Annotated in this window: 52 protein-coding genes and 1 riboswitch (2 of these 53 cut by a window edge); of the genes, 17 read left to right on the plus strand and 35 right to left on the minus strand. The window is 61.4% G+C overall.

Going from position 1 to position 56,441, the window contains the following annotated elements:
• The 18 genes from tolA to LNV08_RS19770 all read right to left on the minus strand — a co-directional run.
• Positions 1-10: the 5' portion of a cell envelope integrity protein TolA gene (tolA, locus tag LNV08_RS19680; RefSeq protein WP_263535437.1), read on the minus strand. The gene continues 905 nt to the left of window position 1, outside the view; only the first 10 of its 915 coding nucleotides appear in the window; the start codon lies at positions 8-10; the stop codon falls past the left edge of the window.
• A 10-nt stretch (positions 11-20) separates the two neighbouring features.
• The gene (gene tolR / locus LNV08_RS19685) at positions 21-455 is read right to left on the minus strand and encodes a protein TolR (RefSeq protein WP_263535438.1); all 435 of its coding nucleotides are present in this window, start codon (positions 453-455) and stop codon (positions 21-23) included.
• 17 nt (positions 456-472) lie between these two features.
• Complete coding sequence (gene tolQ / locus LNV08_RS19690; protein WP_263535439.1) at positions 473-1,171, minus strand: protein TolQ; 699 nt, start codon at positions 1,169-1,171, stop codon at positions 473-475.
• Complete coding sequence (gene ybgC, locus LNV08_RS19695) at positions 1,168-1,599, minus strand: tol-pal system-associated acyl-CoA thioesterase (RefSeq protein WP_263535440.1); 432 nt, start codon at positions 1,597-1,599, stop codon at positions 1,168-1,170. The genes tolQ and ybgC overlap by 4 nt, the downstream gene beginning before the upstream one ends.
• A complete protein-coding gene (locus tag LNV08_RS19700; RefSeq protein WP_263535441.1) occupies positions 1,596-2,822 on the minus strand; it encodes a pyridoxal phosphate-dependent aminotransferase in 1,227 nt (408 codons plus the stop codon). Before LNV08_RS19700 ends, ybgC begins: the two co-directional genes overlap by 4 nt.
• The gene (nusB, locus tag LNV08_RS19705) at positions 2,819-3,361 is read right to left on the minus strand and encodes a transcription antitermination factor NusB (protein WP_263535580.1); all 543 of its coding nucleotides are present in this window, start codon (positions 3,359-3,361) and stop codon (positions 2,819-2,821) included. Before nusB ends, LNV08_RS19700 begins: the two co-directional genes overlap by 4 nt.
• Positions 3,362-3,387: 26 nt before the next feature.
• A complete protein-coding gene (gene ribH, locus LNV08_RS19710; RefSeq protein WP_263535442.1) occupies positions 3,388-3,861 on the minus strand; it encodes a 6,7-dimethyl-8-ribityllumazine synthase in 474 nt (157 codons plus the stop codon).
• 10 nt (positions 3,862-3,871) lie between these two features.
• Positions 3,872-4,969 carry a bifunctional 3,4-dihydroxy-2-butanone-4-phosphate synthase/GTP cyclohydrolase II gene (ribBA, locus tag LNV08_RS19715; protein ID WP_263535443.1) on the minus strand — a complete coding sequence of 366 codons (1,098 nt, stop codon included), beginning with the start codon at positions 4,967-4,969 and terminating at the stop codon, positions 3,872-3,874.
• Positions 4,970-5,015: 46 nt separating this feature from the next.
• On the minus strand, positions 5,016-6,158 hold the full coding sequence (ribD, locus tag LNV08_RS19720) for a bifunctional diaminohydroxyphosphoribosylaminopyrimidine deaminase/5-amino-6-(5-phosphoribosylamino)uracil reductase RibD (protein ID WP_263535444.1): 1,143 nt from the start codon (positions 6,156-6,158) through the stop codon (positions 5,016-5,018).
• Between the two features lie 6 nt (positions 6,159-6,164).
• Positions 6,165-7,178, minus strand: a complete 1,014-nt coding sequence (locus tag LNV08_RS19725) for a recombination-associated protein RdgC (RefSeq protein WP_263535445.1) — start codon at positions 7,176-7,178, stop codon at positions 6,165-6,167.
• A gap of 89 nt (positions 7,179-7,267) precedes the next feature.
• A complete protein-coding gene (locus LNV08_RS19730) occupies positions 7,268-8,482 on the minus strand; it encodes a hypothetical protein (protein WP_263535446.1) in 1,215 nt (404 codons plus the stop codon).
• Between the two features lie 31 nt (positions 8,483-8,513).
• Positions 8,514-9,812, minus strand: coding sequence for a PilX N-terminal domain-containing pilus assembly protein (locus LNV08_RS19735; RefSeq protein WP_263535447.1), 1,299 nt, complete (start codon positions 9,810-9,812; stop codon positions 8,514-8,516).
• Positions 9,809-10,543, minus strand: a complete 735-nt coding sequence (locus LNV08_RS19740) for a PilW family protein (RefSeq protein ID WP_263535448.1) — start codon at positions 10,541-10,543, stop codon at positions 9,809-9,811. Before LNV08_RS19740 ends, LNV08_RS19735 begins: the two co-directional genes overlap by 4 nt.
• Before the next feature lie 105 nt (positions 10,544-10,648).
• Positions 10,649-11,098, minus strand: coding sequence for a type IV pilin protein (locus LNV08_RS19745; RefSeq protein WP_318014137.1), 450 nt, complete (start codon positions 11,096-11,098; stop codon positions 10,649-10,651).
• A gap of 158 nt (positions 11,099-11,256) precedes the next feature.
• Positions 11,257-11,802 carry a GspH/FimT family pseudopilin gene (locus tag LNV08_RS19755; RefSeq protein WP_263535449.1) on the minus strand — a complete coding sequence of 182 codons (546 nt, stop codon included), beginning with the start codon at positions 11,800-11,802 and terminating at the stop codon, positions 11,257-11,259.
• Between the two features lie 113 nt (positions 11,803-11,915).
• Positions 11,916-12,359: a transcriptional regulator NrdR gene (gene nrdR / locus LNV08_RS19760; RefSeq protein WP_263535450.1), complete on the minus strand. Its 444-nt coding sequence runs from the start codon at positions 12,357-12,359 to the stop codon at positions 11,916-11,918.
• Positions 12,360-12,405: 46 nt separating this feature from the next.
• Positions 12,406-13,653 (minus strand): serine hydroxymethyltransferase, encoded by a 1,248-nt coding sequence (glyA, locus tag LNV08_RS19765; RefSeq protein ID WP_263535451.1) that lies wholly within the window; start codon positions 13,651-13,653, stop codon positions 12,406-12,408.
• 64 nt (positions 13,654-13,717) lie between these two features.
• Positions 13,718-13,880: riboswitch (ZMP/ZTP riboswitch) on the minus strand.
• Between the two features lie 78 nt (positions 13,881-13,958).
• Positions 13,959-14,816 (minus strand): transglycosylase SLT domain-containing protein, encoded by an 858-nt coding sequence (locus tag LNV08_RS19770; protein ID WP_263535452.1) that lies wholly within the window; start codon positions 14,814-14,816, stop codon positions 13,959-13,961.
• A gap of 265 nt (positions 14,817-15,081) precedes the next feature.
• Here LNV08_RS19770 and LNV08_RS19775 point away from each other — a divergent pair, with 265 nt between their 5' ends.
• From LNV08_RS19775 to LNV08_RS19790, 4 genes are all read left to right on the plus strand, one after another.
• Entirely contained in the window at positions 15,082-16,659 is a 1,578-nt protein-coding gene (locus tag LNV08_RS19775) for a UbiD family decarboxylase (RefSeq protein ID WP_263535453.1), read from the plus strand.
• Positions 16,660-16,951: 292 nt separating this feature from the next.
• On the plus strand, positions 16,952-18,397 hold the full coding sequence (sbcB, locus tag LNV08_RS19780) for an exodeoxyribonuclease I (protein ID WP_263535454.1): 1,446 nt from the start codon (positions 16,952-16,954) through the stop codon (positions 18,395-18,397).
• 128 nt (positions 18,398-18,525) lie between these two features.
• A complete protein-coding gene (locus LNV08_RS19785) occupies positions 18,526-19,470 on the plus strand; it encodes a GGDEF domain-containing protein (protein ID WP_263535455.1) in 945 nt (314 codons plus the stop codon).
• A 194-nt stretch (positions 19,471-19,664) separates the two neighbouring features.
• Complete coding sequence (locus LNV08_RS19790; RefSeq protein WP_263535456.1) at positions 19,665-19,964, plus strand: flagellar basal body rod protein; 300 nt, start codon at positions 19,665-19,667, stop codon at positions 19,962-19,964.
• A gap of 30 nt (positions 19,965-19,994) precedes the next feature.
• Here the strand turns inward: LNV08_RS19790 and LNV08_RS19795 are convergent, their stop codons facing one another.
• On the minus strand, positions 19,995-22,049 hold the full coding sequence (locus LNV08_RS19795; RefSeq protein WP_263535457.1) for a sensor histidine kinase: 2,055 nt from the start codon (positions 22,047-22,049) through the stop codon (positions 19,995-19,997).
• 384 nt (positions 22,050-22,433) lie between these two features.
• Between LNV08_RS19795 and LNV08_RS19800 the strand changes: the two genes are divergently transcribed.
• From LNV08_RS19800 to LNV08_RS19815, 4 genes are all read left to right on the plus strand, one after another.
• Positions 22,434-23,699, plus strand: a complete 1,266-nt coding sequence (locus LNV08_RS19800; protein WP_263535458.1) for a 3-methyl-2-oxobutanoate dehydrogenase (2-methylpropanoyl-transferring) subunit alpha — start codon at positions 22,434-22,436, stop codon at positions 23,697-23,699.
• A complete protein-coding gene (locus LNV08_RS19805) occupies positions 23,696-24,748 on the plus strand; it encodes an alpha-ketoacid dehydrogenase subunit beta (protein ID WP_414858772.1) in 1,053 nt (350 codons plus the stop codon). Before LNV08_RS19800 ends, LNV08_RS19805 begins: the two co-directional genes overlap by 4 nt.
• Before the next feature lie 2 nt (positions 24,749-24,750).
• Complete coding sequence (locus LNV08_RS19810) at positions 24,751-26,022, plus strand: dihydrolipoamide acetyltransferase family protein (RefSeq protein WP_263535459.1); 1,272 nt, start codon at positions 24,751-24,753, stop codon at positions 26,020-26,022.
• Positions 26,023-26,153: 131 nt separating this feature from the next.
• Entirely contained in the window at positions 26,154-30,149 is a 3,996-nt protein-coding gene (locus tag LNV08_RS19815; RefSeq protein ID WP_263535460.1) for a two-component regulator propeller domain-containing protein, read from the plus strand.
• Here the strand turns inward: LNV08_RS19815 and LNV08_RS19820 are convergent.
• The 5 genes from LNV08_RS19820 to LNV08_RS19840 all read right to left on the minus strand — a co-directional run bounded on the left by LNV08_RS19820 (position 30,146) and on the right by LNV08_RS19840 (position 36,132).
• Positions 30,146-30,634 (minus strand): GNAT family N-acetyltransferase, encoded by a 489-nt coding sequence (locus LNV08_RS19820; RefSeq protein ID WP_263535461.1) that lies wholly within the window; start codon positions 30,632-30,634, stop codon positions 30,146-30,148. The two genes, LNV08_RS19815 and LNV08_RS19820, sit on opposite strands and share 4 nt — an antisense overlap.
• A 29-nt stretch (positions 30,635-30,663) precedes the next feature.
• Positions 30,664-31,299 carry an FMN-binding negative transcriptional regulator gene (locus tag LNV08_RS19825; RefSeq protein ID WP_263535462.1) on the minus strand — a complete coding sequence of 212 codons (636 nt, stop codon included), beginning with the start codon at positions 31,297-31,299 and terminating at the stop codon, positions 30,664-30,666.
• A 142-nt stretch (positions 31,300-31,441) separates the two neighbouring features.
• Positions 31,442-32,149, minus strand: a complete 708-nt coding sequence (locus LNV08_RS19830) for an RES family NAD+ phosphorylase (RefSeq protein ID WP_263535463.1) — start codon at positions 32,147-32,149, stop codon at positions 31,442-31,444.
• Positions 32,150-32,166: 17 nt separating this feature from the next.
• A complete protein-coding gene (locus LNV08_RS19835; RefSeq protein ID WP_263535464.1) occupies positions 32,167-32,631 on the minus strand; it encodes an MbcA/ParS/Xre antitoxin family protein in 465 nt (154 codons plus the stop codon).
• Between the two features lie 114 nt (positions 32,632-32,745).
• Positions 32,746-36,132, minus strand: a complete 3,387-nt coding sequence (locus LNV08_RS19840) for an amidohydrolase family protein (protein ID WP_263535465.1) — start codon at positions 36,130-36,132, stop codon at positions 32,746-32,748.
• 486 nt (positions 36,133-36,618) lie between these two features.
• Between LNV08_RS19840 and LNV08_RS19845 the strand changes: the two genes are divergently transcribed.
• Positions 36,619-36,975, plus strand: coding sequence for an ArsR/SmtB family transcription factor (locus tag LNV08_RS19845; protein WP_263535466.1), 357 nt, complete (start codon positions 36,619-36,621; stop codon positions 36,973-36,975).
• Positions 36,976-37,016: 41 nt separating this feature from the next.
• On the opposite strand, the gene LNV08_RS19850 is transcribed toward LNV08_RS19845, so the two are convergent.
• From LNV08_RS19850 to LNV08_RS19865, 4 genes are read right to left on the minus strand one after another with little or no spacing between them, the layout of a single operon-like run.
• Positions 37,017-37,274, minus strand: a complete 258-nt coding sequence (locus LNV08_RS19850; protein WP_263535467.1) for a hypothetical protein — start codon at positions 37,272-37,274, stop codon at positions 37,017-37,019.
• A gap of 15 nt (positions 37,275-37,289) precedes the next feature.
• A complete protein-coding gene (locus tag LNV08_RS19855) occupies positions 37,290-37,673 on the minus strand; it encodes a DUF302 domain-containing protein (protein WP_263535468.1) in 384 nt (127 codons plus the stop codon).
• A gap of 37 nt (positions 37,674-37,710) precedes the next feature.
• Entirely contained in the window at positions 37,711-38,040 is a 330-nt protein-coding gene (locus LNV08_RS19860; protein ID WP_263535469.1) for a rhodanese-like domain-containing protein, read from the minus strand.
• Positions 38,037-38,465 carry an ArsR/SmtB family transcription factor gene (locus LNV08_RS19865; RefSeq protein ID WP_263535470.1) on the minus strand — a complete coding sequence of 143 codons (429 nt, stop codon included), beginning with the start codon at positions 38,463-38,465 and terminating at the stop codon, positions 38,037-38,039. Before LNV08_RS19865 ends, LNV08_RS19860 begins: the two co-directional genes overlap by 4 nt.
• Positions 38,466-38,569: 104 nt before the next feature.
• On the opposite strand from LNV08_RS19865, the gene LNV08_RS19870 reads away from it, so the two are divergent.
• Genes LNV08_RS19870 through LNV08_RS19885 form a run of 4 tightly spaced genes read left to right on the plus strand, consistent with a single transcriptional unit; the run spans position 38,570 to position 44,619 of the window.
• Entirely contained in the window at positions 38,570-39,718 is a 1,149-nt protein-coding gene (locus LNV08_RS19870; protein WP_263535471.1) for an efflux RND transporter periplasmic adaptor subunit, read from the plus strand.
• A gap of 14 nt (positions 39,719-39,732) precedes the next feature.
• On the plus strand, positions 39,733-42,987 hold the full coding sequence (locus tag LNV08_RS19875; RefSeq protein ID WP_263535472.1) for an efflux RND transporter permease subunit: 3,255 nt from the start codon (positions 39,733-39,735) through the stop codon (positions 42,985-42,987).
• Positions 42,984-44,375 (plus strand): TolC family protein, encoded by a 1,392-nt coding sequence (locus LNV08_RS19880; protein ID WP_263535473.1) that lies wholly within the window; start codon positions 42,984-42,986, stop codon positions 44,373-44,375. The genes LNV08_RS19875 and LNV08_RS19880 overlap by 4 nt, the downstream gene beginning before the upstream one ends.
• 34 nt (positions 44,376-44,409) lie before the next feature.
• Positions 44,410-44,619, plus strand: a complete 210-nt coding sequence (locus tag LNV08_RS19885) for a DUF2892 domain-containing protein (RefSeq protein ID WP_263535474.1) — start codon at positions 44,410-44,412, stop codon at positions 44,617-44,619.
• Between the two features lie 187 nt (positions 44,620-44,806).
• On the opposite strand, the gene LNV08_RS19890 is transcribed toward LNV08_RS19885, so the two are convergent.
• The 4 genes from LNV08_RS19890 to LNV08_RS19905 all read right to left on the minus strand — a co-directional run bounded on the left by LNV08_RS19890 (position 44,807) and on the right by LNV08_RS19905 (position 49,269).
• Positions 44,807-45,862: a basic secretory protein-like protein gene (locus LNV08_RS19890; RefSeq protein ID WP_263535475.1), complete on the minus strand. Its 1,056-nt coding sequence runs from the start codon at positions 45,860-45,862 to the stop codon at positions 44,807-44,809.
• 481 nt (positions 45,863-46,343) lie between these two features.
• Positions 46,344-47,141 carry a metallophosphoesterase family protein gene (locus LNV08_RS19895; RefSeq protein WP_263535476.1) on the minus strand — a complete coding sequence of 266 codons (798 nt, stop codon included), beginning with the start codon at positions 47,139-47,141 and terminating at the stop codon, positions 46,344-46,346.
• The gene (locus LNV08_RS19900; protein WP_263535477.1) at positions 47,138-48,163 is read right to left on the minus strand and encodes a diacylglycerol/lipid kinase family protein; all 1,026 of its coding nucleotides are present in this window, start codon (positions 48,161-48,163) and stop codon (positions 47,138-47,140) included. Before LNV08_RS19900 ends, LNV08_RS19895 begins: the two co-directional genes overlap by 4 nt.
• A gap of 17 nt (positions 48,164-48,180) precedes the next feature.
• Positions 48,181-49,269, minus strand: coding sequence for a DUF3616 domain-containing protein (locus tag LNV08_RS19905; RefSeq protein ID WP_263535478.1), 1,089 nt, complete (start codon positions 49,267-49,269; stop codon positions 48,181-48,183).
• Between the two features lie 216 nt (positions 49,270-49,485).
• On the opposite strand from LNV08_RS19905, the gene LNV08_RS19910 reads away from it, so the two are divergent.
• From LNV08_RS19910 to LNV08_RS19920, 3 genes are all read left to right on the plus strand, one after another.
• Entirely contained in the window at positions 49,486-49,902 is a 417-nt protein-coding gene (locus tag LNV08_RS19910; protein WP_263535479.1) for a TerB family tellurite resistance protein, read from the plus strand.
• Positions 49,903-50,244: 342 nt separating this feature from the next.
• Positions 50,245-51,093: a mechanosensitive ion channel domain-containing protein gene (locus LNV08_RS19915; protein WP_263535480.1), complete on the plus strand. Its 849-nt coding sequence runs from the start codon at positions 50,245-50,247 to the stop codon at positions 51,091-51,093.
• Positions 51,094-51,413: 320 nt separating this feature from the next.
• Complete coding sequence (locus tag LNV08_RS19920; protein WP_263535481.1) at positions 51,414-51,875, plus strand: YccF domain-containing protein; 462 nt, start codon at positions 51,414-51,416, stop codon at positions 51,873-51,875.
• Between the two features lie 100 nt (positions 51,876-51,975).
• Here LNV08_RS19920 and LNV08_RS19925 read toward each other — a convergent pair whose 3' ends face one another.
• The gene (locus LNV08_RS19925) at positions 51,976-53,655 is read right to left on the minus strand and encodes a Na/Pi cotransporter family protein (protein WP_263535482.1); all 1,680 of its coding nucleotides are present in this window, start codon (positions 53,653-53,655) and stop codon (positions 51,976-51,978) included.
• A gap of 266 nt (positions 53,656-53,921) precedes the next feature.
• On the opposite strand from LNV08_RS19925, the gene LNV08_RS19930 reads away from it, so the two are divergent.
• Complete coding sequence (locus tag LNV08_RS19930) at positions 53,922-54,497, plus strand: hypothetical protein (RefSeq protein WP_263535483.1); 576 nt, start codon at positions 53,922-53,924, stop codon at positions 54,495-54,497.
• A 335-nt stretch (positions 54,498-54,832) separates the two neighbouring features.
• Here the strand turns inward: LNV08_RS19930 and LNV08_RS23215 are convergent, their stop codons facing one another.
• Both LNV08_RS23215 and LNV08_RS19935 read right to left on the minus strand, forming a co-directional pair.
• Positions 54,833-54,991, minus strand: a complete 159-nt coding sequence (locus tag LNV08_RS23215) for an IS3 family transposase (RefSeq protein ID WP_414858773.1) — start codon at positions 54,989-54,991, stop codon at positions 54,833-54,835.
• Positions 54,992-55,333: 342 nt separating this feature from the next.
• Positions 55,334-56,441, minus strand: the 3' portion of a protein-coding gene (locus LNV08_RS19935) for a family 2A encapsulin nanocompartment cargo protein cysteine desulfurase (RefSeq protein ID WP_263535484.1). Its footprint extends 743 nt past the window's final position; the window shows 1,108 of its 1,851 coding nt (coding positions 744-1,851); its start codon lies beyond the right edge, outside the window; its stop codon occupies positions 55,334-55,336.

The raw sequence follows: 56,441 nt of genomic DNA on the forward strand, positions 1-56,441 counted from the left end.
GGGTCGACATCGCCTCGCTCTTAATTGCCGGTGCCGGCGTTCTTGACCGCCAAACCAACGCGCGCGATGCCGGCTGACTGCAAGACGTCCATCACCTTGACGATCGCCTCATATTTGACGTTCTTGTCACCCGAAATCACCACTGGCGTCGACGCCTCGCCCGCCTGCGCCTGCTTTACCTGCTCGGCCAGCTGTTTGAGGTTCAAGGGCCTGGCCTCTTCTTTGTCCAGCTTGAGCCTGAGCTTCTCGTCCGCGCCGACGATGACGTGAATCACATGCTCAGGCTGAGCACGGCTCTTGCCAACGCTGGGCAGGTCAACCAGGCCGGTCGTGATCATCGGAGCGCTGACCATGAAGATGATCAAGAGCACCAACATCACGTCGATGAAGGGCACCATATTGATTTCGTTGATGGTGCGACGGCGGCGTGAACCGCGTGAGCTGATGGCTGCCATGGCTGTGGGTGGCCGATTCAGCGGCCGGCCGGGCCGGCGGGCGCGGCTTGCGCGGCGTTGCGCTGCAAGATATTGGAGAACTCTTCAATGAAGGACTCCAGCGTGATCGCGCTGCGGTCAATCTGCCGGGCAAAACGGTTGTAGGCCAGGACGGCAGGAATGGCCGCAAAGAGGCCGATCGCGGTCGCAACCAAGGCTTCGGCGATGCCGGGCGCGACGGTGGCCAAGGTCACTTGTTGCACATTGGACAGGCCAACAAAGGCGTGCATGATGCCCCAGATGGTGCCGAAAAGGCCGACATAGGGTGACACCGAACCGACCGAAGCGAGGAAGGATAGATTGCTTTCCATCGCGTCCAGTTCGCGTTGAAAGCTTGCCCGCATGGCGCGCCGGGCGCCGTCCAGCAAGGCGCCGGCTTCGGTCACACGCCGCTCGCGCGACTTCAAAAACTCCCGCATGCCGGAGGCGAAAATGCGTTCCAGCGGCGCCCCGTCTGGCTTGGTGGAGACGGCGCTGAACAAGTCGTTGAGGTTCTTGCCCGACCAGAATTCCTGCTCAAATGCCTCGTTACTTGACTTGATGCGGGACAACGAGATCAGCTTGCTGAAGATCACGCTCCAACTCGCCAGTGAAACCAGCAGCAATGCGGCAATCACCAACTGCACCGTTAGGCTGGCATGGGCAATCAGGGAAACAATCGACAGGTCTTGATTCATGGGTACAGGGAAGTGAGGGCCTGGGTCAAGGAGGCGGGTATGCGGGTTGGGAGTAAATCGCTGCTGCCGGCGTAGCTGCTCGGGCTCTTGACGCAGCCGATGCGTATTTCACCCTCGGCCAGCAAGCGCTCGCCGCAGAAAGCTTGCTGAAACAGCAGCATGCTGGCACGGCCCAGATTGCGAACTTCGACGCTGACCTGCAGCAGATCGTCCAGGCGAGCGGGGCTGCGGTAGCTGACTTGGGTGCTGCCGACGACGAACATGACGCCGTCTTGATGCCGCATCAGTTCCTGCGAGAAGCCCATTTCACGCAGCCACTCGGTACGTGCACGCTCGAAAAATTTCAAATAATTGGCGTAAAACACCACGCCGCCCGCGTCGGTGTCCTCCCAGTAAACACGCATTTCCCGCTTGAAGATGGCTGTCATGGGCGGGCCGCCAAAAACGAGCGCAGACGCTCCACTGCTTCTTGCAGATCGGCCATGCTGCTGGCGAAGGACAGGCGCATCCATGACTCGGTGCCGGCGCGGCCAAAATCGCGCCCCGGGGTCAGGGCGAGCTGGGTTTTATTCATCAGCTCAAAAGCAAAATCCCAGCTGTTGGCGCAGACATCGGAGCAGTCAAACCAGACATAGAACGCACCGTCCGGTATGACGGGCACTTTGAAGCCCAGCGCCTGCAAGGCCGGCACTATGAAGTCGCGGCGCTCGCGCAAGGTTTCGCGGCGGCGTTCGAACTCGGCCAGCGAGGCCGGCTCAAAGCAGGCCAGCGCAGCATATTGCGCGATGCTGGATGCGCAGATGAAGAGGTTTTGCGCCAGCTTCTCCACTGGTGCCACCAAGTCCGGCGGCAGCACCAACCAGCCGAGCCGCCATCCCGTCATGCCGAAGTATTTGGAGAAGCTGTTGACGGAGATCACGTCGTCCCCAAACTCCAAGGCGCTGCGTTGAAAGCGTTCGTCGTAGCTCAGGCCAAGGTAGATCTCGTCCACGATGGTGAAGCCGCCGCGCGCGCGCACGGCTTCGATGATGGCTTGCAGTTCATCAGGCGCGATCGAGGTGCCGGTCGGGTTGCTGGGCGAGGCCAGCAAGACGGCGCGGCTTTGACCTGCGTCGTCGTTTTCTGCCTGCGCGCTACTCAAGTCATCCCAGGCCGCGCAAACTTGGGCGCTGCTGGGCTGAAAACGCTGCTCCGGGCCGGCGGGGAGCAGCACCGCTTGCGCGTCGGCAGCGGCCACAAAATGGCGGTTGCAGGGGTAGCACGGGTCGGGCATCAGCACCCGGTCGCCGCGCTCGAACAAGGCCAAGCAGAGCAATTGCAAAGCGGCCGAGGCGCCGGCGGTGATGACGATGCGCTCGGGCGAAATATTCAAACCAAAGCGTTGCAGATACCAAGCCGACAAGGCCTCGCGCAGCGCGGGTAAACCGGTGGCAGCGGTGTATTGGGTCAGGCCGTCTTTGATGCAGGCCTGGGCGGCGGCTTGGACGGCGGGCGCCGCCACAAAATCGGGCTCGCCGATATTGAGGTAGATCATGCGCCGCCCGCCTAGAGCTGGATCGCACAAGGGGCCACGGGCAATTTCCGCAGCCGTCTTGGCGCATTCCATCACGTAGAAAGGCTCGATCTGGTCGAGCCGGCCCGCCAGCTTCATTTCAAGGTGTCGGGCGCCACGGCAGCAGCGGTGTTGGTCTTGGCGCTGCGGGCCGCTACTTCCACGGGCCGCAGATCGACGGCCGAGCGGTCGAGCACACCATTGACGTATTTGTGCCCGTCGGTGCCGCCAAAAGACTTGGCCAGCTCGACCGCTTCGTTGATGACGACGCGGTAGGGGATGTCCATGCAATGCTTGAGCTCGTAGGCACCAATCATCAGCACGCCATGCTCGATCGGCGACAGTTCGGTGGTCTTGCGGTCCACATGGCGGGAGAGCACTGCATCCAGATCGGCCGCTTCAAGAATGCAGCCATTGAGCAGGGCATCGAAGTGCGCACGGTCCACCTTGTCGAACTCATCCAGTTCGCGCATATGGGCGTCGATGGTGGCCACATCGTCACCGGTCACCAGCCATTGATAGAGTCCTTGCAGTGCGGCTTCCCGCGAGCGGCGGCGGGCCGACTTGGCCTGCGGGCGCTTGCTCGCTGATCTGTCGCTTGATTTGCTTGCTGTTTTTGCAGCGGGCTTGGGGTCCATCTTGGCGTCGGCCTTGGCGTTGTTGCTCACTGCAGTTCTTCCATCAAATTGGCCATCTCGACCGCCACACGAGCCGCATCGCGGCCTTTTTCCTCGGCGCGCGCCCAGGCTTGTTGTTCGTTTTCGACCGTCAAAATTGCATTCGCAATCGGGATCTGGTTGTCCAGAGAGACCCGCGTGACAGCCGCACCACTCTCATTGGCGACCAACTCGAAGTGGTAGGTCTCGCCGCGAATGATGCAACCCAGTGCAACCAGGGCCTCATAGTCTTCGCTGTCAGCCATTGCGTTGAGGGCAATAGGAACCTCCAGCGCGCCGGGCACAGTGACGTGGCGGATGTGGTGCTCGGCCACACCCAGCAGACGCAGCTCGGCAATACAGGCCTCGGCCAAGCGGCTGGTGATGGCGTCGTTGAATCTTGCCTGCACGATGCCGATGCGCAGGGTCTGCCCGTCCAAAGCGGCCTGCGATTTGGGCACGCCTTTGTCAGATGCTTGCATGTGCTCGTCCTCAGTTCTTGTTGTTTGGGGCCACGAAGCCGGTGACCTCCAGCCCATAGCCGGTCATGCTGGGCATGCGCCTGGGGCTGCCGAGCAAGCGCATTTTGTGCACACCCAGATCACGCAGAATTTGGGCACCGACGCCATAGGTGCGCAAGTCCATGACTTTGGGCGCGGCTAACTGCGGCTTTGCATTCAGGCGTGCCAGCAGGCCGGCGGCTTCTTCCCCACAGTTCAGGAGCACGGCCACGCCTGCCGGCGCGCGTTTGAGCTCAGCCAAGGCTTGCGGCAGCGGCCAAGCATGGCTGTTGCTGCCGGCGTCGAGCAGGTCAAGTACCGACAGCGGCTCATGCACGCGCACCATCACATCATCTTCGGCCGTCCAGCTGCCGTGGCTCAGTGCCAGATGAACGCCGCCGGTGCGGTCGCTGTAAACGGCGCAGCTGAACTCGCCTTGCGGTGTGAGCAGCGGCCGCTCGGACAGGCGCGTGACCAGCGACTCATTGCGGCTGCGATGTTCGATCAGCGCAGCGATCGTGCCAATCTTGAGGCCATGTTCTTTGGCGAACTCGATCAAATCCGGCAAACGGGCCATGGTGCCGTCATCCTTCATGATCTCGCAGATCACGGCGGCCGGCTCCAAACCGGCCATGCGGGCGAAGTCGCAGCCGGCCTCGGTATGACCGGCACGCATCAAAACGCCGCCGTCCTGCGCTTGCAGCGGGAAGATGTGCCCGGGTTGTACCAGGTCGCGGGCCTCGGCTCCGCGCGCCACGGCCGCTTGTACGGTGCGCGCGCGGTCGGCTGCAGAAATGCCGGTCGTCACGCCGGTGGCGGCCTCGATCGAGACCGTGAAAGCGGTGGCGTGCTTGGTGCCATTGCGGCTGGCCATGGGCGGCAGCTGCAAGCGTTCGCAGCGTTCGCGCGTCAGGGTCAGGCAGATCAGGCCGCGGCCAAATTTGGCCATGAAGTTGATGGCTTCTGGGGTGACGTGCTCGGCGGCTAAAACAAGGTCACCCTCATTTTCGCGGTCCTCTTCGTCAACCAGGATAACCATACGGCCGGCAGCTAACTCGGCGACCAGCTCGGAAACAGGTGATATGGGCATAAACCCGATTGTAAAGGGCGGCGCTCAAGGCTTTGGCATTGGCGGGCTAATCTCGACGCGGTCTGGCCCGAAGGCGCAGGTCCTCGCCGATCATGCTGCAGTCCAACCAGCGCCAAGACTGCACCTCTTGCAAGGACTCGAAGGGCCCGAGTGCGGCCATCTCCAAGCCTGGCCCCAGCAGCTTGGGCGCCATATAGACCAATAATTCGTCGACCAAACCTTCGCGCAGCAGCGAGCCGTTGAGTTTGTGACCGGCTTCGATATGCAGCTCGTTGACACCGCGTGTGCCGAGGTCGCGCAGCACGCCGGCGAGGTCCACCTTGGCCTTGGCGCCCGCTATCTCAATCAGCGTGGCGCCGCCGGCGCGCAAGGCCTGCGCGTGCGGCGCTTGCGTCTGGGGATCGATCGCGCAATAAATCAAGACCTCGCCGGGCGGGGCCAGCACCTGTGCGTCGACCGGGGTTTCCAGGCGTGAGTCGATGACGACGCGCAGCGGTTGCAAGGCTGTCGGCACCAGGCGAACGTCCAGCCTGGGGTTGTCATCTCGCAAGGTGCCAATGCCGGTCAGGATGGCGCCCGCGCGGCGGCGCCAAGCGTGGCCGTCGCTGCGCGCCGGGCTGCTGGTGATCCATTGGCTGCGCCCGTTCAACAAGGCGGTGCGGCCGTCCATCGAGGCGGCAATCTTCATGCGCACAAAGGGCAGCCCGGTCTGCATGCGGGTGAAGAAACCGATATTCAGTTCTCGGGCCTCATCGGCCAGCAAGCCGACGCTGGTCTGCAGGCCGGCCGCAGCCAAACGAGCCATGCCCTGCCCAGCAACTTGCGGGTTAGGGTCTTCAATGGCCGCCACCACGCGAGCGAGGCCAGCACCGATCAAGGCCTCACAGCAGGGCGGGGTGCGGCCGTGATGTGAACAGGGCTCGAGCGTGACAAAGGCAGTGGCTCCCCGCATGAGCACACCTTGCAAGTCTGCGCCGCGCGCCTGTGCGTCGCGCAGCGCCATCACCTCGGCATGCGCAGCGCCCGCCGCTTGGGTATGACCGCTGCCCAGCAGCCGTCCGTCCGTGGCCACAATCACACAGCCGACGCGCGGATTGGGGTCGCTCAAACCGATCGCCCCTTCGGCCAGCGCCAGCGCGTGGCGCATGGCACTCAAATCATCGGCAAAGTAGATCGGGCTGTCGTGCATGAAAGCTCAGTCCCAGGGTGCCGGTTCGGCATCGGCAAGCGGCTGTTGCGGCTGTTGCGGCGCAGAGTCTTGCGCAGGAACGCTAGGCCTTGCAGGCTGTTCAGCCAGGGCCGCGCCGGCCGCCAAAAAGTCATGCTCACCGCCCAGGCCGTCGATCAACTCGGGGATCAGCTTGCACAGCTCGCCGGTCGCGATCGCTGCATCGGCGTCAAAAGCCTCGTCCTTGTCACCCGATTCTCGGCCCTCGAACACCACATCCAGGAAACTGATTTTCTTGATCTGCAAGGTGTCGGTGAGCATGAAGGACACCCGGTCACGCCAGCTCATGGCCAAACGTGTCGGCGATTTGCCGCCGGTCAGGTGTTGGCGCACCTCTTCAATGTCGAGTGAGTGGCGGGCATAGCGCACCACCGACTTCATCTCGTCCACGCTCTTGAGCTCGCACTCGCGGTCGATCGTGAAGCCTTCCGGCGGCACGCCGTCCATCAGCCATGCCGCCATGCAACTGGCGGGTGCCTCAGCGGTCTGAATCAGATGCAGATTCAGGCCGGGCAACTCCTTGATCAGCAAGGTCACCACTTCTTCGGCCCGGCCGGCGCTGCCGGCGTCGATCATCAACAGGTGCTGTGCAGGTGCAATCCAGACCCGAATGGCGGACTGCTTGGTAAAGGCCATGGGCAGCAGCTCCAGCGTCGCTTGCTCTTTCAGATCCTTGGTCTGCTTTTTGCCAGGTTTGCGGCCGGTTTCGGCTTCGATTCGCTCGGCCATTTCATCGGTGCGGCGTTTCACCACCGAACTGGGCAGCACGCGCTGTTCGATCATCAGCTTGAGCAGCCAGTGGCCGCCAATATCCTCGATCAACGGCGCATGTTCGATGCCACGAGGTGGCGCCCAACCCATCGATTGCTGTTGGGTCGCGCCGGTTTCAACGAAGGTCGTCTTGGCCAGGCTGTCTTCGATTTGTTCGATCGTGGGCTGCCAGTCAAGCCCTACGCGGTACACCATCAAGTTCTTGAACACTGCAGACAATCCTTGTTCACTGAACCCGCTGTCGTCGTCCAGCGGGCAAAGCGTGGATTGTCACTCAGTCGGCGCGAGCTTCCCGCAGATCAGGGTTGATGCAAGACGGTGGCCGTGTTGCTGAAGTAGCCGGCAGCTGGATTGACTGCATGGCCGGCGGGGCAACTCTCGCTCGCCTTGATGACGAGAAAGTTTTGCCGCGTCAAGGCCGTGCTCACATTGACATAGTCCGCCGGATGCTCGGTGTTGGAGATACTGCCGTTGCCGTCATAGTCGGCCGAATAGCGACAAACTCGGCGCTGATTCGGGTCTCCGTCGGCGAGCGGCAAGCCCGAGAGATTGAGGCGCGCCGACCAAACCCGAGGCAGCGAATTGTTGGGGTAGACAGCGCAGTAGTAGCTGATGACGGTGCCTGCGCTTGCTATTACTTCGACACTATCGTCATAGCACTCGTACGAAGGGGTTGAGGTGCTGGGCACGAGGCCTGCATCAAGTGCCTGGGCAGGACTGCCGGGCGCGCTGGAATCGGGCGGGGTGGCGAGCGAGAAGCGCACGAAACCGCTGAGCAAATAGCCAAAGGTATTGTTGCTGCATGCCGCCACATCTTCCTTGCTTAGGCCTGTGGCCAAAGTGCCCATCGCGACCGTGCATTTGCCGATGATGACGCCGCTCAGGTTGTTAAACACCCAGGCGACGGTGTCTTGGCGTGTTGGTACGAATACGCTGCTGCCATTGCCCAAATCATGGGCGCTGACGGGAATGCTTGCTTCCCGCCCGGCCGGGCCTTGTACGGTGAGGGCGGTGGGAGCCAAGGTCAGCGCCGTACTCAAGCCGGGGTCCGCGCGCGAAATAATGCTGTCGATCAGCACAAATTGGGCGCTGTTGGCCCGGTCCAGCCAGTCAACCCGGATTCTGACCGCCGTTTGAGCCGACTGGTCCTCCGCCCAGGGTGTCACGACGCGACTCAGGGAAAAAACAGCATTGCTGTTCGGATCGCCGGCATTGGTGTTGGGTGCCTGTGTCTCTATGTCGGTATAAGCCAGCACCCCTGCTGCCGGATTGGCCGGGTCAGGGTGAGCCAGCAGCGAGTAGGTTCTTAGGCTCTCCATCTCTCTTTGAGCCAGTCGAATTGCCTCGCCGCGTTGCTTGGACAGGTCGGCGCCGCGACGCAGCTTGCCATGCAGCCCGGCCAGCGCCAACATGCCGACTGCCATGATCAGCAGCGCCACCATGGCCTCGATCAAGGCGACGCCACCGTCAAAATGCCTGCTGCTATTGCCGCTGCGACAGTTGCGAATGCACATGCTGCTGCACTTGGACCGGTGCTTAAACATTTCAGTTCCACCAACTCCCCTGAACCCGTACAAAACTGCCAGCACGGTTCTTCAGCTCGTCCATCACGCTTGTCTGGTACCAAATGTCGACGGTGCCGTCGACGGTGAAATCACCGTCCACCAGCATGGCACCTTTCAACAGGGCCGGCTGCCCGGAGGAGTTGGTCCAAATGGTGTTGCCGCGCGCGTAGAACAGGCCAGTCAATTCCAGGCCCGCGTCGATGCGAACGGGACCCTCGGCAATGATGAGCATCGGGCTGGAGGCAGACCCCAAAACAGTGGCGCTCAAGATGTCGAGCGAACCTCTGACCCAGGCGAGCCTTGTGCCTTTGCCGTAGGCTGCGGCCAAAGCCGGCCCGCAGTCTCCCGCGCAAGTGACTTGGCGCATCGCGGGTTGATTCACATAGCGCTTGAGCGACATGCCAAAAAACATCTTGAACATTTGCTCCGGGGTGGCTGAGGCCAAAGCCGGGTCGGCGAATATCAGGCCCTGTTGCACAGGGGTGCCCGGCAAACTGTCAAGGCGAGTTTCCAGCAAATTGGGAACAGCATCGTCACTGGTCAAGAGCAACAGGCCGTTGCTGATTGCTTCGCTGTTGTGCAGCCCTATTCCGTTTGCGCCCAAGTTGATGCTGCCTTTGACGGTTAGGGCAGTGGCGGGCGGTACTTTCAAGGCACTGAGCAGTGCGGCGTCCAGTTGAACGACCGAGCGGGCCAACGCGATATCGCTGGACATGGCGTCAGCGTCGCAGTTTTGCGCGTTGCTGCTGGTGCAGCCTGCGGACTCAATGCGCAGATTGCCGGATCGATTGGCGACGGGTGAGATCAGGCTGACCTTGAAGCTGGGCTGCATATTGCCTGCGCTGGCCGGGGCTGCAGCTGCAGACCAAGTCCCCGTCGGGCAGTTGCAGGCCCAACCCTCTTGTGCTTCAGTGCGGACGCAGTCAGCGACGATTTTCCTGGTTGCAGTGCCGGGCGTGCTCACAATCGCAGCGGGCAGGATATCTCGGCTGGTGGGCGAAATAGTCAGGTAGCGGTCGCGAAATCGATCGGTTGCGGAGTTGCTGGCCAAGCAGGCTTGATCAATTTTGAGCCCATTGAGCATGCCGAGCGTCCATTCCGCACCGGCCTCCGCAGCCTCCAGTGACACCCCGGCACGGTAGTAGCTACTCGCAATGCGTTGCTCGAAAATCATGTTTCGACTGGCGTAGGCCGCCATCATGGCCATGATCAGAAACAGCACCATCACGACGACAAGCGTGGCCGCGCCACGCTCGTCCCGGCACGTTTGCGCCGTCATGGACAGGCTCCGATGAGCTGATCATTGCGAACCCGGCTAGTCACCCTGACGGTTCGCTCCACCCTGCTGTCGTGGAAGGCGTGGCCCGTCAAGCTGATGTCAATGCGGCGAAGGTTTTGCCTTGGGGGGCAAGTCGTGCTGCTGGCTGGACATGCCGTACTGCACAGATCCTCCAAGATGATTTGCTGTTCACTCAGGCCCACGTCAAAGGCGGTGATGACCAAGACATTGACGTCGGTCAAGGGTTGCCATCGGTCTCCGATGCGGAATTTGAGAATGCCGCCGTCTTCGATTTTGAATCCGAATTTCTCGGTGCTTGAACTCATCAAATTGTCTTCAGGGTCGGTAATGGCGACGCTGGTCGACCGGTTCCTGTCCTTGTGGCGGGAATAGCTGTATTCCAGGACCGAACTTCCACTGTCCGTTGCCAAGTTTGTTGCGGCATAGGCGTTCGTTACCGGCGCCGCTGCTGCGCCGGGTGACCACACCCCATTCTGAGGCGCTGCCCATGAGCCAGCGCGGCGCAAATCTCGCAGCATCAGATCGGCAGCGGCCCTGAGGTCTTGCTGCACCTGGGTCTCCAACGTAAGCCGCCTATGCTCCGCGAGCTGATTGGTCATCATCACGCTGGCTCCTGCCACCACAATCATGCCGATGGCAATTCCCACCATCAACTCCACCAGGCTGAAGCCGCAGTTGGCTTGATGGCGAACGCGTTTTAAGTAGGGCATGCCGGGACTCCGCTGAAATTGCCACCTACTGGCCCAGCAAGATGTCGATGATGGCGAGGACGACCAGCACTTCTACATGCGTGACAACCCGCGAGCGATGCAGATTCATTTTGGCCAGCATTTGCTTGAACTGTCTTGGTCGTTGCTGTCTTTGGCCTCGTAGAAGAGGCTACCGCCATCCATGCGAATCGACAGCGTCTTGCAATCACTGTCACTGCTTTGAGGGCTGGCAGAGTCGGGGATTGCCTTGGCGATATAGCCAAAATTGAAACTGACCGGATCACGCACGCCTGCTAGGCTGAGGGTGTAATGCCTGCTCGGCGATTGAGTGCCTAATTTCAGCTCATCATCGCCCAATGAAGAGGCGTAGCTGCCGCGATTGCTGCGCCAACGTTCTTGCGCTTGCGCAATACCCGCCAAAGCGTTGATCGCGTCAGCGCGGCGACCCATGGCAACTTGCTTTTGATATGCGGGCAGGGCGACCAGGGCCAAGATAGCCACAATGACCATCACGATCATCAGTTCGATCAAAGTAAATCCCGTCGCTGCGGACACTGCTTCGCTTCGATCGCGGGTTGCAAAGCAAGTTTTGGATATTGCTATTCCCATGCTGCGATTATGAAAATTTGGTGGGCGGCTGAGGCAGCCTTGCCTCGCCGCTTGTCCCTGGGAAATGGCCTTTGATCGTGTTCCCCTAATTCAAGGGGGAGGGTTCAGCAGCGGGGAAATCGGCGCAATTCAGCGCTGGGCGAGCAAGTCCGGACCCGGCCGGCAATGCTGACCACATGGCGTATGGTTTCGCCGTTTGCGGCGCTGATGTCTATGCTGCCGGTACTGGTCACTGCGCCTTGCCGGGCTTGAAAGCTCATATTGCTGACATTGGCTCGGACGGCTATGTTCTGAGTCGAAGGAATCCACTCGAGCTTCAAAACCTGTTGGCTCGGGGCGCAAACTGATTGGCCGTCGGCCTCGCACTGGCATTGCCCAGGGGAGCCTGTATGCAAGATATAGCAGCTACCGCCAGGATGGCGGCTGAACCGCAGTTGCACGGCATCGGCCCGGCTGACAGCCTGGCTGCGCGCTTCTTGGAGATCGGCCATCATGGTCTGGGCCACCAATTCAAGACGCTGGCGTTGTCTGAGTTGATCCAGCGCGGGCAGCGCCATGGCCATCAAAATGGCTGTGATGGCAACACACACGCAAAGCTCAGTCAAGCTGAAACCGCGGCAAGTGGAGGGCGTGCTGGGCAAGGGGAGCATGGCGGGCCTCATGTGCTCAGTTGAGGTCTGAGCACAATTTAGGCCGCAGTGGCGCGGACTTCTGTCCTACTCGCGGGGGATGGGGTGGCTGCGCATCCCCTATTTGGGGGGGGTCAAATCTCTCGAATCAGTTGCCGGAATTCATCGACATCTTCAAAGCTGCGGTAAACCGACGCAAAGCGCACATAAGCGACCTTGTCAATTCGTTTGAGCTCCCGCATCACAAGTTCACCGAGTCGGGTGGACGGCAACTCACGTGCCCCACTGGTCAAAAGCGTTTCTTCGATCTTGGCCAGTGCAGCATCGATTTGTTCAATGCTCACAGGTCGCTTGCGCAAAGCCAACTGCATCGAAGCGCGCACCTTTTTCGGATCGAAATCGGCGCGCGTGCCGTCTTTCTTCACCACCACAGGCAGAGCGATTTCAGCGCGCTCATAGGTGGTGAAGCGCTTGTCACAGCCCAGACAACGACGCCTGCGGCGTACCACATCGCCCTCGTCCGACTCGCGCGTCTCGGCAACTTGCGTCTCGGTGTGGCTACAGAATGGGCATCGCATGAGCTGTGCGGGCGAGGCTGTTCAGCAGGGGCTTATGAAAGGTCTATCAACGGTAGACAGGGAAGTCGCGCGTGAGCGCGGCAACCTTGGCGCGCACCGCTTCCAGATTCGCCTCGTCGTTGGGATTATCCAGGACATCGGCGATCAAGTTGGCGGTCAAACGAACCTGCTCTTCTTTGAAACCGCGAGTCGTCATGGCCGGCGTCCCCAAGCGAATGCCGCTGGTGACCATGGGTTTTTGCGGGTCATTGGGGATGCCATTCTTGTTACAAGTCATGTGCGCGCGACCCAAGACGGCTTCGGCTTCCTTGCCCGTCATGTTTTTCGGACGCAGGTCAACCAGCATCACATGGCTCTCGGTGCGGCCGGACACAATCCGAAGGCCGCGCTTGATCAATTCTTCGGCCAAAACGACCGCATTTTTCAGCACTTGTTCTTGGTAGGCCTTGAATTCCGGGGTCAGGGCTTCCTTGAAGGCCACGGCCTTGCCGGCAATCACGTGCATCAAGGGGCCACCTTGAATGCCAGGGAAGATGGCGCTATTGATTTGCTTGGCGACATGATCCTTCATCAGGATGATGCCGCCGCGCGGGCCGCGCAGGCTCTTGTGAGTGGTGGAGGTCACCACGTCGGCATGCGGCACCGGGTTCGGGTAGACGCCGGCAGCGATCAAGCCCGCGTAATGCGCCATGTCGACCATGAAGTAGGCGCCGATTTCCTTGGCAATTTTGGCAAAGCGCTCAAAGTCAATGCGCAAGCTGTAGGCCGACGCCCCAGCGATGATCAGCTTAGGCTTGTGCTCGCGTGCGGTGCGCTCCATCGCGTCATAGTCGATCGCTTCGTTGGCGTCCAAGCCGTAGCTGACAACCTTGAACCACTTGCCGCTCATATTCAAAGGCATGCCGTGGGTCAAGTGACCACCTTCAGACAAGCTCATACCCATGATGGTGTCACCGGGCTGCAGCAATGCAAAGAACACGCCTTGATTGGCTTGTGAGCCGGAATTCGGCTGCACATTGGCATTCTCGGCACCAAACAATTGCTTGATCCGGTCGATCGCCAATTGTTCGACCACGTCGACATATTCGCAGCCGCCGTAATAGCGCTTGCCGGGATAGCCTTCGGCGTACTTGTTGGTCAGCTGACTCCCCTGCGCCTGCATGACAGCGGGCGAGGTGTAGTTTTCTGAAGCGATCAGTTCAATATGGTCTTCTTGGCGCTGGTTCTCGTTTTGAACGGCGGCCCACAAATCGGGGTCGACAAGCGCAAGAGTGGAAGTGCTACGGTCAAACATAGGTGGGTGCATTGCTCAAAAAGTGGAGTCCCCGACTTGTCAGCCCTTAAGGGGCTCGGCAAGACAAGGCTGCCCAGGCGAACGGCTGAAAACAGCTTCCGAACTCTAGAAGCTGCCCGCGCTTCCCGGTGGTCAACCACCTTGGGGTGCCCCTGATTGGCCCACTATGCCTAAAAAGCACAGACCCCTGCAGGGCGCAACCTTGATCGCCAGTCGCGCAGAATTTGGAGTGTAGCGCCTGCTGTAAGGCATTCAGCTACATGACATGCTGGCCGCAAGGGCCGGCCAATCAGTCAGAAAACCAATTAGCGTGCCATTGCGACCCGCTCATCGCTGATTCTGGCTTCGATGTCAGGGGGCGAACTCTTTAAGGGCTGGCTTTCGCGTACCGGTTTGTCGATCGGTTTGCGACCCGCCGCTACGGCTTTCATTTGTTCGTGCATGGCCAGTACTCTTTGCGCATAGCCACCATCATCAGGCAAGTTAGCCGCGCCTACATAGTGCTTCAGGCCTTCGTCAACACTGCCGGCTCTCTGAATGCTTTCCTTGAGCACCTGCACGCCAACCCGCAGATTCGTGATCGGATCAAAAGCGGCGAGATTGCCGCCGAAGGCCTTGTATTTGTCGTTGTGCACGCTCGTCAGTACCTGCATCAGGCCTTGCGCACCCACCGAGCTTTGTGCAAAGGGATTGAAGCTGGATTCAATCGCCATGATGGCCAGAATCAAGGTGGGTTCGACCTGCGCACGTTGACCAACTGACCAAGCTTCTTGCACCAAACGGCTGATAGGCTCGGGCGCAACTTTGTACTTGCCGGCCAGCCAATGCGCGATCGCGGCCTGCTGCCTTGGCAGATCCTTGGGATCCGATGCTGTGGCCCGATTGACAGCTTCGGGTTCATTGCTGCCGAACAAGGTGTTGCCTTCGGCCAAGGCGCGCGCTTCTTCGCGGTCATGCAGCCAACCCAAGGCATGGCCCTCCAGGCGCTGCTGCAAGTCAACTTGACTGGCAAAAGTCAAACCAAGGGCAACGACTGCCAAACCCACGAGAGCCAGGGTGTTATGGCTTACTACGAGCAATCCTTGGCCGATGTCGCGAGCGAACAAAGACAAGGCGGCACCGGTATTGCGTGCCAGGGACAAAATTTCTAGACGCGCTGTCATGCGACTCCTTTGTTCTCTACCGCCCACCGCCATGGCGCTGTAGCGCAAAGGCAGGGATGCGGCAGTGATAATGGGCCGGACCCTAAGCAGGCGAATCGATCTAGGTCAATTCGGCTGAACTGGGTTGCCGTCCATTGGCAGCGGGGCGTCTTCGCCCTCCCAAGGCAAAGACACGGGTTTACCCTGGATTAGCAGGACGAGCGGATTCTAAGGTTCAAAGATAACCCGTCAAGCTTATAAACCGTCTTTTAAATTACTATTAGTTATGAAGTACCGTGATCTACGTGAATTCATTCACGGTTTAGAAGCTATGGGCCAGTTGCGGCGAATTGCTGAGCCAGTGTCTCCAATTTTGGAAATGACGGCCTTAAGCGACCGCGTTTTGCGCGCGGGCGGCCCGGCGCTGCTGTTCGAAAATCCCGTCGGACATCAGAGCGTCGTGCTGACCAACCTATTTGGTACGACCGAGCGTGTGGCGCTTGGCATGGGGGCACGAAGCCTGCAGGATTTGCGCGATGTGGGGCATGTGTTGGCCAGTCTTAAAGAGCCTGAGCCGCCAAAAGGCATCAAGGATGCAGGCCGACTTTTGCATATGCTGAAGTCCTTGTGGGATATGAAACCCAGCGTGGTGCGCAAGGCCGCTTGCCAGCAAGAAACATTCGAAGGGCCGGACGTCGACTTGACGGCCTTGCCAATCCAGACTTGCTGGCCTGGCGACATTGGGCCACTGATCACCTGGGGCCTGGTGGTCACCCGTGGACCCCAGAACGTCGCACAGCCGCGCGCGCGACAGAACTTAGGGATTTACCGCCAGCAAGTCATCGCTCGCAATCAGGTGATCATGCGCTGGTTGGCTCACCGTGGTGGGGCTTTGGATTTTCGAGACTTCGCGCTGGCCAATCCTGGTCAGCCATTTCCATTGGTGGTCGCGCTCGGTGCTGATCCTGCGACGATTCTGGGGGCGGTCACACCAGTGCCCGACTCATTGTCCGAGTATCAATTCGCTGGCTTGTTGCGAGGATCGCGGACCGAGTTGGTGGACAGCGGTGTGGGTCAAAACGGGCGCATGTTGCAAGTGCCCGCCAGTGCAGAGATTGTCTTGGAAGGCTGCATACCGGCTGCGCCTGCCGGCTACACCGGTCTCAGTGAAGACGGCGTTCGCCTGAAAGAGAAGGGGGGCTACCTGCACGCACTTGAGGGACCGTTTGGCGACCATACCGGTTATTACAACGAGCAAGATTGGTTTCCGGTCTTTGAAGTACGGCGCTTAACGCAGCGCAGCCAGCCGATTTACCACTCGACCTACACCGGCAAGCCACCGGACGAGCCCGCTATTTTGGGTGTGGCCTTGAATGAGGTGTTCGTGCCGATTTTGCAAAAACAATTCAGCGAGATCGTCGATTTCTATTTGCCGCCCGAGGGTTGCAGCTATCGCATGGCCGTCATCTCGATCAAGAAAGCCTATCCCGGCCATGCCAAACGGCTGATGTTTGGTTTATGGAGCTATTTGCGCCAGTTCATGTACACCAAGTTCATTGTCGTGGTCGATGACGACATCAACATTCGTGACTGGAAGGAAGTGGTTTGGGCGATCACGACTCGAATGGATCCGGTCCGTGACACGACATTGGTCGACGGCACGCCAATCGACTACCTCGACTTTGCCTCGCCTGTGAGCGGTCTGGGCGGGAAAATGGGGCTAGACGCAACCAATAAGTGGCCAGGCGAAACCACTCGCGAATGGGGGCTACCGATCACCATGACGGCCGAGGTGCAACGAAAGTCCGATGACTTGTTTGAACAATTGTTTGGAGCATCCGGGTCGTCTGCATCCAGGCCTTGAAAATCTGGAGGGTATCCCCTAAAGTTGAAATGCCTGTTTAAGGCACAACCTCTGGCGCAATCATTGCGCGCCAGGAGCCCTTCGGCAAATTGCCTTAGAGCCCCAAAGGTGGCGTCAGCCACTCACCCTCCGCCGCCCTCGGGCTCCGGAGGGTTTCTCTTTTTGGCAGTTTGTTTATTTGCTTTACCCCATCGGCGCGATACAACGGCCGATTTGCCGGATTTTGCAATCGACCTATATGGGCTGAGTTACCGCGGCCCGGGCAATCAGCCAATGCGTTAATCTGCCGGCCATGAACGAGCACACCTTTTTTTGGCATGACTACGAAACTTTCGGCCGAGTTCCGCGGCGCGACCGACCGGCCCAGTTCGCTGGTCTGCGCACCGATGCCGATCTGAACGAAATTGGCGAGCCCCTGATGCTGTACTGCCAGCCGGCGCCTGACTTTTTGCCTGACCCGGAGGCATGTCTGTTGACAGGCATCTTGCCGCAGACTTGCCTCGAAAAAGGTGTGCTTGAGTACCAATTTGCCGATGCGATCGAGGCGGCATTGGCCGAGCCTGGCACCGTCGGTGTTGGCTATAACTCAATCCGTTTTGATGATGAAGTGACGCGCCATTTGTTTTGGCGCAATTTGATTGACCCCTATGCTCGCGAATGGCAAAACGAGTGTGGCCGCTGGGATATTCTGGATGTCGTGCGTTGCGCCTATGCCTTGCGACCCCAGGGCATTGAGTGGCCCAAGCACGAAGACGGGCGGCCTTCTTTCAAGCTGGAGCACCTGACCGTCGCCAATGGCCTCGCGCACGAGGCTGCGCATGATGCGCTCAGCGATGTGCGCGCCACCATCGCGCTGGCCAGATTGTTGAAGACTGTGCAGCCCAAGCTGTTCGAGTTTTGTCTTCGCTTGCGCAAGAAGGACGCCGTATGGGCTGAAATTGGTGTGGGTCGACCGTTCCTGCACGTCTCCGGCATGTACGGCCCGGAGCGCGGCTGCATCGCCATGGTTTGGCCTCTTGCACCGCATCCGACCAATAAAAATGAGTTGATCGTCTGGGATCTAGCCGTCAATCCTGCCGAGCTATTGACGCTGAGCGCGGGAGATATTCGCGCTCGCTTGTTCGTGAAGCAAGAAGATTTGGCGGAAGGCCTGACGCGCCTGCCGATCAAGACCATTCACATCAACAAGTCGCCGATCGTGATTGCCAATCTGAAGACGCTGTCACCCGATCTCGCCGCCCGCTGGGGCTTGGATATGGCGCAGGGCTTGGCCCATGCGCAACTGTTGATGGACAAGAATGGGCGGGCGCTGGACGGTCTATGGGGTGAGGTGTTCAAGCGCGAGAAAGCGCCCAGCCTGCCCGATGTTGATGAAGACCTTTACGGTGGCTTCATTGGTCCGGACGACCGGCGTGCCCTGACGCGTCTGCGTAGCCTCACACCAGAGCAACTGACGCAGCGCGCGGAGGAGGGCAAGCTGAGTTTTAGCGATTCGAGGCTGGACGAGTTGGTGTTCCGGTTCAGAGCGCGCAATTGGCCGGCCAGCTTAAGCCCAGCCGAACAAGAACGATGGACCGCACATTGCGCGGGCCGACTCCATGAGGGGCAGGGTGGTGCGCAGACCCTGTCAGCGCATTTTGAGCAGATCGATCAGCTGAGCGAGACTGCCGATGAGCGTGGACAGGAAATCCTTGGCGCGCTTTATGACTACGCAGAGCAGATAGCGCCCTTGGTGTAGAGGAAATCCCCCCGTGTCGGATCAAAAGAGATTGAATCGCGGGCTTGTTCCGGGTTTTCTGCGTGGCCTAAATGCCTTACACCTGCGATAGTCGAGATTCGGTGAAGCCACCGTCATAGGAGTTGCAGATGCAAGAAGCAAATTCAGGGGAAGGTGCCCAAGGCGCGCAGGACGTAGGCGCCGCGCGTATGCGGGCCTTGTTGGTGCGGGCGCCCATGGCCATTGGTTTCGTCAAGGACGGAACCTTTGCCGTGGTCAGCGAGCATTTCAATCACCTGTTCGGTCACGGCGATGACACAGATTTGACGGGCCAGCCTACCCGCAGCGTTTACGTCTCGGAGGCAGCGCTGAGTTCCGTACAGGAGCGCATGGCGGCGGCTTTTGTCAGCGGCAAGCCCTTGGATGATGAGTTTGAGTATGTGCGGCGCGACGGCAGCCGTTTTTGGGGTCGCCTGCAGGCCACCCCGGTGCACTGGGATGTGCCGGCGGGTGAGGCGCTGTGGTTGCTGGACGATGTCACGGCAGCGCGGGCCTTGCGCATGCAGCCGACCTGGACTGCCAAACATGACGCTTTGACCGAGTTGGCGAATCGGCGCGAGTTTGAGCGTCGCTTGGCCGAGCATGTTGGCAGCCGGCGGCATGAGCCGGTTTCGGTGCTTTGGGTCGATGTAGATCATTTTTCCGAGGTCATCGCTGGCATGGGCGTGGAGGTGGGCGACCATTTCCTTTATGGCCTGGGTCAGTTGCTGATTACCAAGGTGCGAGCCTCCGACTTGGTTGCGCGGCTGGAGAACGATTGCTTTGCGGTGCTGCTGCCCAATTGCGACCAGCATTACGCCGAAATCGTGGCCGAGAAAATGCGCTCGGGTATTGCCGGCTTCCGCCTGCGCTGGGGTTTGCACCGCACGCGCGTCAAGGCCTGTGTCGGCGTGGTGCAACTGCAAGCAACGCTGGAAACCGTTGATGCAGTGATCGGCGCGGCCGTATTGGCCTGCACCGAGGCCAAGGCGGCCGGCGGCGACAGCGTGCGGGTCTTTATTTCGGCCGGCGGCTATGAGGAGTTGGCGGGCTAGCTTAAAACTCTTGCCCGCTGATCAGCCCACCCATTTCGCGGTGGGCTTTTTTTCGACAGAGCGCTATTGGGCGGTGAATTGAACATGGCGTGAAGAACTGACGGGAAATATCCCTTCTTTTCTAAAGTTCTGGCGCAGCCTGCCGATGATGTCCTCAGAATCCAGGCATTCACCAAGCAGTACGGAGTTTCGCCATGTCCATCGGTCTGTCCACCGCCCTGTCCGGCATCTCCGTGGCTAACGAGCGCTTGCGCGCGTCCGCCAACAATATCGCTAACACTCAGACCACGGATTTCCGCCGCCAGCAGGTGGAAGCGCAAACTTTGGAATCCGGCGGCGTCAAGGGTCAGCTGCGCCAAGTCAACTCGGTCGGCAATGCGATGGAAGCCGATTTGATGACCCAAAAATCAGCCACCTATGCCTTTGTGGCGAATCTCAGGGTCTTGCAAACTCAGCTGGAAGCATCGGGCACGATGCTGGATATCCACGCCTGAAGACCCCAACGCTGAGGCGTTCAAAGCCGCTCAGCGCAAAGGCAGGGTCAGTTCAACCTGCGTTCCAAGGCCAAGTTGGCTCTGCACGGCAATCTGTCCGTGCAGCATTTCTTCCACCAACATGCGCACGACACTCAGGCCCAGGCCGGCACCTGAACGACCCAACTGGCCGCTGTAAAAGGGGTCAAATATGCGCGGCAAAGCCTCGGCCGAAATGCCGCAACCGTTGTCCCTCAGGCGCAGCACCAGGCTGTCTTGCTGAACCTGCAAGCTCACCTTGAGTTGCGGGTCATCTGCCTGCTTGAGGCCATGCTCAATGGCGTTATCCAGCAGTTCCTTCAGCACGTCGCCCAGCGCATGCATGGGGCCGTGCATGGGCAGTTGGGTTGGCATGTCGAACTTACAGCAGACGCCGGCAGCGTCCAAGCGTGCTTGTTGCTGGGCCAAGGTGTTGCGCATGAGCGAGCAAACATCAAAGTCTTGAGCGGATTCTTGCGCGCTGTCGCTGGAGAGAGCTTTCAGACGTTGCACCAGCGCGGTGGCGCTTTCCAGCGAGCGGTCCACGAGCGAGGAGCATTGCTGCAAGGAACTGGCGGTCTCAGTCAGCGCTTGGCGGCGAACCTGACCTTCGTTGAGCCATAACTCTAACTCGATGGCGCGGTCATGAATCACCGATGCGCCCATCCGAGCATTGCCCAGCGGCGTGTTCAGCTCATGCGCCATGCCCACCACCATACGGCCCAGTGCAAGCTGCTTTTCTTGCTGCGCCAATGCCCGCGAGGCCTGCTCCAGCTCATGCGTGCGGGCCGCCACGCGAGCTTCCAATTCTTCATTGGCCTGTTGCAAGGCCGCCTCGGCCGCTCGCCGGATGCTGGCCTCGGTTTGCAAGCGAGCCAAGGTCTGGCTCAGTTCGGCATTGCGTGCAGCCAAAGACTGTTCAAGCCGATTGCCTTGCCGGGTCAACTGTTCGTTCTCGATGCGGCTGTGCTGCAGAGCCACCACGTCTTGCACCGCAGTCGACAGGGTGGCTGAAATGGCGCGCATTCGTTGGCGATAGACATCCAGCAGGCTGTGGCTGGCTTGCACAGCGGCGCCAGCGTCGCCGGCCGCCTGGCCGTGACGGGCAATTGACCGCAAAGCATACTCACGCACGAACTTGGTCGCTCCGCCTTGGTTTCTGAGTTCCATTTCAAAGGCTAGCACTTGCTGCCAAGCGACGGCGCTGCCTCGTTCGCGCCACTCGATCAATCGTCGCGACAGCTCAATGCCCAAGCCTGCGCCCGCGAATTGCTCACGCATTTCCTGGACAGCGGGGTCATTTAAGGCATCCAGATGGAGCCGCGCCTGAGCGGTGTCGCCGACCAGGCTCTCGACGAAGGACAGATTGAGGTGGCTGGCCAAGGCACTGGTCGCGAGTCCATGTTCCACGGCCACGCTCAGCGCATCTTCATGCATGGCTTTGCAGCTCAGCCAAAGCGGCGCTCCGGCCGGCGCCATCTGTTCGTCGGCCAAGACAAAGCAGGCCGTGGCCGCACTGACCAGCAAACGATGAACACTCAGCGGCGTCATATGGCTGCGCCTGGGCAATATCTGCTCCGCCAGGCTCAGCAGGTCTTCGAACATCTCGCCCAAGGTCAGCACCGTGGCACGGGAATTCTGAATGGCGTCGGCTAACTCGGCTTCCCCTTCACCCTGCGTCAACTCATAGGCTCGGCTGAGCTGGGTCAAAGCGCCATGGTGCATGCGCATGCGAGCTTGCAGCAAGGCCAGGGTGTGCAGCGCCGCTGCTTCGATCAGCGGCTCGTTGGGTAGCGCGGCGGCAGCTCTCGCCAACTCCAACGCTTGTTCTAACAAAGCGCTGTCGGCTGCCCCGATGTCGGCGCGCAAACGCATCAGCAAGATCAGGACCTGCGCAAAGAGTGCGTTGGCCGGCGTCGCCTCACCCTCGGCAGTGTCCTGCTCGAAATGTGCCAGCGCCGCGCTGGCTGCCTTTAACTCCATGCGAGTCAATTGCAGCTGGATGGCCAATAGCTCGGCGCGCTGCTGCTTATCGGTTTCAAGCGTGTCTTGCGAGCTGTGCTCCATAGTTCATTGGCCCTTTGTGACCGACTCCCCTCGCTAAGCCATTGTTGCGGATTTTCTCGCTTGCTCGCCCAGCGAGCGCGCGAATTCCCCCGATTCAGGGGGCTATTTCTTCAGAGTAAGGCCGGCATTGTGCATTTCTACCCGCCTCGGTCGTGAGCAATGGTTCGCAAGGTCGTGGCGCCGCTGCGGCGAGGCCCCAAGGGTTTTTCCGAGGGCTGTTTTGGCCGGCTTGATCAAATCAGGCCCGGCGATCCGCTACGCTACGGCTGAGCCGCCGGTGACCCTGGCGCATCTGCCGTGCGAGGGGCTGTGCAGCACCGCTGAGCCTGCTTGTTACGATTTTGTATTGCTTGGGCGCGAGATCCGCGCAGGAGTGAGATACGCATGAAGACCGAAGCCCCGATTGCTGGCGAATGCCTGCGCTTGCACGTGCCGGAGCCGACCGGCCGGCCCGGCTGCCACACGGATTTTTCCTATTTGCATCTGTCGCCAGCCGGCGCAGTGCGTAAACCGGCCATTGACGTCGCCGCTGTTGACACCGCGGATTTAGCCTACAGCCTCATCCGCGTGCTGGATGAGCGCGGCTTGGCGACGGGCCCGTGGGCGCCGCAGCTGAGCCCGGAGCAACTGCGCCGAGGCCTGCGCACGATGCTGAAAACGCGCGTGTTTGATGGGCGCATGTTGATCGCTCAGCGACAGAAAAAGCTCTCGTTCTATATGCAGAGCCTGGGCGAGGAGGCGATCGGCAGTGCGCATGCGATGGCGCTCGGCGACGGCGATATGTGCTTCCCGACCTATCGTCAGCAAAGCCTGCTGATGGCGCGCGACGACGTGCCCTTGGTCGAGATGATTTGTCAGTTGCTCTCGAACTCGCGCGACCCGCTGAAGGGGCGGCAGTTGCCCGTGATGTATTCGATCAAGCAGGCCGGTTTTTTCAGCATCAGCGGCAACCTGGCGACCCAGTTCATCCAGGCCGTCGGCTGGGCAATGGCCTCTGCCATCAAGGGCGACACCCGCATCGCCTCGGGCTGGATCGGCGACGGCGCCACCGCAGAGGCCGACTTTCACACCGCCTTGACCTTCGCCCATGTCTACCGCGCGCCGGTGATCCTCAACGTGGTCAACAACCAATGGGCGATCTCGACCTTCCAGGCGATTGCAGGCGGCGAGGGCACGACTTTTGCCGCCCGCGGTTCCGGTTGCGGCATCGCGTCGCTGCGGGTGGACGGCAATGACTTCCTGGCCGTGTACGCAGTCTCTAAATGGGCGGCCGAGCGGGCCCGGCGCAATCTGGGTCCGACGCTGATCGAATGGGTGACCTACCGAGCCGGGCCGCATTCGACTTCGGATGACCCGAGCAAATACCGGCCCGCCGACGAGTGGCAACGCTTCCCCTTGGGCGATCCGATCGAGCGCCTGAAAGCGCATCTGATCGCCTTGGGCGAATGGTCGGACGCGCAGCATGAAGCCGCGCAAAAAGAGTTGGAGGCCGAAATCATCAAGGCCCAGAAAGAAGCTGAAGCCTTCGGCACCCTGGCCGATGGTCATATTCCGAGCATTGCCTCGATGTTCGAGGATGTTTACAAGGAAATGCCGGCGCATCTGCAGCAGCAGATGGCAGAGGCGCGCCGCTTTGGAGGCCGGGAATGATGGAACAAGAGAAGCGGCAAGAGAACGAGCAAAGAAGCGTCCCCATGACCATGATCCAGGCGCTGCGCTCGGCCATGGATGTGATGCTGGCGCGCGATCCCGATGTGGTGATTTTTGGCCAGGACGTCGGCTACTTTGGCGGCGTCTTTCGCTGCACCGATGGGCTGCAAAAGAAATACGGCGATCAGCGTGTGTTTGACGCGCCGATATCTGAAGGCGGCATCGTCGGTGTGGCTGTCGGCATGGGCGCTTACGGGCTGCGGCCAGTGGCCGAGATTCAGTTCGCGGACTATTTCTACCCGGCCTCGGATCAGATCGTTTCCGAGGCGGCGCGCTTGCGGTACCGCTCCGCCGGCGACTTCACCGCGCCGCTGACCCTGCGTATGCCTTGCGGCGGCGGCATTTACGGCGGCCAGACACACAGCCAAAGCCCCGAAGCCTTGTTCACTCATGTCTGCGGCCTGCGCACGCTGATGCCGACCAACCCCTATGACGCCAAGGGCTTGTTGATCGCCGCCATCGAGTGCGACGACCCGGTGATATTCCTGGAGCCCAAGCGCCTGTATAACGGCCCATTTGATGGGCATCACGACCGCCCGTCCACGCCGTGGTCCAGTCATCCGCTGGGTTTGGTACCTGAGGGTTATTACAGCCTGCCACTGGATCAAGCGACGATCTTCAGGCCGGGCCGCGACCTGACGGTGATTACCTACGGCACCATGGTCTACGTGGCCGAAGCGGCGGCCAAGGAGACCGGTATTGACGCGGAAATCATCGATCTGCGCAGCATCTGGCCGCTCGACCTGGCGGCAATCGTCAACTCGGTCAAGAAGACCGGCCGCTGCGTGGTGCTGCATGAGGCCACCCGCACCAGCGGCTTCGGCGCCGAGTTGGTGGCGCTGGTGCAAGAACATTGTTTTTATCACCTGGAAGCGCCGATCGAGCGCGTCACCGGTTGGGATACACCCTATCCGCATGCCCAGGAATGGGACTATTTCCCGGGCCCGGCCCGCGTAGCTGCAGCGCTGCAACGCGCGATGGAGAAGTGAACATGGCAGTCCATACGATCAAGATGCCGGATATTGGCGAAGGCATTGTCGAAGTAGAAGTGGTGGCCTGGCGGATCAAGGTCGGCGACAACATTGCCGAGGATCAAATCCTCGCGGATGTGATGACCGACAAGGCCACGGTGGAGATCCCGTCGCCGGTGCATGGCCGAGTACTGGCGCTGGGTGGTGAGGCCGGTGAGGTCATGCGCGTGGGCTCGGACTTGGTCAGGATTGAGGTGAGCGGGGAGGGGGCTGGTGAAGCTGCCGCCTCAAGCTCAGCTCCCGCTCCAGCCCCAGCCAAGCAAGCAGCGGCAGCTTCACCAGCAGCGCCTATGCGTCAGGCTGCAGTGGCCGAGCCGCCGGCAGCGGCAGCGCATAGTCCGCAAGATATCAGCTTGAACGACAAGCCGATTGCCTCCCCCTCGGTGCGCCGCCGGGCCTGGGAGTTAGGCCTTGATCTGGCCCAGGTGCGGCCCAGTGGTTCCGGCGGGCGCATCATGCATGCCGATCTGGAGGGCTGTGCGCCGCAGCCCCAAGTATTGGCCGGCCCGGTCGCCGTGCAGGTCAAGCGCTTGGCTGCCGATGAGGTGATCAAGATCACCGGCCTGCGCCGCAAGATTGCCCAGAAGATGCAGGAGTCGAAACGTCGGATTCCGCATTTCAGCTATGTCGAGGAAGTCGACGTCACCGAGTTGGAGGCCTTGCGCGAGCAGATCAATGCGCGCTGGGCTGCGGCGCGAGGCAAGCTGACTTTGCTGCCGCTGCTGGTGCGAGCGATCACGCGGGCGGTCGCCGAATTCCCGCAGGTCAACGCGCGCCTCGATGATGAAGCCGGTGTGCTGACGCGTTACTCGGCCGTGCATCTGGGCGTGGCGGCGCAGACCGATGCCGGCCTGATGGTGCCGGTCTTGCGCGACGCTCAAACTCTCAACCTCTGGACGGCGGCGGCGGAAATCAAGCGTTTGGCGGAAGTCGCTCGCAGCGGGCGCGCCACCCGCGATGAATTGAGCGGCTCGACCCTGACCTTGACCAGCCTGGGCGCTTTGGGCGGCATCGTCACCACACCGGTGATCAACCATCCCGAGGTTGCCATCGTCGGCGTCAACAAGATCGTGGAGCGCCCGATGATGCGGGGCGGCTTGGTGGTCGGTCGTTTGATGATGAATTTGTCATCGTCGTTTGATCACCGGGTGGTTGACGGCATGATCGCGGCCCAGTTCATTCAAGCAATCCGGGCACAACTTGAGAGCCCGGCAATGTTATTCATTGACTGAGCGCTAAACGCTTGCTCGGTGTTGGCGGCGTTTGAATGCGGCTTGGAGAGGCGCTTTAGCCCGCCAATTCTGCCCATTCGCCCGCCTTGTTCGGCGCAAAAGGTCGCGGGTTTGATGCGAGACTTGGCGCTGTGAAGTCTGCCTCCCTTTCCGTCGCAATCATCTGGGTACGCAACGCAGCCCATCCGGGTTCGGTGGCGTGCTTGCTGCTGATTTTGGGGCTTCTTCTTTCGCCAGTGTTTGCCGCCGGCGCGCGTAGCTTCCATTTCGAGCGGCTTTCTGAGGCTCAAGGCTTGGCGCGTGACTCGGTGACAGCGATCGAGCAAGACGGCCTGGGTTTTATGTGGATAGGCAGTCAGGCCGGCCTCAGTCGTTTTGATGGCCTGCGTGTGATCAATTTCCGCCATGAGGCGAACGAGCCGCGCAGCCTGGCTGACAACTGGATTCAAGCCTTGTTGACCGACCCGGCCGGCAGTTTGTGGGTGGGCACAAGACGTGGTCTGCAGCGCTTTAATCCCGGCGGGGACGATTTCGAAACCATCAAGCTGCCGACAGTTGGCCGTGTTGGTCAAGGTGCAACGCAGGTCAATGCGCTGCTCAGTGACGGCCGTGGGGGGCTGTGGATAGGCACCGACGACGGCTTGCTGCATTTCGAGCCCAAGAGTGGCGCGTTTAAGACCTTCTACCGCCACGCCTCCGGGCGTGCGCAGGGGCTTGCCCATGACAAGGTGCAGGCCTTGGCCTTGGACGGCGAGGCCAATTTGTGGGTGGGCACGGCAGCCGGCGTTCAAATCCTGCCGGCTGGTGCCAGTGAATTCAGCAGCTTTGAGCCGGCGGGCCAGTTGCTCAAGTTTTCGCTCGATTTGGTGAAGAGCCTGGTGGTGGACAGGCAAGGGCAGCTCTGGGTGGTCAGCGAGGCCGGCGCGCAGGCTTGGCGCCTGTCGGCTGGGCGCCGCGCCCAGCAGCTGGTGCATGCCCATGCGCGTAAGAGCAACGAGGGATTTATTGCACTCCTGGTCGACCGCCAAGGTGCGCTGTGGCTGGGCACCGGAACGGATGGGCTTTGGCAATGGCAGGCCGAAGAAATGCAGTTCCGACAATATGCACACCGGGCTAACGATGCATTCAGCGTGCCTCAACACATCTCCTACATGTTTCATGACCGCAGCGGCTCGCTGTGGCTGGGCACCTGGGTGTCGGGGGTCTACCGGGCTGACTTGGCCAGCGGAGGTTTCAATAAATTCGGCGCCGCCGGGACCGACAACAAAGGCTTGACCGATCAACGCGTCTTCAGCATCGCCGCTCATGGGCCGGGCAAGCTGTGGCTGAGCACCACCGACGCGGTGGCTTTGCTCGATACCCGCTCGGGTAAAGCCCAGCAGTTCCAGTTTGGGCATACGGAGCAAGACAGCATGAATTTCGCCGACACGCGCCCGAGTGCTGCGGACAAACCGGCGCTGGATTGGTTGCGCCGCTATATGGATGGTCGCAGCAGTCAGCTGCGCCTGCCGAGCTTTGGTGCCGACAACCCGCTTGGCGATGTGATTCGCCATGTTGCCAGCGATGCCCGGGGTCAGCTCTGGCTCGGTTCCCGCAGCGGCCTGCACAGGCTGGACCCCATCAGCGGCCGCAAGAAGACCTTTCGCCATGACGCGAACCAGAGCGACAGCCTCAGTGATGACAATATCAAAATGGTGCTGCCGGAGCGCGGCGGCGACATTTGGGTGGCGACCGATCAAGGGCTTGATCGCTTCAACGCCGCCACTGAGAATTTCAGCCATTTCCGCTATGACAGCGCAGGCCCTGGCAGCATCAGCAGTGACCGGGTTCAATACCTGTTTCAAGACTCGCAGGCGCGTATCTGGGTGGGCACGGCGCAGGGCTTGAATCAGCTGATCAAAGCGGCCGATGGGCAGGTGAGCTTCAAGCAGTTTCCCGACCTGCCAAGCCTGGGTTCAGATCCGATTGGCGGCATTTTGGAAGACGGCAAGGGACGGCTTTGGGTCAGCACGACGGCGGGCATTTCACGCTTCGACCCGGCCAGCCGGGAACTGCGCAACTACACCGCCAAAGACGGCATGATCGAAAGCTTTTATTTCGCCAACTCGGCTTTTCAGAGTGCCGATGGGCAGATGTATTTCGGGGGCTTGAATGGTCTGACCGCCTTTCACCCCGAGGACATCACCGACAATCCAACAGCGCCGCCGCTGCAAATCACCGAAATTCGCGTCAATAACGAGGCCTTGCGTCCAGGCAAGACGGTGCAGGGCCTGCGGCTTGATGGGGCTATCGCAAACCTGCGCGAGCTCCAACTCAAGGCTGGCCACAACGCCATTTCGCTGGAGTTGGCGGCACTCCATTACGCCGACCCGCTGCGCAATCGTTATGCCTATCAGCTGCAAGGATTTGACGGCGACTGGGTCATGCCCGAGCCCGGCCAACGCAAGGCGTCGTATACGAATTTGGCCCCTGGCAATTACGTCTTTCGGGCCAAGGCCGCCAACAAGGATGGGGTTTGGAATGAAGAGGGCGTCACTTTGGCGCTGCGCGTGCTGCCCGCCTATTGGCAGACTTGGTGGTTCCGGCTGGGCGGGCTGGGCCTGTTTGTGGGCGGCTTGTGGGCTTTGTTTTACGCGCGTGTCCGGGTCTTGAAGAGCCAGCGCTTGCAGCTGGAGCGCCAAGTGGCCGGGCGCACCGCCGAGTTGCTGCAAGAGAAGCAGACACTGGAGCAGACCCGCGACCTGCTGCTGGAGCAAAAGCTGGAGGTGGAGCGCCAAAAAGACATCGTCGAGCGGGCTCACGGCAATATCTCCACGCTCAGCGAGATGGGCCGCCATATCACGGCCTCTTTGGACCGCGAACTGATTCAGCGCAGCCTGCTTCTGCATGTGCAGCAGCTGATGCCTATGGACTGCTTTGCGATCGGTTTTGTCAACCAGGCCCAGCGTCTGCTGGAGTTTCCTTTCATCGTCACTGCGGGCAAGCTGGAACTGAGGCCGGCGGAGGTTCTGAGTTTGAATGCCAGCGAACGGGCCGAGTTGCGCTGTGTGAATGGCCGTCAAGCGCTGTTGTTGACGAGCGGCTCTGAGGCTGCAGCCTTGGAGCGCTTGGTTGGGCCGCTGGCCGATGCGGCCCGGTCGGCGGTCTTGGTGCCCTTGCAAGTGGGGGAGCGCGTCTTGGGCGTGGTGCTGGTGCAAAGCCGGCACCCTCATGCCTATGAGCCCTGGCAATGCGATATGTTGCTCACTCTGGCGGCGTACGGCGCGATCGCCCTGGAAAACTCGGCCAGCTTTTTGTTGCTGAAGCAAACGCAAGAGGACTTGGTGCAACAACAGAAATTTGCCGCGCTGGGCTCCTTGGTGGCGGGCGTCGCGCACGAGTTGAATACGCCGCTGGGCAATAGCCTGATGGTGGCCAGCACCTTGATGGATAAGTCGCAAGATTTCGGTCAGAAACTCGCGTCCCAACAAGGCCTGCGCAAATCAGATTTGCAGGCCTTTGTGAGCGAGACACAAGACGCTGCCGCGCTCTTGATGCGCGGCCTGACGCGCTCGGCGGATCTTGTGCGCAGTTTCAAGGAAGTTGCCGTAGACCGCAGCAGTGAACAGCGCCGGGTATTTGATCTCAAGCACATTGTTCAGGAGGTTGCCGACACTTTGGCCAATGAGGTGCGCAGCAAGGGTCACAAGCTGAGTCTGGACATTCCCGCCGGTTTGGAGATGGACGCCTATCCTGGCCCATTGGGGCAGGTGCTGACCAATCTGATCACAAATTCCATCTTGCACGGTTTCGAGGGGCGCCGCGGCGGCCGGATGCACATCAGCGCCGAGCCAGTAGGGCCAGCGGCGCTGCGCATACGCTTCAGCGATGATGGCGTGGGCATCCCGGCAGAGAATCTCGAGCGCATCTTCGACCCCTTCTTCACCACGAAAATGGGGCAGGGCGGCAGCGGTTTGGGCCTGAGCATCAGCTACAACCTGGTGCATTCGATTTTGGGCGGCGAAATCAGCATCAGCAGCGAAGCCGGTGCGGGTGCTGTGTTCACGATCGATCTGCCGCGCAAAGCGCCTCTTCCGGGGGAGGCGGGTGAGGAGGGTGAGGCGGGTGAGGCGCCCGAGTCGGCCTAGCCCGCTTGCTCACCAGGTTTTGGTGTCCTGAGCTCGACCCGTTTGTTGTAGGCGAGAAAGATCTGGTCTTGCACCCAACCCAATGATTCGTACAGCGACTGCGCTGCCAGATTGGTTCTGGCCGTGGTGAGGTCAAGCCTGGCTACGCCGGCCGACGCCGCGTAGTCATGAGCGGCCAACAGCAGGGCGCGGCCGGCGCCGCTGCGTCTGGCATGAGGGCAGACATACAGGTCGTAAAGCGTGCAGATGGGTTTAGCCTCGACCGAGCAAAAGCTTGGATAGAGCTGACAAAAACCCAGCGCCTGCCCGCTGGCGTCGGCGGCCAGCAGGAGCACCGATTCGCTCTTCTGCAAGCGTTCTTGAAGAAATTCTCTGGCCAGCGTCAGATCGGCCGGCTGTTCATAGAACTGCCGGTAAGCATCAAACATGTGGGCGAGTGCATCAAGGTCGCTGAGCTCGGCTCGGCGGATGGTCATGTTGTTCATGGGCTTAGTCAGTTTGAAGCTTGTTTGTCTTACTTGATTTGCTGGCGCACCAGGTGAGCCAGCGCGACCGAATTCACGTCGCCCAGGGCGGCCAAACCTTCGACCGTACCGAGTCGATCCGCCATGGCCTCGTCTTGGCTGAGTTTCCACTTGCCCTGCAATTTGCTGATTGGTATCTCGATGCCGACCACGGCCCGCGCGAGGCGCTGGATGAAGTCTTGCGGTGCATCCGCAAGCTTCCAAGGCATCGCCTGCTGGGCTTCGCTGTGCTCGGTCAGGTCAAAAAGAAGCTGCGCAATCCAGTGCGGGTCTTCGATGGCCCGGGCCCGGCCATGCGCATGCGCGACCACATAGTTCCAGGTCGGCACCACCTTGCCCTCGGTCAGGCGGGTCGGGTACCAAGACGGCGTGATGTAGGCATGCGGGCCCTGAAACATCACCAGCGAGTCCACCTCGCGTGAGAGTTGCTGCCAGACCGGGTTGGCGCGTGAGACATGCGCTCGCAGCGTCCCGAATTCACCCCGGCCGCGGTCAAGTATGAAGGGGATGTGGTTAGCGATCAGCCCCTCGGCACCCACAGTGACCCAGGCGCCCAGTGGCTGCGTCTCGATCAAGGACAGCACCGTAGAGACATCGGTTTCGGCGTGGTAGGGTGGGATGTACATGAGCTTGGAAATCCTTAAATGCGCTGTGGCGCCCGCAATGTAGCAGCGGCCGCGTCATGCGTGCCGGCAGACGTGGAAGCTTCAGGGCTTTTGGGCGGGCACCGCAGGTGATTGAGAGCCGACCAGCCGAATCAGCGGCAAATCAGAGCCGATGCAACTCTGATTTCAGATACCAGTCACTGATGCGCTCCCCGTTCCAGCGCAGCGTGACATGTTCGGCCTGCCGCGCTGGCGGCTGGGTCGCTTGCGGGGTGAACAGTGCCACGCATTGGCCGCCCTCGCGGCGCACGCTGTCATAGACCAGGCCCGCGCTGCCCAGCGCGCGTTGCGCCGCGGCAAAGGGCCGTGAGCTTGCATAGGAATTGGGCTCGTACAGCGCGGTAAAAGCTGGCTCTTTTTGAAGGCCACGCAGGTCGCCTAACGCTGCTTTTACTGTGACCCGGTAGCAGCGCAAATCGACATCGATGGCGGCTTCGGCCGTGCGGGCCAAGAAGAGGGTGCGGTGATGGCTGACCTCGGCCACGGCCGTTGCCAACTCGTTGGCGGCGTAATAGACGCCGTAGCTGCCGTCGGAGAAGCGGCTGCCGTCCGGATTGAGGTGTGTGAAGGCCGCCATGATGGGGCTGCAGCCCGGGCCGCTGATGCGCTGCTCGGGCGGCACCAGGCTCAACTCGCCAATTTCGTCGCGCAGGCGCGGGTTGCCCAATGCTTCGATCGCAAATACAACATCCAGATCGGCCGCATCTGCCACCCGCTCATACAGCGAGATCGGGGGATAGCGGCTCGGCAGCAGGCGGCAAGAGTCAACCCAGAAGAGCTCGCTGCTGGGCAAGGCGTCTGCAGCGCTCATGGGGGTGGCTTGTGCCTTCAAGCCCAGCCGCCACGTTGGGCATCCAGGTATTGGCGCACCACGAACAGATCGCTGATTTGCCCCCCAAGCATGCGCGCCAGGGCACTGCTGCCCCCAAACAGTGGCGCGCTATTGGGCTTTTTGATCCAGGCGTCGGCGCGCTCCGGAATAGGCAGCAGAATTTGCAGGCCGGCATAGATGCCAAACAGATGCGAAAGCCGCTCCAAGGTGGCCGCATCCAGCCCGCTCTTGATGCGGCCGGCCTTCCAATCAAAAAACGTGGTGCGCCCGCAGCCCAGCAGGCGCTGCTGTTCGTCATTGCTCAAACCCCAAGCCTGCGCAATGCGAAAGAAGCCACGCAAAGCGGCCGCAGCAGCTTCGGGCGATTGCAGGTCGGGCGCTGTGTCCCGCGTCAGCCGCGCCCGCGCTTTGCCCGACAGAGCGGACCGCGCCGAAGAAGATGAAGCAGTGAAAGCAACCATGGCAAAGACCTCCCAACACCGCTGCCGGCGACAGGCCGGCCATGAGAGGAGTGTAAATCCGCCTGCGAATCAAATCAACAATTTAGTTCGATGGCGGATTGTGATGCGGGGTACTCAGTCGTCGGCGTGACTATGCCCTTGGCCATGGGTGTCGATAGGCATGCTGCGACCATCGGCGCCGTCGAAGAAGAAGGGCTTGCGCACCTTCTGGCGCGGCAGCACTTCATTCATCGTGCTCACCTCGAACAGGCGGCCGTTTTGCATCACATGGCTGATGCGGTCGCTCTGGCGGATGTCCTTCAAGACGTCCCCGTCGATGATCACCAGATCTGCCAATTTGCCCACCTCCAATGAGCCCAGGTCCTTGTCCAGGCCCAGGTAATGGGCCGGATTGGCCGTGGCCGTGCGGATAGCCTCCAGCGGCGTCATGCCGCCCAGGCCAAACATCCACATTTCCCAATGCGCGCCCAGGCCCTCGCGCTGACCATGAGCGCCGATATTGGCTTTCACGCCCGCGCGCTGCAAGGCCGTCGCGGTGCTGGCCACGCGCAAGATGTTGAAATCCTCGTCCGGCGCGGTGGGGCGCCTCACTGCGCGGGCTTCCAACATCGCCCGCGGCACGTACTTGGTCAGCAAGGGGTGTTTCCACACATCGGTGCGGGCATACCAGTAATGCTCGCCGTCGAGGCCGCCATAGCCGACGTTCAAAGTCGGCGTGTAGCCGACCTGCGTCTGCGTCCACAGCTGGTGCACATCGTCATAAACCGCGGCCAAGGGGATCGCATGTTCGATGCCGGTGTGGCCATCAACAATCATGCTCATATTGAGTTGAAACAGCGAGCCGCCCTCGGGCACCACCATCATGCCGGTTTGCCGCGCCGCTTCGATCACTTGTTGGCGTTGCTCACGACGCGGTTGCTGATAACTCTTGACGCTGATGGCTCCAGCCGCTTGCTGTCGCTTCAGATGGCTGAGTGCGTCATCAAGGTTGTTGACCACCGCCGTGATACCGCCCTTGGCGCCGTAGAGGATGGAGCCGGTCGAGTAAATGCGCGGGCCGGTGACGATGCCGGCGCGCTGCATCTCGGCCTGCGTGAAGATGTCGCCATTACGATTCGACGGGTCGTGAATCGTGGTCAGACCGAAGGCCAGCGAGGCATAGTTGATCCAGCTTTGCTGTGGAATGATTTCGTTCTCGCCCATGCCGCCGTGCCAATGCGCATCAATCAAGCCGGGAATGACGGTCTTGCCCTTGGCGTCGACACGCTTGGCGTCAAGCGGAATGCTCACTTGTGCAGCCGCACCGATGGCGGCGATGCGGTTGCCCTCGACGAGGATCACGCCGTCTTCGATCACCTCATCGCCCTTCATCGTGGCGATGCGCGCGCCGGTGATGGCGATCCGCCCTTGCGGCTTGTCGCTGGCCTGACTGAAACCGATCTTGCGGCCGGCTTTTTGCACATCGGCCGCTTTGAAACTGCTGGGCTGCGCTTTGCCCTCGGCGTTCAAGAGTGGGGCAGCGAATGCCTCGGCCAAGCCGGTGCTGAACAACTCGTCGGCGTAGCTGAACAACACGCGCTGGCTGTCGCCGCTCCACTGCATGTTTTCACCGGCCACCACATCGAGCAGGCGCACCGGCAGGGCGTCCATCTTGGGGCCAACCGTGATGGTCTTGCCGGCCAGCGGCAGCGGGGTCACATAGGCATGCGAGCGCTCGACAAAGCCCAGCCATTGCCCGTCGGGCGAGAGGCTGTAATCACTGACGAACTCGCCGCGCGCGACCTCGGTTTCGCTGCGGTCTTTCAGCTCGATGCGCCATAGTGCCCGGCGCGAGTCGACCTCGTTGCTCATGCTGAAGCGGCTGACAAACACGGCATCGTTGCGTGCGCCAAACTGCGGCGATTCGCCGTCCTTGGCAATGCGCTGCGGCTCGCCCCGGCCATCGGCTGCGGCCAGAAAGATGCCGTTGTCCAGACCATGCCAGGGCGTCGTCAAATAGCCACCCTTGACCTTGCTGTAAACAATGCTCTTGCCATCGGGCGAGAACTTGGGCGACAGGTATTTGCCCGGCGCTTTGGTGATCACGGTCTCGCGGCCGCTGGCCAGATCGAGCTTGCGCACGCTGCCTAGCTTCTCGTCGTGCCAGCTCACATAGACCAACTCGCGGCCGTCGCGTGAGAAGCTGGGGAAGAACTCGAAGCCTTCGGCTTGCTGGGTCAGGCGGCGCGGCGCGAGCTCTTTGCCGGCGCGCAGATCCTTCAGGTAGAGATGGCCCAGCGCCGAGTAGACGGCGCTGCTGCCGTCGGGCGCCACCGTGACCCAGCGCAGTTGTTTGACATCGAACTGATCCGGGGCCACCACCTGCGGCTGGCGCAGTGCTTCGCGCACCTCGCGCTGGTCCTTGACGTGAAAAGGAATTTCGGCGGCGCTTTGCTTGAAGGGGTCGACCCGCCACAGCTTGCCCTGGGCCCACAGCACCACGCTCTTGGCGTCGGGCGTCCAGGCAAAGGCCGGATAGACGCCGTTGACAGACCAGCTTTCTTGCAGATCGCGTTCCAGATGCCCCCAGACCGGTGTCTCGCGCCCGGTTTGCAAGTCCTTCAAGAACAGGGTGCTCTGCATGCGCACACGTCGCACAAAGGCCAGGTATCTGCCGTCCGGCGAAGGCGTGGGGCGGATAGCGCCGCCGGGGCCCTGCACGAAGGGCTCAACGCTGCCGTCGCTGAGGTCCTGACGGAAGATCTTGAAGATCTCGCCGTTGGCGTCCTTGTTGTACTCAAAGTAGCGGCCGGGTGTCGCGTCTTGCGAGTAGTAGAGGAACTTGCCATCCGGCGACAGCGCGGGCTCGCCCAAGTCCTTTTGCCAGTTGGGCTTTTCATTCAGCTGCACGCCCTTGTTGCTGGCAGCCGCAGCGTCCACGTGATAGAGCCAAATCTCGCCCGAGCCGGCGGAGCGGGTGCCGGTGTAATGCTTGCGAGCGGCGATGTAGTTGCCGCTAGGGTGCCAGACCGGGTTGTTGAGCAAGCGGAAGTCTTCTTGTGTGACGGCGCGCGCATTGCTGCCGTCGACATTCATCACCCAAATATTGTCGCCGCCACCGGCATCGCTCTGAAAGGCCAGCCGCTTGCCGTCGGGTGAAAAGCGCGCTTGCTGCTCCCAGGCAATCGAATGCGTCAACGCACGCGCTTCGCCGCCTTCGATCGGCATCAGGTAGAGGTCGCCAAGCAGGTCAAAGACGACTTGTTTGCCGTCCGGGCTGACGTCCACGCTCATCCAAGTGCCGCTGCGGGTGTCGATGCCGACTTGCTTGGCCTGGCCTGGTGGTTGATTGACGTTCCAGACTTTTTTGTCAGCTGCTGCCGCAATACTCGGCGGGGATACGGCTGAAGCTGCTGACTCGGCCGGCGCTACTTCGGCCGCATGAGTGAAAACAGTGTTGGAGCACAGGCTCAAGCCTGTGAGCGCTGCGGCCAGATGGCGCAACAGTATGTTCTTTTGCATGGGATGAAAGAGCCCAGGGTAAGGGCCGAATTGAAGGTGCGTGAGAGTGCAGGGTGGTGACTTCTCGGGCAGCTTAGCGAGTGTTAGCTGCCCTGACCATTGGCACAAGTCCCTGCATGGGTTGTCTGTCGCACGCCGATATTGCTAGGGCGCTGGTGATGTTTCGCCAAGCAAGTAGTGGGCTGGGACGAGATACCTGGGTTGAACATGCGTTTACTCAGGCCGACCTTTCGAGGGCATTGCTCATCATCATCTTCATCGCAGTGGCTTTTCCCGTCCAAATCAGTTTGACACTGGGCTACTCGCCGCCGCCCACCGATTGCATCAGTTTGCGAATCGTTAAGTTCGAGAGCTTGTCCATGGGGCGCATGCGGCTCACCGTGAATTTGGGGAGCCCGGAGGCCTTGTCATATTGCTGGCTCGGCGCCGTGTGGCTATATCGTTGCTTGCGAATACAATGAATTCCTTCAATCACCCCAGGGAATCATGGACGATCGCGCAACGCAAGACAGGGTTTTTGAATCCGTCGCCGAATTGTTTTCATTGCTGTCAACACCGATCCGCTTGAAGATCATCAGCGCGGTCTGCCATGGTGAGAAAAATGTCTCTGAGCTGCTGAGCGAGATCGACACCACGCAGCCGAATATGTCGCAGCATTTGGCCACCTTGTATCGCAGCGGGGTGCTGTCCAAGCGCCGCGAGGGCACGCAAATCTATTACCAACTGCAGAGTGAGCGGGTTGCGGCCTTGTGCCGGGCCGTCTGCACGCAGGTGGAGATGGAGATGAACCCCAGTGCGGAGATCGAGACCAAAGAACGTTTGAGGCCGGCCGGGGTTCGCTGAACTCGTGGCCACGGGCCGAGGCCAGCCGGCGGCCGATTCTTTCAGCCCCTGCCGGTCGGGCAGTATTGGTTTTTCGGCTCCTCACCGCGTAGGTACTGCGCCTCCTGCTCCTCGTTGGCGGGCTGGACTGCCACCAACTGAGCTCGGTCGGCATAGAGCACGCGCAACTCTTCGTTGAGGGAGGCGGCAATGGCGCTCGCATCGAGCGAGCGCTCAAAGGCCTTGAACCAGCGCCGCGCACGACCTAGGTAGCGAAAGTCGATCACCCAAAGCGTCGATGATTTGAAAAACTCGGCCATAGCGCTTGAGCTTTGTCAGGCCGCCTCATCCATCATGATGCGGATCTGCGCCTCCACCTCGGCCGCAATGCCGGCCAGCTCCGGGTCAACCGAGAGCGCCGTTAGCATTTTCACCGGTTCAATCATGCCCAGCTTGGTGCGGCCCGCCTCGGTGTAGACGGAGATGCGGCAGGGCAGGGCCATATTGAGCCGCATATCGATGGCCATCACCCGCGCCGCTTGGGCCGGATTGCAGACCTCAAAGACCTTGCACTCGTTTTCGAATGCCAGCCCCTTGCTACGCAGCGTGGCGCCGAGGTTGTGCACATGCAGCACGCCGAACTGCTGACGTTTGACCGCCGCTTCCAGATCGGCACTGGCTTGTTCGAATGATTTGTCGCTTTCGATGATGTAGTACATAAGGCTCCTTGTTGCAGGGATGGTCAGGTGTGGGGGATCAGCTGCGCCGAACCGGCAGGCCGTGGCTGCTCCAGGCGCCGATGCCGCCGGCCAGATTGCGCACCTTGGTGTGACCTTGGTGCAATAGAAACTGCAGCGCCTGCATGCTGCGCCCACCGGCCGCGCAGGCCAAGATCAGATCAGCGTTGCGTGGCAACTCGGCATGACGCTGCTGCAACTCGCTCAAAGGCAGATGGATCACATTGGGCAAGTCAAAGCCGGCGCGCGCCACCTCATGCGCCTCGCGCACATCGATCAACCAGCAGCCCGGCAGGGTCAGAGCCTGCTGGGCAGACAGCGGGTCCATTTGAAGCTGACTTGGGTTCATGGTTTGGTACTCCTTGCTGGGTTGAAGGGGAGTGCGGCGCGCTCGCGTGCCAGGCATTCGGCCTGGTCTGCGATTCGGCCACAGACAAGCTCGCAAAGTTCGTAGATGGCGGGGTCGGCAATGCGGTAGTAGGCGCTGGTGCCGCGACTCTCGCGCGTGACCAAGCCGCGCTGCTGCAACAGGCTCAGGTGCCGGGAGACATTGGCGACCGAACAGCCGCAGAGCTCGGCCATGTCACCGACCTTGCAGGGCTGGTGGCGCAGCAGATTGAGGATCTGCAATCGCGTCGGCTCCGCCAGCGCTTGAAAGTAGCTCGCTACCTGCTGCAGAGCTGCGTCGCTCAGCGCTTCGAACTTGGCGCCAGCTTTTTCACTGGTTTCAGCGATGTCAGCGGGCGGGATGGTGGGCTGGGCAGTTTTCTTCATTGATGCGTTGTCGGTGTTTGACTATTTGCGTGAATGCGCAAATAATACGATAACGATATACAAATGTCCAGCTCTCACCAGCGACCACCGCCATGCAGACAAATATGACATCTACAGCCTCCTTGATGAAGCCGGCCTTGCCCCGTAGCGTTGCCACTGCGGCCTCATTGCTTGTTCTATTGGCGCTTTTGGCCCAGCCAATCGCCGCGCGAGCCGACACGCAGCTCAAGCCAACACCGGCCTTGAAGTCCCTGCTGGTACAGGCCGGTGCTGCGGGCCAGCGGCTTAGCTTTGACGGTCAGGTCGAGGCTTTGCGCCAGACCGTCCTGGCAGCGCAGGTCGCTGGTGCCGTCGTGCAACTCGACGTCAAGGCGGGTGACCGGGTCAAGGCCGGTCAGGTGCTGATGCGCATTGATGCCCGAGCGGCCGAGCAGGCGACGGCGGTCAGCGAGGCCCAAGCGCAGTCGGCTCGGGCGGCCTTGCAACTGGCCAGCCAGGAACTGGAGCGTCAGCAGCGTCTATTCAAGCAGAACTACATCAGTCAGGCCGCCTTGGATCAGGCCGAGGCGCAGTTCAAGGCCGGTCAGGCTCAAGCCAATGCGCAGTTGGCACAAGTCGCTGTGGCACGCACGCAGAGCGGTTTGAGCATTGTGCGCAGCCCCTATGACGGTGTGATCGCCGATTTGCCGGTGACGCTGGGCGATATGGCCATGCCGGGCCGCCCGCTGGCGACCGTTTACGACCCCGCTGCCTTGCGGGTGACGGCTCATTTGCCGCAAAGCGTGGCCAGCAGCCTCAGCGTGGCTGAGGGCACGCGCGACGTTCGCATAGAAATTCCCGCCCTGGGCGAGGCTGGTGCCGCCATCACCGCCTTGCGCGTGCAGCTGCTGCCCACCGCCGACGCAGTCTCTCAAACCATGCAGCTGCGCTTGGACCTGCCGGCCAAGCCGGCCGGCGTCGTGCCCGGCATGTTTGCCCGCGTCAGCCTGCCTGCCGCGTCAGCCGCAGGTGCGGGTGCGGGTGCAGGTGCAGGTGCAGGTGGCGTGCCAGCCGCGAACATATTGGTGCCGCGCACGGCCTTGGTGAGACGCGCCGAGCTGGACGGGCTCTACGTCATTGCCGCCAGCGGCAAGCCGCTGTTGCGCCAGATTCGCCTGGGTGCGGTCAGAGGTGATCAGGTCGAGGTGCTGAGCGGCTTGAGTGCGGGCGAGCGCATCGCCCTGGAGCCGCAGGTCGCGGCGCAAGTCCGCTGAGCAGGGGGCAGGCTATGACGACATCCTCCAACTCCTTGAGTGTTTCGGGGCGCATTGCGGCCTTCTTCCTGAGCGCGCAAATCACGCCCTTGCTGGCTCTGCTGGCTTTGTTGCTTGGCATCTTTGCCGTTATGGTGACGCCGCGCGAGGAAGAGCCGCAGATCAATGTGACCATGGCCAATGTGCTGATCCCCTTTCCGGGCGCCAGCGCCCGCGACGTGGAGCAGATGGTCGCCACGCCGGCCGAGCAGGTCTTGAGCCAGATCGCGGGCATCGAGCATGTGATGTCGGCTTCCAGCCCTGGGATGGCGGTGCTGACGGTGCAGTTCAAGGTCGGCGTTAGCCGCACCGAGGCCTTGGTGCGCTTGCATGACACCGTTCAGTCCAATGCCGACTGGTTGCCGCAGCGCTTGGGTGTGCTGCCGCCCATCATCAAGCCCAAGGGCATTGACGATGTGCCCATCGTCACCTTGACGCTGTTCAGCAAGCAAGCGGACATCGGCGCCTTCGAGCTGGAGCGGGTCGCGCACAGCATGGAGATTGAACTCAAGCGTGTGTCCGGCACACGCGAGGTGACGACCATTGGCGGCCCCGGCCGCGGTGTGCGGATCGATATCGACCCGGCCCGCCTGGCGAGTTCAGGCGTCACCGTGGCGGAACTGCAGCAGACCTTGCAATCGGCCAATCTGGGTCTGCCACTGGGTGAACTGCTGCAGGGCAACCGGGCGGTGACGCTGGAAGCCGGGCCGTTCTTGAGCAGCGCGCGCGATGTGGCCGAGCTGATCGTCGGCGTACATGCCGGCAAGCCTGTGTTCCTGCGCGATGTGGCCGAGGTCCAAGACGGTGCGCTGCGACCACATCACTATGTCTGGCATGGCGAGAAGGGCCAAGACTACCCGGCCGTCACGGTGGCCATCACCAAGAAGGCGGGCGAGAACGCCATCGACGTGGCCAACGCCGTGATGGCCCGCGTGGCCACACTGCGCAATACCGTGATCCCGGCCGAAGTGGAGGTCAGCGAGACCCGCAACTACGGCGCGTCAGCAAATGACAAGGCCGCCAAGCTGATCCAGAAGCTGATGTTTGCCACCGCCTCGGTGGTGGCGCTGGTGTTCATCGCGCTGGGCCGGCGCGAGGCGGCCATCGTCGGCACCGCCGTCGTCTTGACCCTGACGGTGACGCTGTTCGCGTCCTGGGCCTGGGGCTTCACGCTGAACCGGGTGTCGCTGTTCGCCTTGATATTTTCAATCGGCATCTTGGTTGATGACGCGATCGTGGTCGTCGAGAACATCCATAGGCATCAGCAGTTATTCCCGGGAAAAAGTTTGCGCGAACTGATTCCCGGCGCCGTGGATGAGGTCGGCGGGCCGACCATCCTGGCCACGCTGACCGTCATCGCCGCGCTCCTGCCTATGGCTTTTGTGTCCGGCCTGATGGGCCCGTATATGAGCCCCATCCCCATCAATGCCAGCATGGGCATGTTGCTATCGCTGGCGATTGCCTTTGTGGTGACACCTTGGTTGGCGCGTTTGTGGATGAAAGCCATTCCGTTTGATGCCACCGCCAACGCACAAGTTGACCCGCATGCGCAGCACGGCCTGTCGGCCAAGATGGCACCGCTGTTCGAGCGCGTGTTCAAGCCGCTGCTGGACCCGCAGCGCGGCGGCCGCAATCGCGGCTTGTTGGGTGCCGGCATCGCTGTGCTGATCGCCATCTCGCTGGCCTTGCCGGCCACCGGCCTGGTGCTGCTGAAGATGCTGCCTTCCGACAACAAGAGCGAGTTCCAGCTGGTGCTGGACATGCCCGCCGGCACACCGTTGGAGCAGACCGCCGCCGTGCTGCGTGAGCTGGGTGCCCACCTGGCCACCGTGCCCGAAGTGACCCACTACCAAGCCTATGCCGGCGGCGCCGCACCGATCAACTTCAACGGCCTGGTGCGCCAGTACTATCTGCGCGCGCAGCCCGAGCAGGGCGACATCCAGGTCAATCTGGTCGACAAGCACCATCGCAGCGAGAAGAGCCATGCCATCGCCACCCGCCTGCGCCCCGAGCTGCAGCAGATTGCCAAGCGCTTCAACGCCAATCTCAAGGTCGTCGAGGTGCCACCAGGGCCGCCGGTGTTGGCGCCCATCGTGGCCGAGATTTACGGACCGGAAGCGCAAGGGCGGGCGGCGGTTGCCAAGCAGGTACGCGCCTTGTTCGAAGCCACGCCCGGCGTGGTTGATGTCGATGACTCCGGTGCGGTCGCCGCGCCGCGCAAGCTATTGTTGGTGGACAGACGCAAGGCAGCGCTCTTGGGTGTATCTCAACAAGCGATTGTCAGCACCCTGCACACAGCGCAGGTCGGCGAGGACGTGACCTATTTGCATGACGGCAGCAAATACCCGGCGGCCACCCGCCTGCAGCTGGCGCCTCAAAGCCAAGGCGATCTGAATGCGCTGCTGGCACTGACCGTGCGCGCCGCTGGTGGTCAACTGGTGCCGATCCGTGAGCTGGTAACGATCAGCGATGGCTTGCGCGAGCAGACCGTTTATCACAAGGATCTGGCACCGGTGCACTTCGTCGTGGCCGAGATGGCCGGCAAGGTGGACAGCCCGCTGTACGGCATGTTCGCGATGCGAAGCAAGCTGGCCGACATCAAAACGCCCGACGGCCAAGGCCTGAGTGAATATTTCATCCGCCAGCCGCTCGACGCTTACCGTGGTTACGCGCTCAAATGGGACGGCGAATGGCAGATCACTTATGAGACCTTCCGCGATATGGGCCTGGCCTATGCGGTGGGCCTGGTGCTGATCTATCTGCTGGTGGTGGCGCAATTCGGCTCCTACCTGACGCCGCTGATCATCATGGCGCCGATTCCGCTCACCATCATCGGCGTGATGCCGGGTCACGCGCTGCTGGGCGCGCAATACACGGCCACCTCAATGATCGGCATGATCGCGCTGGCCGGCATCATCGTGCGCAACTCGATCTTGCTGGTGGACTTCATCAATTTGCAGGTGCGCACCGGCATGCCGTTTGAGCGCGCCATCGTCAGCTCGGCGGTGACGCGCGCGCAACCCATCATCCTGACCGGCCTGGCGGCCATGATGGGGGCCTTCTTCATCCTCGATGACCCGATCTTCAACGGACTGGCGATCTCGCTGATCTTCGGTATCGCGGTCTCGACCCTGCTGACCTTGATCGTTATCCCGACGCTCTATTACATGGCTTACCGCAAGCGCCTGCATTTGCTGACGGGGCCAGCTCTGATGGGGAGTCAAGCATGAGCCTCACCATGATCAAGCCGCATCTTTGGTTGGCGACGCTGGCTTTTGGGCTAGGCACAGCGACAGCGGCCCAGGCCGTCGAGCTGATGGAAGTCTGGCAGAGCGGTCAGACCAGCGACCGTGAGTACGCGGTCGCCCGCGCCAGTCACGCTGCAGCCCAGACGCAGCGCGAGCAAGCGAAATCCTTGTGGCGCCCCAGCGTGGGCTTGAGCGCCAGCGCTGGCTTGGCCACGGCGGCGCAAAGCATGCACGGAGCGCAGTTCAGCGCGCCCGGCCTGGGTCAACAAACCGGGGTGGATTTCAACACCTCGGTCAAGCAGGGCACGGCCGGCAATGTCGCGCTGCAGGCCAGCCAGCCGCTCTACCATCCGGAACGCAGCGCGCAGGCCCAGCAGCTCAATCTGGCTGCAGATATGGCCGACCTGGAACTGCTGGCCGCTCAGCAGGGCTTGGGTCTGCGCATGGCCGAGCGTTATTTCGATCTCGCCTTGGCTCAGGAGCAATTGCGCTTGGTGGAGCAGCAGCAACTGGCCGTGGCGGCCGTGCATGAAGAAGCCGTGGCGCGGTTTCAAAACGGCTCAAGCCCGGTGACCGACAGCCATGAGACCGCCGCGCGTCTGGCCGGCATTCGCGCTCAAACCTTGGCGGCACGCAGCGAGGTGCAGCTCAAACAGCGGCGCTTGGCCGACAGCAGCGGGCTGCCGCAGCAGGGCCTTGAGGCCCACTTGCCGCTCAGAAAATTGGTTAGCTTCGAAGGCGAGCTGCCTGCGCTGGAGCCGCTGGTGGCGCAGGCGCTGCAGAGCAACCCGGGCCTGCGCTTGCGCTTGCTCGGCGTCGAGCTGGCCCGGCTGGATGCGAGCAAGCACAAGTTTGGTTCCAGCCCGCGCTTGGAGCTGGTGGCGCAAGTGATGCGTGACAGGCTCAGCGGCAACGGCGACTTCGGCTCGGCCAGCAACTCTGCCAATAGGCAGATGCTGGGCCTGCAGTTTTCCATGCCACTGTATTCGGGCGGCTACCGTGAGGCCAAAGAGGTCGAGGCGCTCAGGCTGTTGGAGCGAGGGCAGCTGGAGTCCGAGCTGAGTCGCGAACAGGTGGAGCAGCAAGTGCGTGCCAGTTGGCTGGGCCTGCAAGTCGGTGCCGAGCGCTTCAGCGCCTTGCAGGAAAGCTTGAAAGCCAGTGAGGCCCGCCTTGCCGCGACCCGGCTCGGCCGCGAGGTCGGACACCGCACGACCCAGGAATTACTCAATACGGGCAACGACAGCTTGGCTGCAGCCGTGGCCTTGGCGCAGGCTCATGTGGCCTTGCTGATGGACCGCCTGCGTCTTGCCGCCCTGAGCGGCGATCTGGACGAAGCCGCGATGGCCGGCATCAATGCCGCACTCAGATAAACCACCCTCAACCATTTTTTAAACGGAGCATTTCATGAACACTTGGCAAATCGTCCGCGTCGTCGCCGGCATCTTCATTCTTTTGTCCTTGGCCCTGGGTAGCCCCGCCAGCCCCTTCTTCCATTCGAGTTGGTGGCTGGCCTTCACCGCCTTTGTCGGCCTCAACCTCCTGCAAAGCGGCTTCACCCGCTGGTGCCTGATGGAAAGCATGCTCGCCAAGCTGGGCGTGCGTCGCAGCGCCTGATGTTTAGGCGGCAACTTTGACACCAACACTCTTCCCGTAAGGACATCGCCACGGCTGAAGGCATCAGCACCGTTACCTTGCGCCAGTAGCAGAACGACCACTTCGATGTCGAGTTTGGTGCCGAAGTTCCGGAGCTGATATGCAGCGAGCCGGAGCCGCTCACCAAGGCGGGTAGGGGCTAGCGGCGCTACTCAATAAGCAGCGATGAGATGGCTCGATCAAAGGCCGGCAGTAGAGTGTCCGTGTCGGCCTGTAGCGTAAGTGACAGTCCGGCGAAGTTCTCGTGTTGGTAGACCGTCAGCTTGAAGCCCGCGGGGACGCGGATGGAGCGGATGGCGTCGTTGCTGATGTCAGCCCAGAGCAGGTCTTTGAGGTCGTAGCGACCTTTTGCCAGTTTCACCTCGGGCCCCTGGTAGTTTTGCTCGGTGTAGAAGGAAACACCGACGCTGGGCGCTGGCATATAAGGCTGGCCGCTGTAGGCCGACCACAACTCGGCCAAGGTCTTTCCCGTCAGCGTTACCCATACGCTCGAGTTGTAGTTCACGCCCTGCAAGGCATTGAGGTGCAGGGCTACGGCTACGGGGTCTCGGCCTTGTCGGTGGGTCTTGTCCACCCAATTGAAGAATTGCGCCGCCGTGCCGTAGCCGTCGATGTAGCGGGCGGAGGGCGCGACCGAGTCGGAGAGTGCCCAACCGATCTCCAGGTTGTAGCGCCCGAAGAGATTTCGCATCCAGTCTGCCGTGCCTTCGATGATCCAGCTGGGCATCGCCCCAGTCAGCTTGCCTTGGATGACGTGGGTCAGCTCATGTACCGCCACATCGACGTCCTTGGGGACCTGTGCCAAGTATCGGGTTGAGTAATAGACAGTGGCGCCCCCTGCTACCCAGGCCGGCGGTTGATTCGGCGCGTCGTCGAAGCTGTAGGTCACCTCCTTGGGGGCATCTGTCTTCAGCGTAGCGCTCATGGCCGGGTAGGTCTCGTAGAAGGTACAGACTAACTTCTCGAGCTGTGCTGGATCGACCCGCGCCGTGTTGATCACAAACAGCGTCAGCGGGCTGTTACTGCCGCAAGCAGGACGAGCCAGCCGCGGGCTCATGTCCACGACCGGCACGGGTGCTGGTGGCGGGGGCGCGTCTTCGCCGCCGCCGCAGGCGCTCAAGAGAAGGGCACTCGTCAGTGCGATAAGCCAGTAATGAAGGCGTCTGATGCCGGCGCTGCGGCGCTTGTTGATGGGCCTATCCATGCCGTTCTCCCTCGTATTTGATGCGAGGGAGGATTCTGTTCGAACTACCTCGTGGCCTGTGTAAATTAGGGTAAGGCATCGACAAAGCCTCCTTAATCGCACCATCCGGGTGCTTTTAGGGAGACTTTGCCGATCACGAATAGAAACAAAATGGGGTCAGGTCCATTCAATAGCCTTGAGTCAGCTGAGTGACCGCAGCGCTTCTGGATGCCCGGTGTGGGCACTGAATTGCCAAGCAGGCAGTGCCGTAGAAACATCCCGGCCGGAGACTGGCCAAGAGTTCGAGCATGCGCCGCATAGCTGGCGTTCGGCTCGCCGACCGTTTTTGTAAATGACGGCGTACTGGCGATATTGCAGCCACACGCTCCCGATCAGCTCCTATTGTTCGGATGAGCAGCGGGGGCGGCGTGCGGGCTTGCCATTGTGGGGCGACCGTTTGGAGAGCGGCTCCGCTGCTCTTTTCGCCAGCTTGGCGCCCCACTCACGCGCTGGCCGGCCGGACCTCGGTGACCTTGGCGAGCCAGAAGGCTTGAGTGTCAACCGAGAAATCCCACTGCTCGATCCGGCAGCACCCAGACGCCGAGTCTGCGCCCCAGCGCAGCAAGTTCACCGAGTTGGGCACGCCCATGCGAAGCCGAGACGAGACAGCCGTGCCCGCCTGCACGGCCCACATCGGACGCGCCAGGCCTTGCAGCGGCATCACATAAGGCAGGTGGATGTGCCCACCCATGACAAGGTCGGCCCCGGCCCTTGCCCAGCGCTCGAGCGCGGCCGCATGCCCGCGGAGCACGTTGGACAGGTCCTCGTCACGCGTCACGGCCAGGGGCTGATGCACAACCACCACCCGCAGTTGACTAGCTTCGGCGTCTTCCAAAAGCTGTGCCACTCGTTCGATCTGCGGCCCGGATATCTCGCCATGCTTGTGGCGCCAGGGCCGCGTGGTGTTGACGCATAGCAGCATCAGCTCGGGCGAGCGGTGCACGGGCTCGAGTTCCGTGCCGAAGGCCGCGCTGTAGCGGGCATAGGGGCGGCGCAGCCGAGCCCACAGGTCGAACAGCGCGATGTCGTGGTTGCCTGGAACAGCCAGCACCGGTGCTCCGAGGCGGTCCACAAACGCACGTGCGGCCCGGAACTGCGCCGGGCGAGCGCGCTGAGTAATGTCGCCGGACAGCACGATCAACTCGGGCCGCTGCTGCCGGGCCAGCGTGGCCAGCGCTTCGACAACCGGCGCCTGCTCGGTGCCGAAGTGCGTGTCGGAGATCTGCAGCAGGACGCTCATCCGCCTGCCTCCTCGGCTCGGGATGCGGCACCGATGGCGGCAGCCTGAGCTTGCGCTTTTGGCTGCGGCCTCAGCAGGTACAAGGGCTTGGCGAGCACGCGGAAGTCTAGCGGCGCGCGCATCATTGTCACCTCACCATCGAAGGCCACCTTCACCCCGCGACGACCCTGCGGCAGCGTGGGCTTGACCACCAAATGCTCGAACTCGAAGCGCTCGACGCCGGCCGCCTCACCCAGCCTGCCCATCGCGCCACGCAGCATCAGCCCCAGCATCGACAGCGTTCCGATCGGCCGCAGCACCAGCGCGGCCATGCTGCCGTCGCCGGGCGTACCGGCCAAGGTATCTTCCGGCTCCGCGCCGAACTGCTGCAGTTGCAGCCGGTTATTGCCCACGAAAAGCGTCAAGGTTTGCAGCTCGCGAACCGTCCCACTTGTCTCGATATGCAGGCGCAGCCGACGCTGTGCGCGCAGCAGCGTCGCGCAGGCCGCCACGAAGGCCACCCAGCGGCTGCGGCCGAAGCGGGCTTTGAAGGCTTCTCGGTCTTCCAGCAGATCGGGGTAGAGCCCCAGGCTGGCGTTGACCAGGAACACGCGCTCGTTAATGCCGGCCACCTGAACCGGCACCGGCTTTGCATGCAGCAGCAGGCGAACCGCTTCGGCCGGGTCGGCGGGAATGCCGTGGGTGCGGGCAAAGTAGTTGAACGTGCCCTGCGGCACCACCCCCATGGCGCAGCCCGCCGCGTGAGCGGCCTGTGCGACCGTGTTGAGCGTGCCGTCGCCCCCGACGGCGACCACGGCCGCCCGTGTCGACAAGGCCCGCTGCGACGACTCACGCGCCACGCCGGCCAATTGGACGGGCGTGCAGAAGTGCAAGTCACCGCATCTGCCTTGTGCTTGCAGCACAGACTCAATGACCTCACGCTTCGTGTCCGCATCGCTGCTGCCCGCAGCCGCATTGATGACGAACTGGATAGTCGCGGCAGGATCGAGTTCGGGGGCACCTGCCATGGCTGATTGAGGCATAGCGAGGTGGAATGCCTTCAATCGTGGCGCAGTAGGTCGCCGAAGACGGCATGCTCCCCGTCCCTGCGATCGGCGCCCGGCGCGTCGTACAGGACGAGCCACTGGGGCTTGCCATCGGACAAGGCCGGCGGCAAATCGCAAATCGCTTCGGCGCGGTTGCTGCCGCGTCCGTGCGGCAGGGGCACCGACTCGGTCAATGCCGCCTCGAAACGCACGGGCTCGCGATTGGCGGCCAGAAAAGGTCGTGCAGCAGGCCACTTGAACACGCGGACATCACCGTTCAGCACCATCGTCGGGCCGGCCAGGATGTAGAGATCATCGCCCGAGAAATGCAAGTCGCGAACTCCCAGTCCATCGAGCTGCAGGAAATGCTTGCGGATCAGCGTGCCGCTGTCGTCCAGTGGCAGCAGTCGCAATTGCTCACCGCGAGCTTCAACCGAGATTTCCAGCAGTGCCGACCAGCCGCGCAGCACCGGCCCGCGCAGCCCCAGCAGCAGGCGGCGGCCGTCGACGGCCAGGCCTTCGATGTCAAAGCCATTGTCCTTGCCCGGGATCGCCATATAGGGACCGAAATGAGGGTCATCCGCCAGTGCGCGGGTGAGCAGGTTCGACTGGGCATCCCCCTTCAGGCGCAGCGCCTTGCGGCCATCCTGGGCCTGGCGTACCAGGCAGGGTTCGCCCTTGGCATCGGCTTCGATTGGCAAACAGGCCAGCAAGCGCCGGTTGCCGTCGAGTGCGAGCTTGGCCAGCCGCTTGGCGTTGTCGGCGTGGCTCCGCTCCGGCTTGGCGTTCTTGCGTTTCAGACCATGCGAGCCGACCACCCACAGGTAGCCATCGGCCACGGCCATGCCTTCCAGGTCGGCCTCTTCCTCGGCCGTGCCGGGCAAGTCCAGCAGATCGGCGAGTGGGAAATCGCGCGCCTCGCCAAAGCGCAAGGCCTCGCGCCCCACTGGCTCGAGCCGGCGCAGGCGGTCCAGGCCACAGGCTTCGTCGCCCGCCACCCAAAGCCAGTCGCCGGTGAAGGCTGCCCCCGATAAGTTGGATTGAACCAGGGAGTCAGCAGCGAACTCCAGCCGGACGGCATTGCCAGTTCTAGTGTTGGGCATCGCTTGTTTCTCCAGAGGGTGAGGTGCCAATAAGGGTTGGGCGCTGCAACGCGTGCTCGCTGCGTTCACCAAAAGCCGAAGTGTGAGGTCAAAGCCTCGCTTCGTGTTCAGGTTTATCCGATGTTCGCGTTCCCGAAAAGCTGCTTTTTCGGAAGCACCAGCGGCCCCACATTGCAGCTGTGACACAAGCCCATCAACCATCAAGTAGGACTCATCATGCGCAACTATCTCGTCAACAGCCCGCAGGCCGCAGCCCGCATCATCGCGCTGACGGTGGTCGCCGATGGCGACATCGCAGACGCTGAGATCGAGTGTCTCGACCGTCTCGCCGTGCATGAACAACTCGGCCTGGAACGGCTTGAACTGCTTGCGCTGCTGGACACCTTCTGCGAAGACTTGCTTTCGAGCGGCCAGTTGAACTGGGCCGACGTCTGCCCGGTGGACGAGCGCACGCTGGCGGACCTGATGGGTGAAATCCAGGATCCCGAGCTGCGGCTGAAGGTGCTGCGCTTGTGTGTTGAACTCGCAGAAGTCGATGCCCAGGTCGACGACGGCGAATCGGCTGTGCTTGTCGCTGCCGTCGAGCATTGGGGCTTGCACCGTGAGATGTTTCGGTCGTCGGCCCGGAACTGATAGTCTCGACACGCTTGGCCCATCCGTGCTGCGGGTCGGTGGGGCGGCGGACCAGCAGGCGGGGTACAACTCCCAATGCGAACACATTGTTGTCGTGTAGCTGTGGCACTGGCTGCCCGCTGCGGAGACACAGACGCTATGACGCAATAGGGCCGGGAGCGTGAGGCTGCAACACCGCCAGTAAGCCGCCGTTGACCGAAATGTGATGTCGAGTCGGCGCCGGCGCCGGCGTCACCTTGCCGTTTTTTCTGCGGCCGCTACTGGCGTGAAGGTGCTGCGCACTGCTGGCATCATGATGCCCGGCGCCTTGCCGCCGCTTTGATGATTTGATGATTTGATGATTTGACAAGCCTGATGCCCATATTCGAACGACTCGCCGCCTTGATTCCCGGACAGTGGGAAAAAGTCATCGTCACCGCCTTGCTGATCGGTGCGGCCTTGCTCGCATCGCACCTTTGGGCACGCTATCTCTCACGCGGTGCGATTTCGGCGGAGAAACGCCGCATCCACTTGGTCTGGGCACGCAACATCATCTGGTTTGCAGCATTGCTGATCATCGTGTCGGTCTGGGCCTCCACGATCGCAGGTTTTGCCTTGTCGGTTGCGGCGGTGGCGGGTGCCATTTTGATCGTCAGCAAAGAGCTGGTGATGTGTGTTCTCGGCTACTTGTATGTCACCGTGGTGCAGCCCTACAAGATTGGCGATGTGATCGAGTTCAAGGATTTGCATGGCCGCGTGGTGGATATCGATATGTTCGCCACCACTCTGGTTGAGCTTGACAAGGCCGGCCAACGGACCGGCAAAGTGGCCGAATTCCCGAATGGGCTGCTGCTTACCCACGCGCTCGTCAACTCTTCCCCCAACGGCGAATATGCGCTGCACGCCATACAGATCCCCATCCCAGAACGCCTCTCGCATGACTTGGATCACATCGAAGCAGCCGCCCTTGCCGCCGCTGACCGCGCGACCGCCGGCTGGCGAGAAGAAGCCATAGTCCACTTCCAGAGAGCTTCTGCCGAGAACTTCATCGCGCTCCCTTCTGGCAGAACCAAGGTCTCATGGGACTTTTCAAACCCGGAACATCTGGTGCTGATTGTTCGTGTGGCCTGCCCGGTCGATCAACGCGCCAAAGTGGAGCAGGAGGTTTTCCGCCACACCTGGCGTGCGCTCTCACCGGCACCGCAGGTCTGAGAGCCTGGGTGCTAGCTTGGAGTGAGCGCCGTGAATTCCAACGCCCGTGGCACCGCAAAATTCCTGGCGCTGCTGTCGCATGAACTCTCGCCCTGCCACCCGCGATGGACAAGCACTCCGGCATCACGCGCCGCCCACAGCCCGGATCCGCTGGAGCCTAGCGGGGGGGACGAGCCTCACGCCGTAGAGCGTGCTGCCGCGCGAGGGTTTGTCGGATAGCATGGCCGCCCAGGCCGAACGAATGTCGGCGCGGACTAGCGGTTTGAGTGCGACCCCGACGGGCGAGGGCCGTGCGAGTGTTTCACAGCGAGAAAACTTCAATGAGCGCGATCGGCAATGTGTTGTGGTTCCTGATGGGTGGGTTTTTCATGGGCGTCGGCTGGTGCTTGGCCGGGCTGATTGCTTTTGTCTCCATCGTTGGAATTCCCTGGGGCAAAGCTTGCTTTGTGATCGGTCAATTCGCGTTCCTACCTTTTGGCAAGGAGGCTATCAACCGCAAGGAGTTGACCAATCAGGACGACATCGGCACCGGCGGCCTGGGCCTGCTTGGCAATGTCCTCTGGTTCATCTTTGCGGGATTCTGGCTGGCGCTAGGCCATGTCGGATCTGCTGTGTTGTGCTTCATCACGGTCATCGGAATTCCATTCGGCATCCAGCATCTGAAGTTGGCCGGCCTTGCCCTTGCGCCGATCGGTAAGGTCATCGTGACAAAAGAAGTCGCGCAGGCCTCTAGGGAGCAATCGGCTAAGGCCGTGGTCGCCAATCTCCGATCTGGTGGGTAACACCGCACGGGATCATGCGCAGCTGCGCGAAGCGATCAATGACGGCGCGATCGAGGCCACCCGCGACATTTGACCGCGCGGCGCGGTATAGGACCGAACGCTACGAGTAGAGCTCGCCAACGAGAACACTCCGTGGCAGCACGGAAATTGCCATGTGCTCGGACACACCGTAGAGGCGCCGCAGTTTGTCGAGCATCTCGATCTGGATGCGATATTTCGTCAGGCGATTCGGGTCGTCTTGGGCCAAGCGCGCGGCCTGCTGTCTTTGCAGCTCCTCCGAGAGATCCAGTATCGCGGCGCGCTTCGCGACAACCGACTGCGCCGCTTGCTCGTCCCGCTCTACCAATGCACGCAGCGCAGCTTGAGCGGTCTCCAGAACAATTTGCAGTAAACGCTCCAGCAGTTCTGTCGTCTCCTTAGACGGCGCGATCTGCGCTGCCTCGAGGGCCTGGGCCAGCGGCACCAATTCGCGGCTGATCGCGGCGCTCATGCTCTCAATCTCGCCCGTGGCGGCAAGCAAGCGCGCATGCTCCTCGGCTTCTACGTCGCTGAGCGCACTACGCCCGATGTGCTGCAGATAGTTCAGCACCGCTTCTCGCAACACGACGATCTGATCGAACTGCTGCGCGAGTTCACCGAGATCCCTGGCGGCGAAGGCCGATTTGACCTTTGCGAGCATGCTGTTGGTGAGCTGACTCATGTGCCCAAGTTCCATCCGCGCCCGTTCCAGCGCCATCGATGGCACGGCGATCAATGCGTCATCGAGATACTTCGGACGAATGATCTCCTTCTGCACAAGGACGCGATCCGGAACGATCCTGGTGGCCAACTTCGCAAACAAGGCAGCGAAGGGCAGGAAGATCACCGTGTTGGCGATAGCCCAGATCGTTGCGGCGTTGGCGATCTGGCGCGGCACCTCCTCGGCAAGTCGCGCCATGCCCTCCAAATGAGCGGCGAGCGGCGAAACCGCCTGAGCAATCATTGCGAGCTGCGGGATAAACGGTAACCAGATCACTGCGCCCAAGACATTGAACAGAACATGCACGACTGCCGCGCGCTTTGCATCCTGCGGCTTGCCAATTCCGGCAAGGATGGCTGTGATCCCAGTGCCGATCTTCGCGCCAAAAAGAATCGCGATCCCGGCGGGCAGAGAAAGCAATCCTTGAGTGGCCATGACAACTGCAAGGCCAATGGTTGCCGAAGACGATTGCACCAGCGCAGTGAAAAGCGCGCCGGCAAGCATCCCAAGCACGGGGTTCTGCAAGGATTGCAGCAGCTCCGCGAAACTCTGGTTGGTGCGCAGCGGCGCCATCGCCGCGCCCATCGTTGCCATGCCATAGAAGAGCAGGCCAAGGCCCATCAACATGGCGCCATAGTGGCGCGCGACACCCTGCTTCCAAACGAAGCTCATGACGAACCCGATCGAGATGAACGGGAACGCGAGCGCGGTCGTGTTGAACGCGACGATCTGCGCCGTCACCGTGGTGCCCACATTCGCGCCAAAGATCACGCCGACCGACTGCACCAATGTCAGAAGTCCGGCACTGACGAAGCCGACGACGAGCACCGTTGTCACCGACGACGACTGGATGACCGCCGTCACGATGGCACCGGTGATGGCGCCCAGAATTCGGTTGCCCGTCAGCCTCGCCAACAGCATATTCATTTGATTGCCGGCAGCCGCCTTCAGGCCATCGGTCATCTTCTCCATGCCGTAGAGGAAGAGCGCCAGTCCGCCAAGCAGCTGAACTGTCATTGCCACGGGTTCAAGTTCATTCATTTTCTGACTCGTAATGGATGAGGTCGTTAAGCAAAGGGCGCATGCCGAGGCTCACGCGATTGGGAGCGGTATTCCGAGGGTCGAGCTTAGACGCGCACCCATTGAGCTCATCTTCTCACGCCAAGCCGCTTAAGCTCGATAATCACTTCCTGAGCGTAAGTGCCTGATTTCATTGAAATACAGCTTGAAACCGGAGACTACCAATCGGGCTTTGCAAGGTCGCAGGGGCTTGGCGGGCTTACATCCGGAGCTGCAAACAGCGACTCTTGGATCGCTGTAATTTCGCTCAATCCGGTCAGCGTTTTGCCGTCGGCGGGCTAAGCGCTTTGATGGTGGATGCGTTTGACTTGCTCCAGCAGCGTGGCGGAACTCTGCGCGCTTGGCAGCCTTCAGTGGCGCCGGCCAGGGGCGTGTTGCCCCCTGCGGTGTTTCATACCTTCTCGAAACCGTCGGGAGCGGCCATACCAAGCTTGGAGCTGCGGCCGGTGGTCAGTGGGCGGCATGGTTTGACCAGCGAGCCGCAGTTCGGTCTTTTGCATTGCCCGGTTCAGGATATGGAGCAGGGGCCGCGACGAGGAGCAGGGGGCCTTGACTTTGCTTGGGCCTGGGCGGCTGGCTTGATCGATGTCGAGCGCGGCAGCCGCAGTTGGATAGGCATGCGCCCGCGCAGCCGTAGCCAGTGGTACGCGCTGCGCCCCGAGCGGCAGCAGATTCTTGCCGCCACGCCGGTCGGCCTGGTGCATGCGCCTGCCTGGGTGGATGAAGCGGCCTTGATCGACGAAGCTTGCGCGGCTGCGGACGTGTTCTGCGCGGTGCAGACACCATGGAATCGACTGGGGTGATTCTGCGTCGTGGATGGTTCGTCAAGAACAGTTGACAGGGTTCCGCGCCGCTGGCTATGCACAAAAGCGGCGCTAGTGGCGAGGCGCCATCTGGCTCTTGCGAGCGATTTGCTTGTTCTTGGTGCCGGCCCTGATAACGCAACACCTCGACAAGTACCGGGTTTGGCGTTACTAGGTACTTCGGGTTCGCTGTTGCGCTTGCCCCCTCAGAAGAAACGGCGAAATCTGCGCCAAGTCCGTTGCATTTCGCGATCCGAGTCCAGCGTTGCGTTTGCTTTTGCTGAATGTCTAGAAAGTTCCTCATTCGTTTGAACTGGTGTTGCGTTTGCTTCGGATTAGCGCGACATCGGTGGTCTCCCCGCGTCGCAAATGCGCGTGCTTCTAGCCCGCAGGGAACGCAGTTTGGCTTGACGCATCAGGCGTGCCACGCGTCTGACGCAGCAACGAACGCCCGCGTCATGGAGATCATGGAGCACGCGCGCACTGAATTTCATTGAGGCCGTCGATAGCGCCGCACGGAAATCCGCCACCAGAGCGGTAAGCTAGCCCTTTGGCGGTCAACTCCGTAGGCTTCCACGGCCCGGTAGCTTTGTCATTTCGCGGTACAAACGATGGGGTACCTTGACGCGTCTATCAAATGTTAGATAGAGCAATCGGCTCTTGGGTCGATGAGGCCCCTTTGCAATTCCGGCGCGACAGCTTTGATTTGAACACCCCGTCATCGACCGTCTACTTGACAGGGGAGCTTGCGCTGTTGATTGTTGAAAAAGAAGAGGGCGGCTGAGCTCGCACTCGCCGCCCTGAATGGCATTGCCGCCATTTGTGTCGAGCTTTGCTCAGCGCCCGGCAATCCTTCGCACCACAGCCGCGAGATGGTCGATCTCTTCGCAGGTGTTGTAGAAGGCGAGGGACGGGCGCACCGTCGCTTCCAGGCCGAAGCGGCGCAGAATCGGTTGGGCGCAGTGGTGGCCTGAGCGCACCGCGATACCTTCCTCGTTCAGCGCCCGGCCAATGTCTTCGGTCTTGTGACCGGGGATCACGAAGGACAAGACGCTGGTTTTGCGCAAGGCCGTGCCGATCAGCCGGACCTTGGGGATCTGCAGCAGTTGGTGAGTCGCATAGTCCAGCAGGTCATGCTCGTACTTGGCGACGTTTTCCAGGCCGAGTTTTTGCAGATAGTCCAAGGCAGCTCCCAGACCCACCGCGTCGGCGATATTGCCTGTTCCGGCCTCGAAGCGCGAGGGAGGTGGGTTGAATACCGTGCGCTCAAACGTGACGTCAGCAATCATATTGCCGCCACCCTGCCAAGGCGGTGTCTCCTCCAGCACTTCGCGGCGGCCGTAGACGACGCCGATGCCGGTCGGCGCGAACACCTTGTGGCCCGAGAAGACCAGGAAGTCAGCGCCCAAGGTCTGCACATTGACACGCAGATGCGAGACCGACTGCGCCGCGTCCACAAGCGTGCGAACGCCGGCGGCTTTGGCCAGTGCCACGATCTCTTGGATCGGCGTGATCGTGCCCAAAGCGTTGGAGACATGCGTCACCGCCACCAACTTCGTGCGCGGATTGAGCAGCTTGCGGTACTCGTCCAGCAGGACTTGCCCCGTGTCATCCACCGGAATCACCCGCAGCTTGGCTCCTTTTTCGGCCGCCAGCTGCTGCCAGGGCACGATATTGGCGTGATGCTCTAGGTGCGAGACGATGATCTCGTCGCCGGCACCGATGTACTTGGCGCCCCAGCTCTTGGCGACCAGATTGATGCCTTCGGTGGCGCCGCGCACGAAGATGATTTCTTCGCTCGAGGCGGCCCCCAGAAAGCGCGCCACGGTGTCGCGCGCGCCTTCATAGGCGTCGGTAGCCCGTGCCGCCAGCTCATGCGCAGCCCGGTGGATATTGCTGTTCTCGTGTTCGTAGAAATACGAGAGCCGCTCAATCACCTGGCGG

This window comes from Paucibacter sp. TC2R-5 (assembly GCF_025717605.1).
Taxonomy (GTDB): domain Bacteria; phylum Pseudomonadota; class Gammaproteobacteria; order Burkholderiales; family Burkholderiaceae_C; genus Paucibacter_A; species Paucibacter_A albus.

Coding starts and splice junctions, on each gene's coding strand:
- LNV08_RS19890 (WP_263535475.1), bottom strand. CDS start 45,862: ATGGATAGGCCCATCAACAAGCGCCGCAGCGCCGGCATCAGACGCCTT.
- LNV08_RS19775 (WP_263535453.1), top strand. CDS start 15,082: ATGAAGTACCGTGATCTACGTGAATTCATTCACGGTTTAGAAGCTATG.
- LNV08_RS19855 (WP_263535468.1), bottom strand. CDS start 37,673: ATGTACTACATCATCGAAAGCGACAAATCATTCGAACAAGCCAGTGCC.
- LNV08_RS19850 (WP_263535467.1), bottom strand. CDS start 37,274: ATGGCCGAGTTTTTCAAATCATCGACGCTTTGGGTGATCGACTTTCGC.
- LNV08_RS19740 (WP_263535448.1), bottom strand. CDS start 10,543: ATGCCCTACTTAAAACGCGTTCGCCATCAAGCCAACTGCGGCTTCAGC.
- LNV08_RS19820 (WP_263535461.1), bottom strand. CDS start 30,634: ATGAACAACATGACCATCCGCCGAGCCGAGCTCAGCGACCTTGATGCA.
- glyA (WP_263535451.1), bottom strand. CDS start 13,653: ATGTTTGACCGTAGCACTTCCACTCTTGCGCTTGTCGACCCCGATTTG.
- LNV08_RS19905 (WP_263535478.1), bottom strand. CDS start 49,269: ATGCCCAACACTAGAACTGGCAATGCCGTCCGGCTGGAGTTCGCTGCT.
- nrdR (WP_263535450.1), bottom strand. CDS start 12,359: ATGCGATGCCCATTCTGTAGCCACACCGAGACGCAAGTTGCCGAGACG.
- LNV08_RS19910 (WP_263535479.1), top strand. CDS start 49,486: ATGCGCAACTATCTCGTCAACAGCCCGCAGGCCGCAGCCCGCATCATC.
- ribD (WP_263535444.1), bottom strand. CDS start 6,158: ATGCACGACAGCCCGATCTACTTTGCCGATGATTTGAGTGCCATGCGC.
- tolQ (WP_263535439.1), bottom strand. CDS start 1,171: ATGAATCAAGACCTGTCGATTGTTTCCCTGATTGCCCATGCCAGCCTA.
- tolR (WP_263535438.1), bottom strand. CDS start 455: ATGGCAGCCATCAGCTCACGCGGTTCACGCCGCCGTCGCACCATCAAC.
- LNV08_RS19920 (WP_263535481.1), top strand. CDS start 51,414: ATGAGCGCGATCGGCAATGTGTTGTGGTTCCTGATGGGTGGGTTTTTC.
- ribBA (WP_263535443.1), bottom strand. CDS start 4,969: ATGCCCATATCACCTGTTTCCGAGCTGGTCGCCGAGTTAGCTGCCGGC.
- sbcB (WP_263535454.1), top strand. CDS start 16,952: ATGAACGAGCACACCTTTTTTTGGCATGACTACGAAACTTTCGGCCGA.
- LNV08_RS19795 (WP_263535457.1), bottom strand. CDS start 22,049: ATGGAGCACAGCTCGCAAGACACGCTTGAAACCGATAAGCAGCAGCGC.
- LNV08_RS19865 (WP_263535470.1), bottom strand. CDS start 38,465: ATGAAGAAAACTGCCCAGCCCACCATCCCGCCCGCTGACATCGCTGAA.
- LNV08_RS19860 (WP_263535469.1), bottom strand. CDS start 38,040: ATGAACCCAAGTCAGCTTCAAATGGACCCGCTGTCTGCCCAGCAGGCT.
- LNV08_RS19730 (WP_263535446.1), bottom strand. CDS start 8,482: ATGTGCATTCGCAACTGTCGCAGCGGCAATAGCAGCAGGCATTTTGAC.
- LNV08_RS19925 (WP_263535482.1), bottom strand. CDS start 53,655: ATGAATGAACTTGAACCCGTGGCAATGACAGTTCAGCTGCTTGGCGGA.
- LNV08_RS19900 (WP_263535477.1), bottom strand. CDS start 48,163: ATGCCTCAATCAGCCATGGCAGGTGCCCCCGAACTCGATCCTGCCGCG.
- LNV08_RS19870 (WP_263535471.1), top strand. CDS start 38,570: ATGACATCTACAGCCTCCTTGATGAAGCCGGCCTTGCCCCGTAGCGTT.
- LNV08_RS19770 (WP_263535452.1), bottom strand. CDS start 14,816: ATGACAGCGCGTCTAGAAATTTTGTCCCTGGCACGCAATACCGGTGCC.
- LNV08_RS19845 (WP_263535466.1), top strand. CDS start 36,619: ATGGACGATCGCGCAACGCAAGACAGGGTTTTTGAATCCGTCGCCGAA.
- LNV08_RS19835 (WP_263535464.1), bottom strand. CDS start 32,631: ATGGTTGCTTTCACTGCTTCATCTTCTTCGGCGCGGTCCGCTCTGTCG.
- nusB (WP_263535580.1), bottom strand. CDS start 3,361: ATGGACCCCAAGCCCGCTGCAAAAACAGCAAGCAAATCAAGCGACAGA.
- ribH (WP_263535442.1), bottom strand. CDS start 3,861: ATGCAAGCATCTGACAAAGGCGTGCCCAAATCGCAGGCCGCTTTGGAC.
- ybgC (WP_263535440.1), bottom strand. CDS start 1,599: ATGACAGCCATCTTCAAGCGGGAAATGCGTGTTTACTGGGAGGACACC.
- LNV08_RS19880 (WP_263535473.1), top strand. CDS start 42,984: ATGAGCCTCACCATGATCAAGCCGCATCTTTGGTTGGCGACGCTGGCT.
- LNV08_RS19840 (WP_263535465.1), bottom strand. CDS start 36,132: ATGCAAAAGAACATACTGTTGCGCCATCTGGCCGCAGCGCTCACAGGC.
- LNV08_RS19830 (WP_263535463.1), bottom strand. CDS start 32,149: ATGAGCGCTGCAGACGCCTTGCCCAGCAGCGAGCTCTTCTGGGTTGAC.
- LNV08_RS19755 (WP_263535449.1), bottom strand. CDS start 11,802: ATGCTCCCCTTGCCCAGCACGCCCTCCACTTGCCGCGGTTTCAGCTTG.
- LNV08_RS19800 (WP_263535458.1), top strand. CDS start 22,434: ATGAAGACCGAAGCCCCGATTGCTGGCGAATGCCTGCGCTTGCACGTG.
- LNV08_RS19895 (WP_263535476.1), bottom strand. CDS start 47,141: ATGAGCGTCCTGCTGCAGATCTCCGACACGCACTTCGGCACCGAGCAG.
- LNV08_RS19885 (WP_263535474.1), top strand. CDS start 44,410: ATGAACACTTGGCAAATCGTCCGCGTCGTCGCCGGCATCTTCATTCTT.
- LNV08_RS19810 (WP_263535459.1), top strand. CDS start 24,751: ATGGCAGTCCATACGATCAAGATGCCGGATATTGGCGAAGGCATTGTC.
- LNV08_RS19875 (WP_263535472.1), top strand. CDS start 39,733: ATGACGACATCCTCCAACTCCTTGAGTGTTTCGGGGCGCATTGCGGCC.
- LNV08_RS19785 (WP_263535455.1), top strand. CDS start 18,526: ATGCAAGAAGCAAATTCAGGGGAAGGTGCCCAAGGCGCGCAGGACGTA.
- LNV08_RS19735 (WP_263535447.1), bottom strand. CDS start 9,812: ATGACGGCGCAAACGTGCCGGGACGAGCGTGGCGCGGCCACGCTTGTC.
- LNV08_RS23215 (WP_414858773.1), bottom strand. CDS start 54,991: ATGAAATTCAGTGCGCGCGTGCTCCATGATCTCCATGACGCGGGCGTT.
- LNV08_RS19700 (WP_263535441.1), bottom strand. CDS start 2,822: ATGAAGCTGGCGGGCCGGCTCGACCAGATCGAGCCTTTCTACGTGATG.
- LNV08_RS19790 (WP_263535456.1), top strand. CDS start 19,665: ATGTCCATCGGTCTGTCCACCGCCCTGTCCGGCATCTCCGTGGCTAAC.
- LNV08_RS19825 (WP_263535462.1), bottom strand. CDS start 31,299: ATGTACATCCCACCCTACCACGCCGAAACCGATGTCTCTACGGTGCTG.
- LNV08_RS19805 (WP_414858772.1), top strand. CDS start 23,696: ATGATGGAACAAGAGAAGCGGCAAGAGAACGAGCAAAGAAGCGTCCCC.